This is a genomic window from Nonomuraea sp. NPDC049709 (assembly GCF_040674815.1).
In the GTDB taxonomy this organism is placed as follows: domain Bacteria; phylum Actinomycetota; class Actinomycetes; order Streptosporangiales; family Streptosporangiaceae; genus Nonomuraea.
Map to the genome: position 1 here is coordinate 115,344 of NZ_JBFANM010000017.1, position 56,502 is coordinate 171,845.

Annotated in this window: 51 protein-coding genes, 1 tRNA gene and 1 pseudogene (2 of these 53 running past the window's edge); 26 read left to right on the forward strand and 27 right to left on the reverse strand. The window is 70.7% G+C overall.

Annotated elements, in window-relative coordinates; all coding sequences use genetic code 11:
- The 3 genes from AB0J69_RS19110 to pyk all read left to right on the forward strand — a co-directional run.
- On the forward strand, positions 1–342 hold the 3' portion of the coding sequence (locus AB0J69_RS19110; protein ID WP_364118545.1) for a S8 family serine peptidase. The gene continues 1,278 nt to the left of window position 1, outside the view; the window shows 342 of its 1,620 coding nt (coding positions 1,279–1,620); its start codon lies beyond the left edge, outside the window; the stop codon is at positions 340–342.
- Positions 343–435: 93 nt separating this feature from the next.
- A complete protein-coding gene (locus AB0J69_RS19115) occupies positions 436–786 on the forward strand; it encodes a DUF2784 domain-containing protein (protein ID WP_364118547.1) in 351 nt (116 codons plus the stop codon).
- Between the two features lie 35 nt (positions 787–821).
- A complete protein-coding gene (pyk, locus tag AB0J69_RS19120; protein WP_364118548.1) occupies positions 822–2,252 on the forward strand; it encodes a pyruvate kinase in 1,431 nt (476 codons plus the stop codon).
- Positions 2,253–2,565: 313 nt separating this feature from the next.
- Here pyk and dapD read toward each other — a convergent pair whose 3' ends face one another.
- The 3 genes from dapD to AB0J69_RS19135 form a co-directional block, all read right to left on the reverse strand.
- On the reverse strand, positions 2,566–3,531 hold the full coding sequence (gene dapD, locus AB0J69_RS19125) for a 2,3,4,5-tetrahydropyridine-2,6-dicarboxylate N-succinyltransferase (protein ID WP_364118550.1): 966 nt from the start codon (positions 3,529–3,531) through the stop codon (positions 2,566–2,568).
- A 24-nt stretch (positions 3,532–3,555) separates the two neighbouring features.
- The gene (locus AB0J69_RS19130) at positions 3,556–3,978 is read right to left on the reverse strand and encodes a pyridoxamine 5'-phosphate oxidase family protein (RefSeq protein WP_364118551.1); all 423 of its coding nucleotides are present in this window, start codon (positions 3,976–3,978) and stop codon (positions 3,556–3,558) included.
- Positions 3,979–4,214: 236 nt separating this feature from the next.
- Positions 4,215–5,048: a LysR family transcriptional regulator gene (locus tag AB0J69_RS19135; RefSeq protein ID WP_364118553.1), complete on the reverse strand. Its 834-nt coding sequence runs from the start codon at positions 5,046–5,048 to the stop codon at positions 4,215–4,217.
- Positions 5,049–5,119: 71 nt separating this feature from the next.
- Here AB0J69_RS19135 and AB0J69_RS19140 point away from each other — a divergent pair, with 71 nt between their 5' ends.
- Positions 5,120–5,851, forward strand: coding sequence for an SDR family oxidoreductase (locus tag AB0J69_RS19140; protein ID WP_364118555.1), 732 nt, complete (start codon positions 5,120–5,122; stop codon positions 5,849–5,851).
- Positions 5,852–5,869: 18 nt separating this feature from the next.
- Here the strand turns inward: AB0J69_RS19140 and AB0J69_RS19145 are convergent, their stop codons facing one another.
- Together AB0J69_RS19145 and AB0J69_RS19150 are read right to left on the reverse strand one after the other, a co-directional pair.
- Positions 5,870–6,637, reverse strand: coding sequence for a helix-turn-helix domain-containing protein (locus AB0J69_RS19145; RefSeq protein ID WP_364118557.1), 768 nt, complete (start codon positions 6,635–6,637; stop codon positions 5,870–5,872).
- Between the two features lie 61 nt (positions 6,638–6,698).
- Positions 6,699–6,773 (reverse strand) — tRNA-Leu (locus tag AB0J69_RS19150).
- A gap of 117 nt (positions 6,774–6,890) precedes the next feature.
- Here AB0J69_RS19150 and AB0J69_RS19155 point away from each other — a divergent pair.
- The 3 genes from AB0J69_RS19155 (at position 6,891) to AB0J69_RS19165 (ending at position 10,548) form a co-directional block, all read left to right on the forward strand.
- Complete coding sequence (locus AB0J69_RS19155; protein WP_364118559.1) at positions 6,891–7,475, forward strand: response regulator; 585 nt, start codon at positions 6,891–6,893, stop codon at positions 7,473–7,475.
- 153 nt (positions 7,476–7,628) lie between these two features.
- The gene (locus tag AB0J69_RS19160; protein WP_364118560.1) at positions 7,629–8,933 is read left to right on the forward strand and encodes an ABC transporter substrate-binding protein; all 1,305 of its coding nucleotides are present in this window, start codon (positions 7,629–7,631) and stop codon (positions 8,931–8,933) included.
- Positions 8,934–9,243: 310 nt separating this feature from the next.
- On the forward strand, positions 9,244–10,548 hold the full coding sequence (locus AB0J69_RS19165; RefSeq protein ID WP_364118562.1) for an ABC transporter substrate-binding protein: 1,305 nt from the start codon (positions 9,244–9,246) through the stop codon (positions 10,546–10,548).
- 6 nt (positions 10,549–10,554) lie between these two features.
- Here the strand turns inward: AB0J69_RS19165 and AB0J69_RS19170 are convergent, their stop codons facing one another.
- On the reverse strand, positions 10,555–11,244 hold the full coding sequence (locus AB0J69_RS19170; RefSeq protein ID WP_364118564.1) for a hypothetical protein: 690 nt from the start codon (positions 11,242–11,244) through the stop codon (positions 10,555–10,557).
- Between the two features lie 365 nt (positions 11,245–11,609).
- On the opposite strand from AB0J69_RS19170, the gene AB0J69_RS19175 reads away from it, so the two are divergent.
- Entirely contained in the window at positions 11,610–12,905 is a 1,296-nt protein-coding gene (locus tag AB0J69_RS19175) for an ABC transporter substrate-binding protein (RefSeq protein WP_364118566.1), read from the forward strand.
- Between the two features lie 62 nt (positions 12,906–12,967).
- Here the strand turns inward: AB0J69_RS19175 and AB0J69_RS19180 are convergent, their stop codons facing one another.
- The 6 genes from AB0J69_RS19180 to AB0J69_RS19205 form a co-directional block, all read right to left on the reverse strand.
- On the reverse strand, positions 12,968–13,369 hold the full coding sequence (locus AB0J69_RS19180) for a hypothetical protein (RefSeq protein ID WP_364118567.1): 402 nt from the start codon (positions 13,367–13,369) through the stop codon (positions 12,968–12,970).
- 62 nt (positions 13,370–13,431) lie between these two features.
- Positions 13,432–14,187, reverse strand: coding sequence for an ABC transporter ATP-binding protein (locus AB0J69_RS19185; protein ID WP_364118660.1), 756 nt, complete (start codon positions 14,185–14,187; stop codon positions 13,432–13,434).
- Between the two features lie 44 nt (positions 14,188–14,231).
- A complete protein-coding gene (locus tag AB0J69_RS19190) occupies positions 14,232–15,107 on the reverse strand; it encodes an ABC transporter ATP-binding protein (RefSeq protein ID WP_364118662.1) in 876 nt (291 codons plus the stop codon).
- A 49-nt stretch (positions 15,108–15,156) separates the two neighbouring features.
- Entirely contained in the window at positions 15,157–16,143 is a 987-nt protein-coding gene (locus AB0J69_RS19195; RefSeq protein ID WP_364118569.1) for a branched-chain amino acid ABC transporter permease, read from the reverse strand.
- A gap of 11 nt (positions 16,144–16,154) precedes the next feature.
- Positions 16,155–17,315: a branched-chain amino acid ABC transporter permease gene (locus AB0J69_RS19200; protein ID WP_364118571.1), complete on the reverse strand. Its 1,161-nt coding sequence runs from the start codon at positions 17,313–17,315 to the stop codon at positions 16,155–16,157.
- 557 nt (positions 17,316–17,872) lie between these two features.
- Positions 17,873–18,217: a hotdog fold thioesterase gene (locus AB0J69_RS19205; RefSeq protein WP_364118663.1), complete on the reverse strand. Its 345-nt coding sequence runs from the start codon at positions 18,215–18,217 to the stop codon at positions 17,873–17,875.
- Positions 18,218–18,348: 131 nt separating this feature from the next.
- On the opposite strand from AB0J69_RS19205, the gene polA reads away from it, so the two are divergent.
- From polA to AB0J69_RS19235, 6 genes are all read left to right on the forward strand, one after another.
- The gene (gene polA, locus AB0J69_RS19210; protein ID WP_364118572.1) at positions 18,349–21,039 is read left to right on the forward strand and encodes a DNA polymerase I; all 2,691 of its coding nucleotides are present in this window, start codon (positions 18,349–18,351) and stop codon (positions 21,037–21,039) included.
- Positions 21,040–21,109: 70 nt separating this feature from the next.
- A complete protein-coding gene (locus AB0J69_RS19215) occupies positions 21,110–22,201 on the forward strand; it encodes a polysaccharide deacetylase family protein (RefSeq protein ID WP_364118573.1) in 1,092 nt (363 codons plus the stop codon).
- Between the two features lie 192 nt (positions 22,202–22,393).
- Positions 22,394–23,878: a 30S ribosomal protein S1 gene (gene rpsA / locus AB0J69_RS19220; RefSeq protein ID WP_364118574.1), complete on the forward strand. Its 1,485-nt coding sequence runs from the start codon at positions 22,394–22,396 to the stop codon at positions 23,876–23,878.
- Between the two features lie 161 nt (positions 23,879–24,039).
- Entirely contained in the window at positions 24,040–25,173 is a 1,134-nt protein-coding gene (locus tag AB0J69_RS19225; protein WP_364118575.1) for an epoxide hydrolase family protein, read from the forward strand.
- Between the two features lie 125 nt (positions 25,174–25,298).
- A complete protein-coding gene (locus tag AB0J69_RS19230) occupies positions 25,299–27,317 on the forward strand; it encodes an alpha/beta hydrolase (protein WP_364118576.1) in 2,019 nt (672 codons plus the stop codon).
- Positions 27,318–27,335: 18 nt separating this feature from the next.
- On the forward strand, positions 27,336–27,806 hold the full coding sequence (locus AB0J69_RS19235) for a GNAT family N-acetyltransferase (RefSeq protein ID WP_364118665.1): 471 nt from the start codon (positions 27,336–27,338) through the stop codon (positions 27,804–27,806).
- Positions 27,807–28,242: 436 nt separating this feature from the next.
- Here the strand turns inward: AB0J69_RS19235 and AB0J69_RS19240 are convergent.
- Positions 28,243–28,380 (reverse strand): annotated as a pseudogene (locus tag AB0J69_RS19240) (Clp protease N-terminal domain-containing protein); the annotation flags it as partial.
- Positions 28,381–28,442: 62 nt separating this feature from the next.
- Between AB0J69_RS19240 and coaE the strand changes: the two are divergent.
- Together coaE and AB0J69_RS19250 are read left to right on the forward strand one after the other, a co-directional pair.
- A complete protein-coding gene (coaE, locus tag AB0J69_RS19245; protein ID WP_364118578.1) occupies positions 28,443–29,045 on the forward strand; it encodes a dephospho-CoA kinase in 603 nt (200 codons plus the stop codon).
- Positions 29,046–29,108: 63 nt separating this feature from the next.
- Entirely contained in the window at positions 29,109–30,506 is a 1,398-nt protein-coding gene (locus AB0J69_RS19250; protein ID WP_364118579.1) for a glycoside hydrolase family 43 protein, read from the forward strand.
- Here AB0J69_RS19250 and AB0J69_RS19255 read toward each other — a convergent pair.
- Positions 30,503–36,082, reverse strand: coding sequence for a TIR domain-containing protein (locus tag AB0J69_RS19255; RefSeq protein ID WP_364118581.1), 5,580 nt, complete (start codon positions 36,080–36,082; stop codon positions 30,503–30,505). The two genes, AB0J69_RS19250 and AB0J69_RS19255, sit on opposite strands and share 4 nt — an antisense overlap.
- Positions 36,083–36,139: 57 nt before the next feature.
- On the opposite strand from AB0J69_RS19255, the gene AB0J69_RS19260 reads away from it, so the two are divergent.
- Entirely contained in the window at positions 36,140–37,312 is a 1,173-nt protein-coding gene (locus AB0J69_RS19260) for an SLC13 family permease (protein ID WP_364118583.1), read from the forward strand.
- Between the two features lie 16 nt (positions 37,313–37,328).
- Here the strand turns inward: AB0J69_RS19260 and AB0J69_RS19265 are convergent, their stop codons facing one another.
- From AB0J69_RS19265 to AB0J69_RS19295, 7 genes are all read right to left on the reverse strand, one after another.
- Entirely contained in the window at positions 37,329–37,571 is a 243-nt protein-coding gene (locus AB0J69_RS19265; RefSeq protein WP_364118585.1) for a hypothetical protein, read from the reverse strand.
- A 107-nt stretch (positions 37,572–37,678) separates the two neighbouring features.
- Complete coding sequence (locus AB0J69_RS19270) at positions 37,679–38,479, reverse strand: inositol monophosphatase family protein (RefSeq protein ID WP_364118587.1); 801 nt, start codon at positions 38,477–38,479, stop codon at positions 37,679–37,681.
- Positions 38,480–38,489: 10 nt separating this feature from the next.
- On the reverse strand, positions 38,490–39,107 hold the full coding sequence (locus AB0J69_RS19275) for a hypothetical protein (protein WP_364118589.1): 618 nt from the start codon (positions 39,105–39,107) through the stop codon (positions 38,490–38,492).
- The gene (locus tag AB0J69_RS19280) at positions 39,104–40,162 is read right to left on the reverse strand and encodes a hypothetical protein (protein ID WP_364118590.1); all 1,059 of its coding nucleotides are present in this window, start codon (positions 40,160–40,162) and stop codon (positions 39,104–39,106) included. Before AB0J69_RS19280 ends, AB0J69_RS19275 begins: the two co-directional genes overlap by 4 nt.
- 188 nt (positions 40,163–40,350) lie before the next feature.
- On the reverse strand, positions 40,351–41,124 hold the full coding sequence (locus AB0J69_RS19285; RefSeq protein WP_364118592.1) for a sporulation protein: 774 nt from the start codon (positions 41,122–41,124) through the stop codon (positions 40,351–40,353).
- A 9-nt stretch (positions 41,125–41,133) separates the two neighbouring features.
- Positions 41,134–42,375, reverse strand: coding sequence for an SPFH domain-containing protein (locus tag AB0J69_RS19290; protein WP_364118593.1), 1,242 nt, complete (start codon positions 42,373–42,375; stop codon positions 41,134–41,136).
- The gene (locus AB0J69_RS19295) at positions 42,375–44,000 is read right to left on the reverse strand and encodes an SPFH domain-containing protein (protein WP_364118595.1); all 1,626 of its coding nucleotides are present in this window, start codon (positions 43,998–44,000) and stop codon (positions 42,375–42,377) included. Before AB0J69_RS19295 ends, AB0J69_RS19290 begins: the two co-directional genes overlap by 1 nt.
- 218 nt (positions 44,001–44,218) lie before the next feature.
- On the opposite strand from AB0J69_RS19295, the gene AB0J69_RS19300 reads away from it, so the two are divergent.
- From AB0J69_RS19300 to AB0J69_RS19320, 5 genes are read left to right on the forward strand one after another with little or no spacing between them, the layout of a single operon-like run.
- Positions 44,219–45,055, forward strand: coding sequence for an ABC transporter ATP-binding protein (locus AB0J69_RS19300; RefSeq protein WP_364118667.1), 837 nt, complete (start codon positions 44,219–44,221; stop codon positions 45,053–45,055).
- Complete coding sequence (locus tag AB0J69_RS19305; RefSeq protein ID WP_364118597.1) at positions 45,052–45,906, forward strand: ABC transporter permease; 855 nt, start codon at positions 45,052–45,054, stop codon at positions 45,904–45,906. Before AB0J69_RS19300 ends, AB0J69_RS19305 begins: the two co-directional genes overlap by 4 nt.
- 14 nt (positions 45,907–45,920) lie before the next feature.
- Positions 45,921–46,154 carry a helix-turn-helix transcriptional regulator gene (locus tag AB0J69_RS19310; protein WP_364118599.1) on the forward strand — a complete coding sequence of 78 codons (234 nt, stop codon included), beginning with the start codon at positions 45,921–45,923 and terminating at the stop codon, positions 46,152–46,154.
- 35 nt (positions 46,155–46,189) lie between these two features.
- Entirely contained in the window at positions 46,190–48,301 is a 2,112-nt protein-coding gene (gene uvrB, locus AB0J69_RS19315; protein WP_364118601.1) for an excinuclease ABC subunit UvrB, read from the forward strand.
- A 58-nt stretch (positions 48,302–48,359) separates the two neighbouring features.
- The gene (locus tag AB0J69_RS19320) at positions 48,360–48,962 is read left to right on the forward strand and encodes a PepSY domain-containing protein (protein ID WP_364118602.1); all 603 of its coding nucleotides are present in this window, start codon (positions 48,360–48,362) and stop codon (positions 48,960–48,962) included.
- An 86-nt stretch (positions 48,963–49,048) separates the two neighbouring features.
- Here AB0J69_RS19320 and AB0J69_RS19325 read toward each other — a convergent pair whose 3' ends face one another.
- On the reverse strand, positions 49,049–49,810 hold the full coding sequence (locus AB0J69_RS19325; RefSeq protein ID WP_364118604.1) for an alpha/beta hydrolase: 762 nt from the start codon (positions 49,808–49,810) through the stop codon (positions 49,049–49,051).
- A gap of 58 nt (positions 49,811–49,868) precedes the next feature.
- On the opposite strand from AB0J69_RS19325, the gene AB0J69_RS19330 reads away from it, so the two are divergent.
- On the forward strand, positions 49,869–50,420 hold the full coding sequence (locus AB0J69_RS19330; protein WP_364118605.1) for a PadR family transcriptional regulator: 552 nt from the start codon (positions 49,869–49,871) through the stop codon (positions 50,418–50,420).
- A 524-nt stretch (positions 50,421–50,944) separates the two neighbouring features.
- Here AB0J69_RS19330 and AB0J69_RS19335 read toward each other — a convergent pair.
- The gene (locus AB0J69_RS19335) at positions 50,945–51,826 is read right to left on the reverse strand and encodes an RIO1 family regulatory kinase/ATPase (RefSeq protein ID WP_364118607.1); all 882 of its coding nucleotides are present in this window, start codon (positions 51,824–51,826) and stop codon (positions 50,945–50,947) included.
- Between the two features lie 242 nt (positions 51,827–52,068).
- Here AB0J69_RS19335 and AB0J69_RS19340 point away from each other — a divergent pair, with 242 nt between their 5' ends.
- Positions 52,069–52,629, forward strand: coding sequence for a hypothetical protein (locus tag AB0J69_RS19340; protein WP_364118609.1), 561 nt, complete (start codon positions 52,069–52,071; stop codon positions 52,627–52,629).
- Positions 52,630–52,716: 87 nt separating this feature from the next.
- Here AB0J69_RS19340 and AB0J69_RS19345 read toward each other — a convergent pair whose 3' ends face one another.
- The 3 genes from AB0J69_RS19345 to AB0J69_RS19355 form a co-directional block, all read right to left on the reverse strand.
- Positions 52,717–53,130, reverse strand: coding sequence for a VOC family protein (locus AB0J69_RS19345; protein ID WP_364118611.1), 414 nt, complete (start codon positions 53,128–53,130; stop codon positions 52,717–52,719).
- Positions 53,131–53,135: 5 nt separating this feature from the next.
- Positions 53,136–53,516, reverse strand: coding sequence for a helix-turn-helix transcriptional regulator (locus tag AB0J69_RS19350; RefSeq protein ID WP_364118669.1), 381 nt, complete (start codon positions 53,514–53,516; stop codon positions 53,136–53,138).
- A gap of 231 nt (positions 53,517–53,747) precedes the next feature.
- Positions 53,748–54,359, reverse strand: a complete 612-nt coding sequence (locus AB0J69_RS19355) for a hypothetical protein (protein WP_364118613.1) — start codon at positions 54,357–54,359, stop codon at positions 53,748–53,750.
- Positions 54,360–54,488: 129 nt separating this feature from the next.
- Between AB0J69_RS19355 and AB0J69_RS19360 the strand changes: the two genes are divergently transcribed.
- The gene (locus AB0J69_RS19360) at positions 54,489–55,265 is read left to right on the forward strand and encodes a glucose 1-dehydrogenase (RefSeq protein WP_364118615.1); all 777 of its coding nucleotides are present in this window, start codon (positions 54,489–54,491) and stop codon (positions 55,263–55,265) included.
- Complete coding sequence (locus AB0J69_RS19365; protein ID WP_364118616.1) at positions 55,266–56,072, forward strand: alpha/beta hydrolase; 807 nt, start codon at positions 55,266–55,268, stop codon at positions 56,070–56,072.
- Positions 56,073–56,240: 168 nt separating this feature from the next.
- On the opposite strand, the gene AB0J69_RS19370 is transcribed toward AB0J69_RS19365, so the two are convergent.
- Positions 56,241–56,502, reverse strand: partial view of a DUF4126 domain-containing protein gene (locus AB0J69_RS19370; RefSeq protein WP_364118618.1) — the end only. Its footprint extends 344 nt past the window's final position; 262 of the gene's 606 nt are visible here — the last part of the coding sequence; its start codon lies beyond the right edge, outside the window; the stop codon is at positions 56,241–56,243.

Genomic DNA, 56,502 nt, shown 5'->3' on the forward strand with positions numbered 1-56,502 from the left:
AAGGGCGCGGACGTCGTCAAGGACTGCACCGGCGGCACCTGCGCCTACTACCAGTACCTCGAAGGCACCTCCATGGCCTCTCCGCACGCCGCCGGCGTCGCCGCGATCCTCGTCAGCCGCTTCGGCAAGCCGGGCAAGGGCGGGCTCGACCTCGCTCCCGCCACCGTGGAGGAGCTGCTCTACAAGACCGCCGCGCAGAAGGCGTGCCCCTCGCCCCGCCAGTACGTCTACAAGGCGTTCGGCCAGACCGAGACGCACGACTGCGAGGGCGGGACCGCCGACAACGGCTTCTACGGCCACGGCATCGTGGACGCCTGGAAGGCGGCCACCGTCGAGCCTTGAGAGCTTCTGAGGTACGGACCCGAGATCCGGGAGGCGGGGGCCACCGGGCGATGAGGTGTGGACGCCGGGGCTGCGGCTCCCTACCGTCAAGTCATGATGTATCGCCTTCTCGCGGACGCCGCGATGGTGGTGCACTTCACCTTTCTCGTCTACATGGCCGTGGGCGGGTTCGTCGCATGGCGCTGGCGGCGTACTATCTGGGCGCACCTCGCAGTCGCCGCATGGGGGGTGCTCTCGATCCTGACCGGCGTCGAATGCCCGCTGACCCTCGTCGAGGACTGGGCGCGCCGCCACGCCGGACAGGAGGCACTGCCCGCAAGCGGCTTCATCGACCACTACATCGAAGGCGTGATCTACCCGGAGCAGTACACGAACTTGGCGAGACTGGGGGTCGCCGTTCTCGTTCTGTTCTCCTACGCCGGGTACGTTCTCCGTCGTCAATGACTGCCAAGTGGTCTGTACCAATTAAGGTAGGACTCGTGACTCGTCGTGCGAAAATCGTCTGCACCCTAGGCCCCGCCACTTCCTCCAAAGAACGCCTCCGCGAGTTGATCGCCGCAGGCATGGACGTGGCACGGTTCAACCTCAGCCATGGCAATCATGACATGCACAGAGAGGTCTACGACCGGGTCAAGGAGGTGGCGGCCGACCTCGGCCGCGGCGTAGGCGTGCTCGCCGACCTGCAAGGTCCCAAGATCCGGGTCGGCACCTTCGAAGAAGGCCCCGTCCGGCTGGGCTTCGGTGACGTCTTCGCCATCACCACCGAAGACGTGCCGGGCGACCGCGAGCAGGTCTCCACCACCTACAAGGGCCTGCCCAACGACGTCCGCCCCGGTGACACGATCCTGGTCGACGACGGCCGCCTCGTGCTTGAGGCCACCCGCGTCGAGGGTGACCGCGTCATCACCCGCGTCGTCATCGGCGGCATGATCTCCGACAACAAGGGCCTCAACCTGCCGGGCATCAACGTCAGCGCCCCGGCGCTCACCGACAAGGACGAGGCCGACCTGCGCTGGGCGCTGCGCACCGGCTTCGACATGATCGCCCTGTCGTTCGTCCGCCGCCCGTCCGACGCCGACGTGGTGCGCAACATCATGGAGCAGGAGGCCGTACGCCTCCCGCTGCTCGCCAAGATCGAGAAGCCGCAGGCCGTCGACCGCCTCCCTGACATCGTCGAGGCCTTCGACGGCATCATGGTGGCCCGCGGCGACCTCGGCGTCGAGCTGCCGCTGGAGCAGGTCCCGATCGTGCAGCGGCGCATCATCGAGCTGTGCCGCGAGAAGGCCCGCCCGGTCATCGTCGCCACCCAGATGCTCGACTCGATGATGAACTCCCCGCGCCCCACCCGCGCCGAGGCCTCCGACGTGGCCTACGCGGTCATGGACGGCGCCGACGCGGTCATGCTGTCCGGCGAGACCTCGGTCGGCAACTACCCGATCGAGGCCGTCTCCACGATGGACCGCATCGCCTGCGCCGCGGAGAAGGCCTCCCTGCACGCCACGCACACGCTGGAGCGCATGCCGGAGACCACCGGCGGCGCCATCGCCCGTGCCGCGGCCGAGGTCGGGGCGATCGTGGGGGCCAAGGCGCTGGTGGCGTTCACCATGTCGGGGGAGACGGCGCGGCGGCTGGCCCGCTACCGCTCGCCGATCCCGCTGCTGGCCTTCACCTCCGCGCCCCACGTGCGCGGGCAGCTCTCGCTGACGTGGGGGGTGGAGACGTTCCACGTGCCGTTCGTGCACCACACGGACGACATGGTGCGGCAGGTGGAGGCGTCGCTGCTGTCGCTGGGGAGGCTGGAGAAGGGTGACAAGGTGGTCATCGTGGCCGGCTCCCCTCCCGGCACCCCCGGCTCCACCAACGCCCTGCGCGTCCACACCATCGGCTCCGCCGTCAGCCACGCGCACTGACCTTTCTCCGCCGCCGAGGCCGCTGACCCAGGTCAGCGGCCTTTCCGTTCACGCTGCGCCGTGGCTTTCCACTCGCCGCACTTCGGCTGCTGGCCCTCCAGGAAACGGCCGCTGACCCGACGTCAGCGGCCTTCTCGTTCACGCTCCGCCGTGGCCTGCCACCCGCCGCACTTCGGCTGACGGCCCTCCAGGAAACGGTCGCTGACCCTTCACCGGCTCAGCGCCGTTACGGAGCGCACTGTGGGCCTCTGACGTGGTGCGAAGGATCCCCTGACGCGATCCGAAGACGGCCCGGCCACCGCACCGGCCCAGGTCAGTCGTTGGCGTGCAGGGCGGCGTTGAGTTCGATGCCGCCACCCTTGCGCGGCACCGCCTCCACCGCGCCCGACTGCGAGTTGCGCCGCAGCAGGATGCCGTCCGACCCCGACAGCTCGGCCGCCTTGACCACCGTGCCGTCCGGCAGGGCGACCTTGGTGCCCGCCGTCACGTACAGACCGGCCTCCACCACGCAGTCGTCGCCCAGCGAGATGCCCAGGCCCGAGTTCGCGCCCAGCAGGCAGCGCTCGCCCACCGAGATGACCTGCTTGCCGCCGCCCGACAGCGTCCCCATGATCGAGGCGCCACCTCCGACGTCGGAGCCGTCGCCGACGACCACACCGGCCGAGATGCGGCCCTCGACCATGGACGCGCCGAGCGTGCCCGCGTTGAAGTTCACGAACCCCTCGTGCATGACCGTGGTGCCGCCGGCCAGGTGCGCCCCCAGCCGTACGCGGTCGGCGTCGGCGATCCGTACCCCCGAGGGCAGCACGTAGTCGACCATGCGCGGGAACTTGTCCACCCCGTACACCGTCACCGGCCCCTTCGCCCGCAGCCGCAGCCGCGTACGCTCGAAGTCCGGCACCGGGCACGGCCCGAAGTTGGTCCACACCACGTTGGCCAGCAGGCCGAAGATCCCGTCCAGGTTGACCCCGTTCGGCCGGACCAGGCGGGCGGAGATCAGGTGCAGGCGCAGATAGACGTCATGCGTGTCGGCCGGCGGCTCGGAGAGCTTGGCGATGCCGGTGCGCACCGCCACCACCTCCACGCCCCGCGCCGCGTCGGGGCCGATCAGCTCGGCCAGCTCGCCGGCCTCCTCGGTGGACAGCCGCCGCGTGCCCGACTCGGGCGCGTCGCCCAGCTCGGGGGCGGGGAACCAGGTGTCGAGTACGGTGCCGTCGGCGGCGATGGTCGCGAGGCCGGTGCCGACGGCGCCGGTCGAAGTGGGATCGATAGCAGTCACGGGCCAAAAATACCGTTTCGCAGGTCAGCCGAGGGCGCCCAGGTCGGCCGAGAGCCAGCGTTCCGGCCGCATCCTGAAGGTCACGAGCACGTTCAGATCCGAGCCCTGGACGTACCCCGACACGGCGTCGGGCGGCAGGTAGCGGGCCGAGATCCGGGTCAGGTCCTCCATCGTCGTCGGCCCGGAGTGCACGAGCGGCCCCTCCACCGAGACGTACCGGTAGGTCGGGCTGACCCGCTGCACCATCATCGAGAACCGGCCGGCCTTCGAGATCAACCTGGCCTTCAGCGAGTCGCCGTCCGTCAGGAACCGGATCTCGCCGCCGGGACTGTAGTCGTACCAGACGGGCACCGTCAGCGGCGCCCGCCCGTCACCCGCCTCCACGGCCAGGCTCGCGATGTGCGGCTCCGCCAGGAACGCCTCCCGCACCGCCACGCTCAACGGCATCCCGCCCCACCCCCCGTATTCATCGATCTTGAACGGGCTATTCCCGGTGGGAGCGATCCCGAAAAGTCCCCCACCCCATCCATCGCCGGCCCCAGGACCGCAGTGGCGGCCAGGCGGACGTCATCCCGGAGCGCAGGGCAGCGGCGGCCGGCCCCCTCGGTCACCCCGGCGCGTGCGCGAGGCGCCCGGCCACCTCGGTCACCCCGGCGCGTGCGCGAGGCGCCCGGCCACCTCGGTCACCCCGGCGCGTGCGCCAGGCGCCCGGCCACCTCCGTCGCCGTGCGCACGAACGCGGCCAGCGCTCGCGACCGAGTCTCCTCCGCCCACGCCAGCACCACCGTCGTCGGCTCCGCGTCCAGGACCGGAACGCACGCCAGATCGCGCCGTATCTGCCCCCTGACCGACTCCGGCGCCACCACGATCATCTTCCCCAAGGCCACGAGCTGCATCAACATCGCCGGATCGGTGACCTCCGGGTGCCGCCCCGGCCAGCGGGGCGTCGGGTCGGCGTCGAGGTCGGCCAGGCACACGGAGGCCCGCCCCGCCAGCGGATGCCCCACGGGCATGACGGCCACGGTGCCCTCCACCCGCAGCGGCTCGCTGTCGAACCCCGTCAGGTCCTCGTACGGAACGTGCAGGAACGCCACGTCCGCCGTGCCGTCACGGACCAGCTGGGCCCGCTGCGCCACCCCGCACAGCGCCAGCTCCACGTCCACCGCGTCGGGATGGGAGCCGTAGGCGGTCAGGATGTCCGGCAGCAGCCCCCCGTCGCCGCCCGGCTTGAGCGCCACCACCAGCCGGGGCGCTGCCAGCCCGGCCCGCCGCGTACGCGCCGTCGCCGCGGCCACCGCGTCGAGCACCTTCGCCGCCTCCCGGGCCAGCACCTCACCCGCCGGCGTCAGCGACACCCCACGGCTGGAGCGGTCGAACAACCGCACCCCGAGCCGCCGCTCCAGCTGCTGGATCGCCCGGGACAGCGGCGGCTGCGCCATGCCCAGCCGCGCGGCCGCCCGCCCGAAGTGCAGCTCCTCCGCGACGGCGGCGAAATAGGCCAGCTCGCGCGTCTCCATACCTCCAGGGTATTGCCCATGACCCACCCGGTGTTGGCCCGCGGCCCGGACCCGATGATGTGCTTCCTGACATGACCGAAAACACCACCACCGCCCTGGTGACCGGGGCGAACAAGGGCATCGGGTACGAGGTCGCCGCCGGGCTCGCGGCCCGGGGCATGACCGTCCTGCTCGGCTGCCGCGACCGCGCCCGCGGCGAGGAGGCGGCCGACCGCCTGCGCGCGACCGGGGCCGACGTGCGCCCGATCCTCCTCGACGTCACCGACCCCGCCACCGTCCAGGCCGCCGCCGGCTCCCTCACCCGCCTCGACGTGCTCGTCAACAACGCCGGCATCTCCGGCCCCATAGGCCCGCAGCCCAGCGCCACGGACGCGCGCACGATGCGCGAGGTCTTCGAGACGAACGTCATCGGCGTCCTCACCGTCACCAACGCCATGCTCCCCCTCCTCAGACGCTCACCCGCGGCCCGCATCGTGAACGTCTCCAGCGGCGTCGGCTCCCTGACCCACCACACCGACCCCGCCCACTACATGTCCGGCCTGCCCGCCTCCGCGACCTATCCGCCGTCGAAGACCGCGCTCAACTCCCTGACCGTCCAGTACGCCAAGGAGCTCCACAAGGACGGCATCCTGGTCAACGCCGCCGCCCCCGGCGCCTGCGCCACCGACTTCACCAAGGACCTCCCCTTCTCCATCACCCGCACGGCGGCGGACGGGGCCGCGATCATCATCGAACTGGCCACCCTCGGCCCGGACGGCCCGACGGGCGGCTTATTCGACGACGCCGGAACGGTGCCCTGGTAGCTCCCGGGCGATCCCGGGTCAGTATTTGGGGCCGACGTAGCGGTCGAGCAACGCGACGGCCTCCCGCCTGGCGACGGACAGCTCGTTGCGCTTGTTGAACCGCCAGGCGACACCGAGGAGATCGAGCGCTTCGCCGCAGAGGGCGAGGATGTCCGAGGATTCGTTCTTGAACAGGTAACGGGGATATTCGTACCAGCGGATTCCGCCGGAGAGGTCGTGCCGGACACGGTTGAGCCCCCGATAGCCGTCGGAGTGCATGAGCCCTCTCACCAACGGCCCGGGATGAGCCGTGACGATCTCCCGTTGCCAGTCATGGAGCACGATCGCGCGGTTGTGCTTCCTGCCGGGCCCGTGCTGGGGGAAGAGGTGCGGCCAGTGCTTGGAGTAGGAGTTGACATCCTTGCAGCCCCGCTTCTGGATGACACGGACCTTGTTGGTCGGCCGGACGGCCTGAAGGGCTTCGACACATTCCTGAACGAGGCCCGGCCACCTGTCGGCGCATGCGATGCGCAGCGCCCAGACCTGCTTGGCCTGATCGCCGACCCAGCAGATGCAGCCGTCGCCGAGATAGAGGCCCAGGAGGTAGGCGTAGGCGTCCGGCGGCTCGGGGGCGTGCGGCACCTCGGTGCAGCGAGGGCAGGTGCCGGTCATCGGTGAGCGACCAGGCCTGTCCCGCCACGCGCGGACAGTGGATCGGTGAACCCCGGTCTGGCGGCTCGCCTCGCTGAGGCTCAGCCCCGAAGCCAGTAGCCTGAGCGCCCGGTCACGTACGGCGAGATCATACATGCGGAGAGTGTGACACCGGGGTACGACAAAACCGCCCAGCCGTAGGCCGGGCGGTTGTCGGTGCCCCGGGTGGGACTCGAACCCACACTGTACGGGTTTTGAATCCGCTCCCTCATGCCAATTGGGGTACCGGGGCCGGAATCCGGACAAATCCCGAATTCACCCGTATCACGCAGCCAGAAGCTTAGCTCAACCTGGGGCCACGCAGATCCGGCGTGGATCTAATCTACCGGACGTCTGTACTCTTCTGCTCGTGAGTACGCAGCGGCGAGTAGTGATCGCGGAAGACGAGGCCCTGATCCGCCTCGACCTCAAGGAGATGCTCCAGGAGGACGGCTACGTCGTCGTGGGCGAGGCCGGTGACGGTGAGCAGGCGATCCGGCTGGCCGCCGAGCTGAGGCCCGATCTCGTCATCCTGGACGTGAAGATGCCCGTGCTCGACGGCATCTCGGCGGCCGAGCGGATCGTGTCCGAGCGGATCGCCCCCTGCCTCATTCTGACCGCCTTCTCCCAGCGGGATCTGGTGGAGCGGGCGAGGGACGCGGGGGCGATGGCCTACCTGGTCAAGCCGTTCACGAAGGCGGATCTGGTGCCGGCGATCGAGATGGCGGTCAGCCGGCACGAGGAGATGGTGGCGCTGGCGGCCGAGGTGTCGAGCCTGTCGGAGCGGCTGGAGACCAGGAAGCTGGTGGAGCGGGCCAAGGGGCAGCTGATGGCGCAGCACGGCTGGAGCGAGCCGCAGGCGTTCCGGTGGATCCAGAAGGCGTCGATGGATCGGCGGCTGAGCATGCGTGAGGTTGCTCAGATCGTTATAGATGACACGGCGGAGCGATCCTGAAAAAGCCCTATATCAGGTGATTTGACCCGTTGGGTTGTGGTGCGGTCACGACTGGGCATCCAACCGGCTTCGGGTGCTTTCGCGGGGCGGCGTCCCGGCGCGTAACTGATGGGCGGACGGAAGGTCCGCTCGTTACGAACGGAGACGCTTTCGATGATCCGCAATTCGCGCGCCCCGCTCTCCGCCCCGGCACTGGTCGCCGCGGTGTGCCTGGCGCTGGCCGGCTGCTCCTCCGGCGGCGGCACGACCGCGGGGCCCGAGGCCACGGGCTCGGCTTCCGTGATGCCCTCCTCGGCCGGTCCCCGGGGGGACGGCACACTGGCCATCGGTACGGTGCTGCCGCAGACGGGCTCGCTCGCGTACCTGGGCCCGCCCATGTTCGGGGGCGTCAACCTGGCGCTCAAGGAGATCAACGAGGCCGGCGGGGTGCTGGGCAAGCCGGTCACGAAGGTCGACACGGACTCGGGTGACACGACCACGAACATCGCCTCACAGTCGGTGGACAAGCTGCTGGCGCAGAAGATGGACGCGATCGTGGGGGCGGCCTCGTCGTCGGTGTCGGAGTCGGTGATCGACAAGATCACGGGGGCGGGGGTCGTGCAGTTCTCGCCGGCCAACACCTCCGACAAGTTCACCACGATCAATGACCGTGGGCTCTACTTCCGTACCGCGCCGCCGGACAAGCTGCAGGGGCGGGTCTTGGGTGACCTGGTGGTCTCCGATGGCAACGACACCATCGGGATCCTGGCCATGCAGGACTCCTACGGTTCCGGCCTGGCGGACCAGGTGAGCGAGACGGCCGAGGCGGGCGGCGCGACGGTCGTGCAGCGGGTGGACTACGACCCGAAGGCGGCCGACTTCTCGGCCGACGTCGCCAAGATCAAGTCCGCGAACCCGAAGGGGATCGTGCTGATCGGGTTCGAGGAGACGGCGAAGGTCGTGCAGGAGCTGGTCAAGCAGGGCCTGACGAGCGACAAGCACAAGTGGTACATGGTGGACGGCAACATGTCGAACACCAACTTCGCCAGGGCGCCGAAGGGCACGCTGGAGGGCGTCAAGGGCACGCTGCCGGGGGCGGCGGCGCCGGAGGCGTTCCAGAAGCGGCTGCTGACGGTCGACCCGGAGCTGGCCGAGTACACCTACGCGGCGGAGTCGTACGACGCCGTGACGCTCATCGCGCTGGCGGCGGAGTCGGCCAAGGACGACTCGGGCGCCTCGATCGCCGGGAAGCTGGCCGAGGTGAGCAAGGGCGGCGAGAAGTGCACCGGCTTCAAGGAGTGCGTCGACCTGCTCAAGGCCGGCGAGGACATCGACTACGAGGGTGTCAGCGGCCCGGTGGACTTCAATGACGTGGGTGACCCGTCGGTCGCGACGATCGGTGTCTATCAGTACGGCGCCGACAACCGGTTCAACGCCGCCAAGGCGATCGAATATCGCAAAGGCAACATCGCCGGCTGAGCCGCCGAGCCGCTGAGCCGCCGAGCCACTGAGCCGCCGAGCCACTGAGCTGCCGAGCACGCTGAACCGGCTGAACCCGGCGGACCATCTCGTTCATGCCCTGATCCGGAAATTTCGGATCAGGGCATCTCATATCAGGGGGTGTCCGTAACTCTCATGAAACATGCCATTACTATGGGTGTTTGGGACATTACGAATCAGCATAAAAGCCGCGTAAGAACTCCCCCCGACGTCGCCGGACAGGCATGCTGAGCTCGGAAAACCCGGCGAAGGTGATCGTTCCTTCGCTGCGATAGGGGGAGTCTCTTATATGAACCGCATTGCTCCAACGGGGCGCATTCTGGCCGTCGCGGCCGCGGCGAGCCTGGCACTGACGGCGTGTGGCGGCGGCGGTGGCGACACCGCCGAGCAGCAGCCCAGCTCCGCGGCGCCGTCGACCGCGGCCTCGTCGGCGCCGGCGGCGAAGGGGGACGGCACGCTGACCCTCGGTACGGTGCTGCCCCAGACCGGTTCGCTGGCGTTCCTCGGCCCGCCCGAGTTCGCCGGCGTCGACCAGGCCGTCAAGGAGATCAACGAGGCCGGAGGCGTGCTCGGCAAGCCGGTCGCCACGATCCACACCGACTCGGGCGACACGACCACCAACATCGCCTCGCAGTCGGTGGACAAGCTGGTGGCGCAGAAGGCCGACGCCATCGTCGGCGCCGCCTCCTCGTCGGTGTCGGAGTCGATCATCGACAAGGTGACGGGTGCGGGCCTGGTGCAGTTCTCGCCGGCCAACACCTCCGACAAGTTCAGCACGATCGCCGACCAGGGCCTGTACTTCCGTACCGCGCCGCCGGACAAGCTGCAGGGCCGCGTGCTCGGTGACTTGATCGTGGCCGACGGCAACGACACGATCGGCATCATGGCGATGCAGGACTCGTACGGCTCCGGCCTGGCCGACCAGATCACCAAGACGGCCGAGGAGGCCGGCGCGAGCGTCGTGGAGCGGGTGGACTACGACCCGAAGGCGGCCGAGTTCTCCGCCGACGTCGCCAAGATCAAGGCCAAGAACCCGAAGGCGATCGTGCTGGTCGGCTTCGAGGAGACCTCCAAGGTCGTGGCCGAGCTGGTCAAGCAGGGCCTGGGCGCCGACAAGGTGAAGTGGTACATGGTGGACGGCAACATGTCGAACACCAACTACCTGAAGATGCCCAAGGGCACGCTCAAGGGCGTCAAGGGCACCATCCCGGGTGCCGAGGCGCCGGACGAGTTCAGGAAGAAGCTCGTCGCGCTCAACCCCAAGCTCGACGACTTCACCTACGCCGCCGAGTCGTACGACGCCGCGAACCTGATCGCCCTGGCCGCCGAGGCCGCCAAGGACGACACCGGCAGGTCCATCGCCGCCAAGCTGCCCGAGGTGAGCAAGGGCGGCGAGAAGTGCAAGACCTTCAAGGAGTGCGTCGACCTGCTGAAGGCCGGCAAGGACATCGACTACGACGGCATCAGCGGCCCGATCGAGTTCAACGACGCGGGTGACCCGGCCGTGGCGACGATCGGCGTCTACGAGTACGCCGACGACAACAAGTACCCCGGCAAGGCGCTGGAGTACCGCACCGGCAAGATCGAGGGCTGATCCGCCTCAGCCGCCCAGCCCGCAGGCCCGCAGCGCGTAGTCGATGAGGCGGTCCTGCACCGGCTTGGGCGGCGTCACGATCACCACGCGCTCCTCGCCCCCGTCGATGGCGGCCCGTACGGGGAACAGGAAGGCCTTCTTGGCCTCGGCGAACGCGTGCGGGTCGCAGCGGCCGGGGGTGAGCTCGACGGGCACCTCCAGCCGCTGCGACCCGGCCTCCAGCACCCCCAGCGGCTTGCTCTTCGCGGTCGCGATGTAGTGGGTGGTGCCGCCGATGTCGTTCAGGGTGACCGTCCCCTGCCCGCGCCGGGTGACCACCAGGTCGCCCCGCATGACCTTGCCCGACTCCCGCCAGTCGGGGCCGAACTCGATGGTCGCGGCCTGCTTGATGAGGAACTCCGAGCATTCGTCGCGCAGCAGCCTGGCCAGCAGCGGGTCGGGGTGCGGCACCTCGAAGACCACCTTGCGCGGCTGCTCGGAGCCGGTGCGGACGTGCGCCACGACGGTGGCGGGCTGGACCTCGGGCAGGCCCTGGGGGGAGCAGTTGGCGGCGCCGTACGGGATGGGCAGGTCCGTGCGCTCGGTCTTGCCGATGACGGCGCCGGCCCGCCGCGCCGGCAGCGTCTTGAATGACGGCGTGACAAGCTGGACGTCGGCGAAATAAACAGGCGTTTCACTAGTATTTCGGACAGCCACTTGGAGCGCGTGCACCGGCTCGTCGGAACGCCATTGCGCCAGTGAGACGGAGACTCCCGCAGGTGGCCCAGTGATCGGTGCGGCGGTCGGTGCGGCGGGCGGCGGGGAGGCCGGCTCCGGTGAACCGCACCCGGCGAGAAGGACGGCGATCGCGAGAGGGAGCGTAATGCGCTTCACCCGTCGCACATTAAGTGTCCTTGCGCAGGTCCCGTAAGTTGAGGAGTGATTACGACTCCGCATCCAAGTGCCGACAGTTCCCCAGCGCATCTGGTTGGAACATGCTGCAGTTTTGTACGTTTCCGTCATTCGATCGGGAACGCTCGGCGGTGCTGACGGATCCCGGCCTGGAATGAAGGAGACACTTCATGATCCGCATTGCTCCCGTGGGGCGGGCGCTGGCTGTCGTGGCTGCCACGAGCCTCGCCCTGACAGCCTGCGGTGGTGGCGGCGGCGACACCGCCACGCAGACGTCCCAGACTGCCGCGCCGGCGTCATCCGCGCCCGCGGCCAAGGGGGACGGCACGCTCACCCTCGGCACGCTGCTGCCCCAGACCGGTTCGCTGGCATTCCTCGGCCCGCCCGAGTTCGCGGGTGTGGATCTCGCTCTCAAGGAGATCAACGAGGCCGGCGGCGTGCTCGGCAAGCCCGTGACGAAGATCGACACGGACTCGGGTGACACCACCACCAACATCGCCTCGCAGTCGGTGGACAAGCTGCTGGCGCAGAAGGCCGACGCCATCATCGGCGCCGCCTCCTCGTCGGTGTCGGAGTCGGTGATCGACAAGATCACTGGTGCGGGCGTGGTGCACTTCTCGCCGGCCAACACCTCCGACAAGTTCACCACCATCGCCGACCAGGGCCTGTACTTCCGTACGTCCCCGCCGGACAAGCTGCAGGGCCGCGTGCTCGGTGACCTGATCGTGGCCGACGGCAACGACACGGTCGGCATCATGGCGATGCAGGACTCCTACGGCACCGGCCTGGCCGACCAGGTCCAGAAGACCGTCACCGACGGTGGCGCCGAAGTCGTCGAGCGCGTCGACTACGACCCGAAGGCGGCCGACTTCTCCGCCGACGTCGCCAAGATCAAGGCCAAGAACCCCAAGGGCATCGTCCTCATCGGCTTCGAGGAGACTGCCAAGGTCGTGCAGGAGCTGGTCAAGCAGGGCATGCCGGCCAGCAAGCACAAGTGGTACATGGTGGACGGCAACACGTCCAACACGAACTACGTGAAGATGCCCAAGGGCACCCTGGAAGGCGTCAAGGGCACCATCCCCGGCGCTGCCGCTCCGGAGGACTTCCAGAAGAAGCTCCTCGAGGTCAACCCCAAGCTCGAGGACTTCAGCTACGCCCCCGAGTCCTACGACGCCGCCAACCTGATCGCCCTGGCCGCCGAGGCCGCCAAGAGCGACGCGGGCACCGACGTCGCGACCAAGCTGATGGAGGTCAGCAAGGGCGGCGAGAAGTGCAAGAGCTTCAAGGAGTGCGTTGACCTGCTGAAGGCCGGCAAGGACATCGACTACGAGGGCGTCAGCGGCCCGGTCGAGTTCAACGAGGCCGGTGACCCGGCCGTCGCCACCATCGGCATCTACCAGTACGGCGACGACAACAAGTACGCCACCAAGGCGCTCGAGTACCGCACCGGCAACATCGCCGGCTGATCATCGCCCGTAGCGTGGGAAGGGCCCGGTCATCCCGACCGGGCCCTTGCTGTTGCCCGGCGCTATTCGCACCCGGCCACGATCTGGTCGGCCGCCACCCGGTACTGCTTCAGCAGCGCCACCTGCCGCTCCCGTGGCACGTCGTTCCTGGACAGCCCCGCGGTGGTCCTCCTGACGGTCTCTACGGCCCTGCTGAGCGAGGCGGGCAGCCGGGGACCGAACTGCAGTGTGATGCCGCGTACCTCAGCCAGGCGGCCGATGAGGGCATCCTCGAAGTTCTGCCGCTCCTCCTGGCCCTTCGGCTCCAGCATGAGGCCCGCGTACCCGATGGAGGAGACCACGCGGGCGCACGGGCTGTCGGTGGGGTCGCCACCGGTGCTGTACTGCTCCGCCGAGGACGTGTCGTCCTGGCAGCCGACGAGCAGGACGGGCAGGATGAGCGCGACTGTCGCCAAACGTTTCACAACGCTCATTGAAAACGGGGAAGGGGCCCCGTGGGAGCCCCTTCCCCGTCTCGCTCGTCCCGTCAGGCCCTCGCGAGCGTCCCGAGGTAGAGCTCGATGACCTTGGGGTCGTTGGCGAGCTGCTGCCCGGTGCCGGTGTAGGCGTTGCGCCCCTGGTCGAGGACGTAGCCGCGGTGGCAGATCTGCAGGCAGCGCCGCGCGTTCTGCTCCACCATGATCACGGTCACGCCGGCCTTGTTGATCTGCTGGGCCTGGATGAACACCAGGTCCTGCAGCTTCGGCGACAGGCCGGCCGACGGCTCGTCCAGCAGCAGCACCGAGGGCTCGGTCATGAGGGCCCTGGCCATCGCCACCATCTGCCGCTCACCGCCGGACAGGGAGCCGGCGCGCTGCTTGCGCCGCTCCTTGAGCGCGGGGAACAGCTCGGCCACGAACTCGAAGCGCTCCTTGAACTTCCCCGGCACCTGGAAGGCGCCCATCTCGAGGTTCTCCTCGATGGTGAGGCTGGGGAAGACGTTGTTCGTCTGGGGCACGTAGCCGACGCCACGTGAGACCAGCGAGTGGGCCTTCATGTTCGTGATGTTCTCGCCCTTGAGCAGGACGGTGCCGCTGCGGATGTTGACCAGCCCGAACATGGCCTTGAGCAGGGTCGACTTACCGGCGCCGTTGGGGCCGATGATGCCGATCAGCTCGCCTTCCTTCACGTACAGGTCGGAGCCGTTGAGGATGTTCACGCCCGGCAGGTAGCCCGCGATCAGCTCGTCGCACCGCAGCACCGCGCTCTCGGCGCCCTCCAGGTGGGCGCTGCGGTCGGTGATGGCGGCCTGGGACAGCTCGGGTGACTGGGCCGGCTCTTCGGCGTTCACTTCGTCTCCTCTTCGATCTCGGCCTCCAGAGCCGCCTCGGCCTCGTGTAGCTGGGCCTCCAGCTCGCTCTCGGACAGCGGCGCGTCGTGGTGGGCGCCCAGGTAGGCGTCGATCACGCGCTCGTCCGACATGATCGTCGAGGGCGGGCCCTCGGCGATGACCGCGCCCTGCGCCATGACGATCACCCAGTCGCTGATGTCGCGGACCATGTCCATGTCGTGCTCCACGAACAGCACCGTCATGCCCTGCTCGCGCAGGTCCTTGACGTGGCCGAGCAGCGACTGCGTCAGCGCCGGGTTCACGCCGGCCATGGGCTCGTCGAGCATGACGAGCTCGGGCTGGACCATGAGCGCGCGGGCCATCTCGAGCAGCTTGCGCTGGCCGCCGGACAGCGACCCGGCGAAGTCGTCGCGCTTGGCGTCGAGCTTGAAGCGAACGAGCAGCTCCTCGGCCCGCTCGGTGATCTCGTCCTCCTGGCCGCGCCAGAAGCCGGGCACGAGGGCCCGCCAGAAGGTCTCGCCCTTCTGCTTCTGGGCGCCCAGGCGCATGTTCTCCAGCACGGTCAGCCGGGACAGCGCCTTGGTGAGCTGGAAGGTGCGCACCATGCCGTTCCTGACGACCTTGTGCGCGGGCACGCCGTTCATGGAGCGCCCGTTGAACGACCACGAGCCGGCGTCGGCCGTGTCGAACCCGGTGAGCTGGTTGAAGAACGTGGTCTTGCCCGCCCCGTTGGGGCCGATCAGCGCGGTGATGGAGCCGCGCTGGATCTCGACGTGGTCCACGTCGACGGCGGTCAGGCCGCCGAAGCGGCGGACGACCTTGTCCACGACGAGGATCGGGTCCGGCTTGGGCACGCCCGGCTCGCGCGGCATGTCCTTGAACGCGGCCAGCGCCGTGGCCTTGGGGCTGGTGGTCAGCGTGTCATCGCGCATCGATGGCGATCTCCCTCTTGTCCCCGAAGATGCCCTGTGGCCGGATGACTAGCAACAGGATGAAGCCTAGTCCAACCAGGGCGTACCTGATCGGGCCCACCTGGATGCTGGTCATGAAGGGGATGTACCCGTGGGCCACGAGCTCCGCGAGCGTGTTGCCGACGAAGACGAACAGCACCCAGAAGATCATCGCGCCGACGACCGGCCCGAAGACGCGGGCCGCGCCGCCGAGGATGACGATGGTGTAGGCGAAGAACGTCATCTCGGTGCCGAACACGTCGGGCTGCACGGCGCCGTTGTAGAGGCCGTAGAAGAAGCCGCCGAAGGAGCCGATGACGCCGCCCAGGAGCAGCGACTGCATCTTGTAGGAGAAGACGTTCTTGCCCAGGGCGCGCACGGCGTCCTCGTCCTCGCGGATGGCCTTGAGCACGCGGCCCCACGGGCTCTTCATCAGCAGGTAGACCACGGCGCAGCTGAGCAGCAGGACGGCCCAGCCGACCGTGAGGAACCACATCACGCGCTCGTCGAAGCCGAACGGGCCGATGCCGTAGTGGCCGGTCGGGTAGGGGTTCATCGCGTAGAAGTCGCCGTTGAAGCCGCGCCGGCCGTCCGAGCCGCCGAAGGTGTCCTTGAAGTACACCGAGCGGAAGACGAGCCGGACGATCTCGGCCGCGGCGATGGTGACGATCGCCAGATAGTCGGCGCGCAGTTGCAGCGTCGGGAGGCCCAGCAGGAGCGCCAGCACCACCACGGCCCCCAGGCCGACCAGGATGCCGATCCAGAACGGCAGGTTCAGGACGGTGACCGCGACGGCCAGGCCGTACCCGGCCACGGCCATGAACGCCGCCTGGCCGAAGTTGAGCAGGCCGGTGTAGCCGAAGTGGATGTTGACGCCGATCGCGGCCAGGCCGTACACCACGGTCTCCCAGCCGATGGCGGCGTGGACGGTGGTGGTGAGAATCGTGAGCCAGTCCATGGTTACCCCCGTCACCCGATCCGCTCGCGGCGGCCCAGGATGCCCTGCGGCCGGAAGAGAAGCACGATGATCAGCACGGCCAGCGCCCCGACGGACTTCAGCTCCGGCGGCACCCACAGGGTGGACACCTGGATGAAGATGCCCACCACGAGCGAGCCGACCAGGGCCCCGAAGGCCGTGCCGAGCCCGCCGAGCGTGACACCCGCGAAGATGAGCAGCAGGATGTCCTGGCCCATGGTGAACTTCAGCGACTGCGACAGGCCGAGCATGATGCCCGCCAGCGCGGCGATCGCGGAGCCCGCGGCCCAGATGATGCGGATGACCCGGTCGACGTTGATGCCGGAGGAGGCCGCGAGGGCCGGGTTGTCGGCCACCGCCCGCGCCGCCTTGCCGGTGCGGGTCTTCATCAGGGCGATGCCCACGACGACGAGGACGAAGAGCTCGATGCCGATCGCCCAGAAGTTCTTCGGTGCGGCGCTGATCGGGCCGACCGTGATGCCGGCCTGGGTGTTGTAGTCGACGAAGCTCTCGTTCTGCGCGCCGAAGAAGAACTGGATGAGGTTGCGCAGGAGGATCGCCAGGCCGATCGAGATGATCATCATGGCGATCGTGCCGGTGCCGCGCTTGCGCAACTGGCCCCAGAACAGGCGGTCCTGGCCGTATCCCAGCGCGCCCGCCACTATGACGGCGATGATCGCGGCCGGGATGAGCTGGATGCCGAATCCGACGTTGAAGGCATAGGCGATCACCGCGCCCAGCGTGATCAGCTCACCGTGGGCGAAGTTGGTCAGGCCGGTCGTCCCGTAGATGAGCGACAGGCCGAGCGCGCCCAGGGCGATGATCAGGCCGAGGTTGACGCCCTCGAAGGTCAGCTGGGCGGCCTGCTCCCAGAACGTGGTCTGGCCGCTGGTGTCCTCCTGGGCCTGGCCGGGGGCCGCCTTGGGCTGCAGGGCGAAGAGGACCGTGGAGCAGTTGCCCTCGTACACGGTCGGGGTGCGGACGTTGTTGCCGCCGCGCACTTCGGCATTCTGCGGAAGGGTGCTGACATCCAGGGTGACCTTGAACTTACCTGGATTGTCGACCTGGACGTCCCACGTGCCCTGTGCGTTACTTGTGACCTCCTTGACGGGTTGTCCGCCCTCGGTGGTCACGGCGATTTTGGCGCCGTTCACTGGCTGGCCTTGGAGTTTGAGTGTTCCCCTCAATCCCTGGCAGTCGGCGGGACCCGCGTGAGCGGGGCCTGCCAGCAGGAAGATGAGTCCACCCAGGAAGGCCGTGAACGCGATCACGGCTCTGCGCAATGGTGCTCCTCAAGTAGGTCAAGGCGGGGTTGTGCCCCTCCTTCTCGACACGCGCGCATCGCAGGCACAACTGGGATGCAATGGCGGGAGCTTATTCTGGCGACGCCCGGTTCAGTATCGTTCGTCACCAATTAGTGACATGTGCGTGTCACTCATGTGAGGAAACAACGACCCTGGTCAGGGGCTAAATCAGGCTAGACGCCTGGCGTTCCGAGGGAACGGATCGGTAACGATCTCCGGAAAACGCTGGACGAGCCCGCGGGGACGGCCTTTGGGGCCATGTAGGGCTTCCCCGGCCGTACACGGGAACACCGCGCATACGTGGGGCCGAACACGTTTTCTACTGGGCCTCCCCGCGGGCTCTGTTCGGACAACCGTAGCGACCCGCGGGGGCGCTGCGCAAAGGGTCCCCGAAAGTGACGGAAGGGTCAGCGGTCGCGCAGCATGCAGGTGAGGCGTGAGGTGCACACCCGCCGCCCCTCCTCGTCGGTGATCTCGATCTCGTACGTCGCCAGGGTGCGGCCGCCATGAGACCTGGTCGCGACGCCCGTGACGTACCCCGAGGTCGCCGAGCGGTGGTGGGTGGCGTTGATCTCGATGCCCACGGCGATCCGGTCCGGCCCGGCGTGGATGGCCGCGCCCACCGATCCCAGCGTCTCGGCGAGCACCACCGAGGCTCCGCCGTGCAGCAGCCCGTACGGCTGCGTGTTGCCCTCGACCGGCATGCGGCCCACGACCCTTTCGGGCCCGGCCTCGAGGAACTCGATGCCCATCCGGTCGGCGAGCGTGTTCTTGTGCAGTTCGCCGAACAGGGACGCGTCTATAGGATTGGTCTGCGTCAAAGGGACGCCTCCACTCTTCCGAGCTCAGGTTTTCTGTCGCTGACGCAGACTAGGCTGCGTACGTGCCGAAGAGTGAAGTGACCCCCAGCCGCCCGTGCCTGCTGCTGCTTGACGGGCATTCCCTGGCTTATCGCGCGTTCTACGCGCTCAAGGACGCCAACCTGATGACCACCGACGGTCAGCACACCGAGGCGGTCTACGGGTTCACCTCGATGCTGACCAACATTTTGCGCGACGAGCAGCCGACGCACGTGGCAGTGGCCTTCGACCGGTCGGAGCCGACGTTCCGCCATGAGGAATACGCCGACTACAAGGCCAACAGGAGCGAGACCCCGGAGGACTTCCGCGGCCAGATGCAGCTCATCTTCGAGCTGCTCGACACGCTGCGCATCCCGCGCCTGTCCAAGGCGGGCTTCGAGGCCGACGACCTCATCGCCACCCTGGCCACCCGCGCCGACGAGCAGGGGATGAACGTCCTGATCGTCACCGGCGACCGCGACGCGCTGCAACTGGTCAACGAGCACGTCACCGTCCTGATGACACGGCGCGGCATCAGCGACATGACCCGGTTCACGCCCGAGGCGGTCGAGGAGAAATACGGCCTGACCCCGGCGCAATACCCCGACTTCGCCGCCCTGCGCGGCGACCCCAGCGACAACCTGCTCAGCATCCCCAGCGTGGGGGAGAAGACCGCGGCCAAGTGGGTGCGCGAGTTCGGCTCCCTGACCGCCCTCGTCGACCGGGTCGACGAGGTCAAGGGGAAGGTCGGCGACAAGCTGCGCGAGCACGTCGCCCAGGTGCTGATGAACCGCCGGCTCACCCAGCTGCTCCGCGACGTCCCCCTCGACGTCGATCTCGGCGACCTCCAGCAGGGCACCTGGGAGCGCGAGGAGATCAACAAGCTGTTCGACACCCTGCAGATCCGCGGCGAGCTGCGCGAGCGGGTGTTCAAGGTGCTCGGCACCGGCGAGCAGGAGCCGGAGCAGGGCTTCGAGGTCGAGACCGTGCTGCTCGGCCCCGACCGGGTGGCCGGCTGGCTGTCGGCGCTGCCCGAGGGCCGCGCCGGGCTCGCCTTCAAGGGCGCCTACGGCAGCGGCACCGGCCGCATCGACGCCATCGCCATCGCCTCGCCCGACGGCACCGCCGCCCACATCGACCCCGTCAAGCTCACCGAGGCCGACGAGGCGGCCCTGCGGGCCTGGCTGGGCGACGACACCAGGCCCAAGGCCGTCCACGACGCCAAGGGGCCCATCCTGGCCCTCTGGGCGCAGGGCATGGAGCTGCGCGGCCTGAGCTGCGACACCGCCCTGGCCGCCTACCTGGCGATGCCGGGCCAGCGCACCTTCGCCCTCGAAGACCTCGCCCGGCGCTACCTCCACCGCGACCTGCGTGCCGAGGAGGAGCCCAACGGGCAGGCCGCCCTGTTCGGCGACGACGAGGACGCCCCGGCCAAGGACCTCGCGCTGCGCGCCCACGCCGTGCGCGAGCTGGCCGAGTCCCTGGAGGCCTTCCTGGCCGGGCGCGGCGGCACCCAGCTCCTGGCCGACGTGGAGCTGCCGCTGCTGTCGGTGCTGGCCGAGCTGGAGCGGGCCGGCATCGCCGTCGACAGCGAATACTTCGCGGGCCTGGAGGCCGAGTTCGGGGCAGCGGTCAAGCACGCCGTGGAGGAGGCCCACCGCGCGGTCGGCGAGCAGTTCAACCTGGGCTCGCCCAAGCAGCTGCAGGAGATCCTCTTCGTCCGGCTCAACCTGCCCAAGACGAAGAAGATCAAGACCGGCTGGAGCACCGACGCCGACCAGCTCGCCTGGCTGGCCACCCAGACCGAGCACGAGCTGCCCACGATCATGCTGCGTCACCGCGACCAGCAGAAGCTGCGCACCACCGTCGAGGGCCTGATCAAGGAGATCGCCGACGACGGGCGCATCCACACCACGTTCAACCAGATCATCGCCGCCACGGGCCGGCTGTCGTCGGAGAAGCCCAACCTGCAGAACATCCCGATCCGCACCGCCGAGGGCCGCCGCATCCGGCAGGGCTTCGTGGTCGGCGAGGGCTACGAGACGCTGCTGACGGCCGACTACAGCCAGATCGAGCTGCGCATCATGGCCCACCTGTCGGGCGACGAGTCGCTGATCGAGGCGTTCGAGTCGGGTCACGACTTCCACCAGGCCACCGCCGCGCGGGTGTTCGACCTGCCGCCCGAGCAGATCGACGGCGAGCTGCGGGCCCGCATCAAGGCGATGAACTACGGCCTGGCCTACGGCCTGTCCGACTTCGGACTGGCCGGGCAGCTCAACATCCCGGTGGCCGAGGCGCGGGCGCTGAAGGAGGAATACTTCCAGGAGTTCGGCGGCGTGCGCGACTTCCTGCACGCCATCGTCTCCCAGGCCCGCACCGACGGCTACACCGAGACGATCATGGGCCGCCGCCGCTACCTGCCCGACCTGACCAGCGACAACCGCCAGCGGCGGGAGATGGCCGAGCGGATGGCGCTCAACGCCCCGATCCAGGGCTCGGCCGCCGACATCATCAAGGTCGCCATGCTCAACGTCCGCCAGGCGCTCGGCGAGGAGGGGCTGACCTCCAGGATGCTGCTGCAGGTCCACGACGAGCTGGTCTTCGAGGTGGCGCCGGGCGAGCTGGAGCGGCTCACCCAGCTCGTGTGCGACCAGATGAACGCCGCCTACCAGCTGCGGGTGCCCCTGGAGGTCTCCGTGGGCGTGGGGCGCACCTGGGAGGACGCGGGTCACTGACACGACAGGCCGTTTCGGGGGGTTCTGCACTAGCCTGTGAACCTGGTTTCACCGAGCGGCCGGGAGTTCTGTGCGGATACCAGCGTCCCTCACGCGGATCATCGGCATCGCGAACATCGTGGTGATCACGGTCGCCATCATCGGCCTGAGCCTCTTACCCGGCCCGCCCCGGCCGCATGCCGTGCCGAAGGCCGCGGGCACGGTCGAGAGCAGCCCCGCGCCGTCCCTGGCCCCGGTCGGGCAGCCGCCCGGGGTCGTGGCCACGCCCGAGTTCGCCCGGCAGGTGCGCGCCAACGAGGCGGGCCTGGTGCCGGTGCTGATGTACCACCGCATCCTGCGCAAGCGGCTCGCCTCCCTCGACCGGACGCCGGACCAGCTCAGGAAGGAGCTGGAGAGGCTGGCCGAGCGGGGCTACGTGCCGATCACCGCCAGGGAGTTCGTCAGGGGCGACATCCGGGTGCCGGCGGGGAAGTTCCCGGTCGTGCTGACGTTCGACGACGGGCACCCCAGCCACTTCGGGCTGGACGCGAGCGGCAACCCCCTGCCCGACACGGCCGTGGGCGTGATCCAGGAGGTGGCCTCCCGGCATCCGGGCTTCCGGCCGGTGGCCACGTTCTGGGTCAACAAGGAGCCGTTCGGGCTGCGTGACCATGAGTCCCAGGCGGTCGCCGTACGGTGGCTGGTCGATCACGGCTACGAGGTCGCCAACCACACCTGGAGCCACCCGAACCTGCGCATGCTCAAGCGCAAGCGGGTGGGGGAGCAGATCGTCCGGACCGAGCGGCTGCTGAAGAAGCTCGGCGCGCCGCCCTCCGAGACGATGGCCCTGCCGTACGGGTCGCTGCCCCGCCCGAAGAAGGCCGCCAGGACCGGCTCCTGGGACGGCACAAGGTATGATTTCTCCGGCGTGTTCCTCGCCGGAGCCGAGCCGTCTCTTTCGCCCTACGCGAAAAAGTTCGACCGGGGAGCGATCCAGCGCATCCAGAGCAACGGCAAGAAGGGCGAGTGCCGCAAGTGGTGCTCCCAATACTGGCTGGAGTGGCTGGACAAGCATCCTGGTGAGCGCTACGTCAGCGACGGCGACCCGGAGCGGATCTCCATGCCGGAGGAACTTCGAGGTAATATCGCCGCCAAGCGAGGGCTCCAGGTCATCGCCTATTAACTTCTCCCCGGATTGACCCCGTGGCGAAGGTCTCATATGCTGATCGCTGCGCTGTGGGCTCGCGCGCGCCTCAGACGGAGCGGGCTCGCGCTCGGTCACGTCGATGTCGTAATTCCTCGGCTTGATGCGGAAGAGGGCCTGCCGCGCATCCGCCACATCGACATCCTGTCCGCGTTCGGAGCAATTCCACACATGACGTCCAGCACTGAGGCCACCTCGAGCACCCCGCAGGTAGCGGTCAACGACATCGGGTCCGAGGAAGCCTTCCTCGCGGCGATCGACGAGACCATCAAGTACTTCAACGACGGCGACATCGTCGAGGGCACCGTCGTCAAGGTCGATCGAGACGAGGTTCTTCTCGATATCGGCTACAAGACCGAGGGTGTCATTCCCTCGCGTGAGCTTTCGATCAAGCACGATGTCGATCCCGCTGACGTCGTGGAAGTCGGAGAGCACGTCGAAGCCCTGGTCCTCCAGAAGGAGGACAAAGAGGGCCGCCTGATCCTGTCCAAGAAGCGGGCTCAATACGAGCGCGCCTGGGGCACGATCGAGAAGATCAAGGACGAGGACGGCATCGTCACCGGCACCGTCATCGAGGTCGTCAAGGGTGGTCTCATCCTCGACATCGGCCTGCGAGGCTTCCTGCCCGCGTCCCTGGTCGAGATGCGCCGTGTCCGCGACCTGCAGCCGTACGTCGGCCGCGAGCTCGAGGCCAAGATCATTGAGCTCGACAAGAACCGCAACAACGTGGTCCTGTCGCGCCGTGCCTGGCTCGAGCAGACCCAGTCCGAGGTTCGCCAGACGTTCCTCAACACCCTCCAGAAGGGGCAGGTCCGCAAGGGCGTCGTCTCCTCGATCGTCAACTTCGGTGCGTTCGTGGATCTCGGCGGCGTCGACGGCCTGGTCCACGTGTCCGAGCTGTCCTGGAAGCACATCGATCACCCGTCCGAGGTGGTCGAGGTCGGCCAGGAGGTCACGGTCGAGGTCCTCGACGTCGACATGGAGCGCGAGCGCGTCTCCCTGTCGCTCAAGGCCACTCAGGAAGACCCGTGGCAGCAGTTCGCCCGCACCCACCAGATCGGCCAGGTCGTGCCGGGTCGCGTCACCAAGCTGGTGCCGTTCGGCGCGTTCGTCCGGGTCGAGGAGGGCATCGAGGGCCTGGTCCACATCTCCGAGCTGGCAGAGCGCCACGTGGAGATCCCGGAGCAGGTCGTCCAGGTCGGCGACGAGATCTTCGTGAAGATCATCGACATCGACCTCGACCGTCGCCGCATCAGCCTCTCGCTGAAGCAGGCCAACGAGGGCGTCGGGACCGAGGTCGAGTTCGACCCGACCCTCTACGGCATGGCGGCGACCTACGACGACCAGGGCAACTACATCTACCCCGAGGGCTTCGACCCGGAGACCGGGGAGTGGCTCGAGGGCTTCGACAGGCAGCGTGAGGAGTGGGAGCGGCAGTACGCCGAGGCCCAGACTCGTTTCGAGGCCCACAAGAAGCAGATCGAGGAGGCCCGCAAGGCCGAGGCGGAGGCCGGCGAGGCCGCTCCTTCGTCCTACAGCGGCGAGACGCAGGCCCCGCAGGGCGGCTCCTCGTCGTCGGCTCCGGCCAGTGGTGCGCTCGCCTCTGACGAGGCGCTCGCGGCTCTGCGCGAGAAGCTGGCGGGTGGGCAGAGCTGAGCTCGGCTCTGACCGCCTAGGGCCCCTCCGGGTGGCCTGAGGCTTTGAAAGGCCCCGCACGGGTGACCGTGCGGGGCCTTTTCGGCATCCTGGGCACGCTCGATCGTGGCGGCGAGCCAATGCGGAACGATTCTTGCCGCAATGCCGCCTAAATTCGCGGCATGGAAGAGATCAAGCCTTTTCACATCGACATCCCCCAGTCCGACCTCGACGACCTGAGGGACCGGCTGCGGCGCACCAGGTGGGCCGCGCAGCTGCCCGGCGGGTGGAGCAGGGGCGTGCCCGTGGCCTACCTGCGCGAGCTCGCCGGCTACTGGGCCGGCGGGTTCGACTGGCGGGCCCAGGAGGCCAGGCTCAACGCGTTCCCGCAGTTCACCACGCGCATCGACGGGCAGACGATCCACTTCCTGCACGTACGCTCGCCCGAGCCCGGCGCGCTGCCCCTGGTCATGACGCACAGCTGGCCGAACACCGTCGCCGAGTTCCTCGACGTCATCGGGCCGCTCACCGACCCGCGCCGCCACGGGCTCGACCCCGACATCGCCTTCCACGTCGTGGCCCCCTCGCTGCCCGGGTTCGCCTTCTCGCCGTTCCCCGAGCCCGCCGACGAGCGGCCGTGGAGCATCGAGCGGGTGGCGCGTACGTGGGCGGAGCTGATGGCCGGGCTCGGGTACGACCGGTACGGCGCGCACGGCAACGACGCCGGGGCCATGGTCACCCCCCAGCTCGCCGCCCTGGACCCCGAGCACGTCGCCGGCGCGGTCATCACGGCCGGGCTCGGCATCCCGTCGGGGGTGCCGGGGGAGCTGGACGGGGCCACGGAGGAGGAGCTGGCCCTGCTGGGGCTGATGACGGAGCGGATGGCCGGCGGCAGCGGGTACGGGACCTACCTGGCCGCCAGGCCGCAGACGCTGGGTCATGGGTTCGCGGACTCGCCGGTGGCGCAGCTGTCCTACCTGGTGGAGAGGTTCAAGGAGTTCGACGGGTGGGGGTCGGGGGACGAGCCCGTGGACCGGGACCTGGTGCTCACCAACGCCAGCCTCTACTGGCTGACGGGGACGGGGGCGTCCTCGTCGTGGCCGTACTACGAAGGGGCGGCGGGCCTGCCCATCGACCAGAGCGTGGTGCCGACCGGGGTGACCCACGGCGGGCCGGCCGTGATGCGGCGGATCGCCGAGCGCGGGAACGACCTTGTCTATTGGGGAGATGCGGACAGTCCCAGCCACATGGTGGCCATGGCGGCGCCCGGTCCGCTGGTGGAGGGTATACGGGCCTTTTTCCGGATACTTCGCTGAGCGGGTCACAGATTTTACCTAGGAGCCTTTGCAAGGCTCTGACCTGCGGGGTTGGACGCTGAGACACTGCCTGTGCTGTTGGTCGTCGCGACTTGTCAGGGGTTGCAGTGGGCATGGTTCAGCGGATGATCCAGGGCACGGCCGCGCTGACGGCCGCCGTGACCGCCACCACCGTCCCGCCCCCACCCGCCACCTCCGCCGCCACCGCCCCCCGAGCGGTGAACGCCGCCACGAGTGCCGCCTGGGCCGCACTGTCGCCGCACGCGGTCGCCTCCGGCGCGGCGGCGGCCGCTCCGGGGGTGGCCAGGCGCGACACGGAGTCCAGCGGTCCCGGCTCCTTGGTGCCCGGCGGTCCCGGCGGGACGGCATCCGATGGTCCCGGTTCCTTGGTGCCCGGTGGGCTCGGCGGGGCGGTGTCCGGCGGTCCCGGTTCCTTGGTGCCCGGTGGGCTCGGCGGGACGGCGGCCGATGGTCCCGGCTCCATGGCGCCCGGTGGTCCCGGCGGGGCGGAGTCCGGTGGTCCCGGCTCCTTTGTGTCCGGCGGGACGGGTCCGGGGTGGACGGCGCCCGGTGGGCTCGGCCCGGTGGGGCCCGGCGGGTCCGGCCCGCTGCTGTCCGGCGGTCCCGGCCGAACCGCACCCGGCGGTCCCGGCTCGGAGGTGTCCCGCGGGTCCGGGCGGATGACGGGCGGTGCCGGGATGGCCGGAGCCGATGTCGCCGGGGCCGATGTCGCCGGGGCCGGGGGCGCCGGGAAGGCGCGGCGGCAGGTGGCGTGGTGGGACTGCGGCGACGGGTTGCGGTGCGGCAAGCTGTCCGTGCCCGTCGACTGGGCCAGGCCGCGCGGCCCCCGTACCGAGATCGACCTGGCCTGGATGCCCGCGCACGACCCGACCCGCAACCTCGGCGCGCTGGTCGTGAACACCGGCGACGAGTCCGCCGTCCAGGCCGTGCGCGCCCGGCCCGACACCGTGAGCGAGCTGGCCAGGTGGTTCGACGTGGTGCTGGTCGAGCCGCGCGGCATCGGCGACCGGGGGAGCACCTCCATGGTGCGCTGCTCCGTCCCGCCCCCCGACCCCCGGCGGCTCCAGATCACCCCCGGCCCGGCCGCCTGGCGCGCCTACGCCCGCGACAACGCCGCCTACGACCGCAGCTGCCGCATCGCCGCCGGCCCCGCCTACGCGGGCCTCACCTCCTGGCAGGTGGCCCACGACCTCGACGCCCTGCGTGCCGCGCTCGGCCAGCCGCGGCTGCGCTACTTCGGCAACGCCTACGGGGCGGTGTACGGGCAGGCGTACCTGGAGCTGTTCCCGCGCCGCGTCGAGCGGATGTACCTGGAAGGCGTGCCCGACCACACCGAGCCCGGCCTGGGACGGCGGCTGATCGCCCGCGCCCGAGCGGCCGAGCGGCAGCTCACCGCCTTCCGCGACTGGTGCGCGACCCGCATGGGCTGCCCCCTCGATGACGACGACGCCGTGTCGGTGCTGGACGACCTGCTGGAGCGTGCGCCCCTGCCCGCCGGCCCCGGGCGCTCGCTGGACGCCCGGCTGATCACGGCCGCCGTGCTGGCCGGGCTCGCCCCGCAGCGCTGGCCGGAGCTGGCCAGTGCCATGTCGGCGGCCGAGGAGGGCGACGCGAGCGCGCTGGCGCGGATGGCGGCCGTGGCGCAGCCGGTGGGGCCCGGCACGGTGGCTCGGTCGATGGCGTGCCACGACTTCATGCCCGCCGCCCCCGGCTACCGGCGGTTCCTGGCGATGGAGTCGCGGCTGCGCGAACTGGCGCCGCGCGTGGGCTGGCTGACCGGCCGGTACGAGGTGGCCCGGTGCGTGGGGCTGCGCGGCCGCCCGAGCTGGCCGCCCCGGCCGTTCCGCCCGGCCCGCGCGGGCAAGGGACCGTCCGTGCTGGTCGGCATCGGCCGGCTGGACACCGACAGCCCCGCCTCCGGCGCCGCCCGCGTGGCCGCGCGGATCCCCGGGGCGGCGATGCTCTGGCACGGCGACGGGCACGGCGCGTACCTGATGCAGGGCGTGAGCAAGCTGCGCGCCACCTGCCTGCGCACCCGCGTGCACGACTACCTCGTCAACGGCGTGCTGCCCAGGCCGCGCACCGTGTGTCCCGGCGAGCTCACGGCGGGCATGGGCTCCTGAGATAGGGTGCTGCCCGTGCTGATCGAACGGGCGGTGCCGTCGGATGCCGGCGAGATCCTGACCCTGCAGCGGGCGGCGTACGTCAGCGAGGCCCAGCTCTACGGCGACCCCTACATCCCACCGCTCGTCGAGTCGCTGGAGCAGGTCCGCAAGGTCGTCGAGGGCGCGCTCGTGCTCAAGGCGATCGCCGCCGGCCGGATCGTGGGCGCGGTGCGCGGCCGGCTGTCCGGCACCACCTGCCTGGTCGGCCGCCTCGTCGTCGCGCCCGACCGGCAGGGGCAGGGGGTGGGCACGGCCCTGCTGCGCGCCCTGCACGAGCAGATGCCGGAGGCGACGGCGTTCGACCTGTTCACCGGTCACCTGTCGGAGGGGAACCTGCGGCTCTACCGCCGTCTGGGCTACCGGGAGACGAGCCGCGAGCGGATGGACGATCACCTGACGATGGTCTACCTGCGAAGGACGCCAGATCGATCCCGTCCTCCGCAATGATCACGGCGCGGCCCATGTCGTCGTCCACCCAGTTCCACCCCCACCGCCACTCCGAGCCCGCCGGATGCTCGGCGTTCAGCCGGTCGAGCGCGGCCCGCAGGGCGAAGGCGGGCACCACGACCTGGTGCCGGCCCCGCCACGGCACGTGCTGGGGCGCCTCGATCGGCGGCACCGGGACGCCGTGCCCGCGCAGCGCCGCCAGCACCTCGCCCGGGTCCACCCCGAACAGGTGCAGCGGCGTCGGCCCCCGGTCCGCCTCGGTGTGGTGGGCCAGGGCGGCCAGCCACAGCTCCGGTGTCGGAGTGCGCAGCCCGGCGGCCAGGGCCAGGCCGGTCGCGATGCCGTGCAGCTCGTGGAAGCTCGGGGTGGCGAAGCCGCCGGCCCGGTGCGGCGGCCCGGCGTGGTGGGGCAGGCACTCCGCTGCGCGCTCGCGGCCGAGCCCGGCCTGTGCCAGCACCCGCGCGGCGAGGGAGTCGCCGGCCAGCAGGGCGAGCACCACGTGCGGCGGCCCCACCCAGTCGTCCCCGGCGGCCGCCGCCTGCTCGTGCGCGGCCCGGAAGATGCTAGAGACCATGTCTACGATGATGAGCCCAAGATGATGGACCCGCACGGCCCGATGGTGGATAGGCTTTTCGCGTGCTGAAGATTGGGCTCACGGGCGGGATCGGTTCGGGCAAGAGCGAGGTGTCCAAGCGCCTGTCGGCCAGGGGTGCGATGGTGATCGACGCCGACAAGATCGCCCGCGAGGTGGTCGAGCGCGGCACGCCGGGCCTGGCCCGGGTGGTGGCCACGTTCGGCGACGACGTGCTCCGCCCCGACGGCTCGCTCAACCGGGAGAAGCTCGGCTCGCTCGTCTTCGCCGACTCCGAGAAGCTGGCGGCGCTCAACGCGATCGTCCATCCGCTCGTGGGGGAGCGGGTGGCGCAGCTGCAGCGGCAGGCGGCCGACGACACGATCATGGTGTACGACGTGCCGCTGCTGGTGGAGAACAAACTGGCCCCGATGTACGACGTGGTCATCGTCGTGGACACGGCCGACGAGGTGCGCATCAGCCGGCTGGCCGAGCACCGGGGCATGCCCGAGGCCGACGCCAAGGCCCGCATCGCCGCCCAGGCGAGCCGCGAGGACCGGCTGGCCGCCGCCGACATCGTGATCCCCAACGAGGGCTCGCTGGACGAGCTGGACGCCCGGGTGGCGGAGGTCTGGGACGAGTTGCTGAGGCGCGCCGCCCGCGGTTGACGGCATGACCCCCTTCCATGACGATCGGAAAGATCGCCCGACAGGTTCGTGGAAGGACCGCAGATGCCGCGCTCATCGCCCTGGCGAGCCGCCCTCGCCGCCGTAGCCGTCGTCCTGAGCGTGATCGTCCCGGTGACCCCGGCCGGGGCGGCGGCGCAGTCGTTCCGCAACCCGGTCAACCCGGCCGCCGACCCCAGCCTGATGTTCCACAACGGCGACTACTACGTGGCCACCACGCGCGGCGACCGCATCGGCATCTGGCGCTCGCCCAGCCTGGCCACCCTGCTGGCCGCGCCGGAGCAGGTGGTCTGGCGCGACGGCGACACCAGCCGCAACACGCAGATGTGGGCGCCCGCCTTCCGCCACGTCGGGGCCCGCTGGTACATCTACTACACCGCCTCCGACGGCGTGGACGCCAACCACCGCATGTACGTCCTGGAGTCGGCCGGCGACGACCCGATGGGCCCGTACTCGTTCAAGGCCAAGATCGCCGACTTCGGCGAGTACGCCATCGACGGCGAGCCGATCACCCACAACGGACAGCAGTACTTCGTCTGGGCCGGTCCCGGGCGCGGCATGGGCGGCCCGGCGCAGCTGTACATCGCCCGGATGAGCAACCCGTGGACGGTCACCGGCGGCCGGGTCGCGATCCCCGCCGGCGGCGGCTGCACCGAGGTGCGCGAGGGCCCGACCCCGCTCTACCGCAACGGCAGGACGTTCCTGACCTACTCCACCTGCGACACCGGCAAGCCCGACTACCAGCTGTGGATGAAGAGCATCGCGAACGGCGCCGACCCGATGGTGGCCGCCAACTGGACGCAGCACGCCGGGCCGGTGTTCGCGCGCAACGACGCGACCGGCGTGTGGGGCCCGGGGCACCACTCGTTCTTCCGCTCGCCGGACGGCACCGAGGACTGGATCGCCTACCACGGCAAGAACACCAGCACCTACACCTACGACTTCCGCACCACGCGGGTGCAGAAGTTCACCTGGAACGCCGACGGCACCCCGAACTTCGGCCGCCCCCTCGCCGCCGGCGCCACCCAGCAGCTCCCGTCCGGCGACCCGGGCGCCGCCACGTCGGTGATCAACGACTTCGACCCGCAGGTCACGTACGCGGGCACCTGGCAGTCCGGCTCCGGCTGCGGCAACCAGTGCTTCTGGAGCAACGACCACTGGAGCGGCCAGGCCGGCGCGACGGCGACGGTCCGCTTCACCGGCACGCGGGTGGCCCTGCTGAGCGTGCGCGACCGGGGCAACGGCATCGCCGCCATCTCCGTCGACGGCGGCCCCGAGCAGCGCGTCGACTACTACAGCGACATCCGGGTCGGCGAGCAGCTCAACTACCTGAGCCCCGTCCTGGCGCCCGGCGAGCACACGTTGCGGGTGCGCGTGACCGGCGAGCGCAACCCCGCCTCGGGCAGCACGGTGATCAGCATGGACCGGATCGAGGTGTACTAGAAGGGCGAGTCGAGCGGCAGCTGGCGCACCCCCGGCAGGTACGCGTCGAGCTCGCCCAGCTCGAACCGTGACATCCCGACGACGTGCCAGAACTGCCCGCCGGGGTCGCCCTGCACCTTGTACCGGCCGTCGGGCGCCAGGGCGGCCCACCCCTCGGCCAGCCCGAGCAGGGTCGCCCGCCGCTCGCCGCCCGCCCAGAGGATCACCACGCCGTCGTCGCCGGCGCTGGCCAGCAGGTCCTGCGACGGGCTGAAGGCCACCGACCACACCCGGCGGGCGTGCCCGGCCAGCGTGTGCCGCAGGTGGCCGGTCGCGGTGTCCCACACGCGGACGAGGAGGTCGTCGCCCCCGGTGGCCAGGCTGTCGCCGGAGGCGCTGAACGCCACGCTCCACAGCCGCCCGTCGTGCCGGTCGAGCGTGTGCGCGAGCCGGGGCTGCCAGGGCTGGCCGGGGCGCAGCTCCCACACCAGGGCCTTGCCGTCGTTTCCGGCGCTGGCCAGGTGGCGGCCGTCGGGGGAGAAGGCCACGGAGTAGACCCGGTCGGTGTGCCCTTCGAGGGTGGCCACCCGGCCGCCGGAGTCGACGTGCCACAGGCGTACGAGCTTGTCGTCGCAGCCGGTGGCCACGTAGGAGCCGTCGGGGCTGAACGCGATCGAGCGCACCCGCCCGCGGTGGTCCATCAGGTTGACCGCCAGCCGCCCGGTCGGGCGGTACCAGATCCGCACGCTGTCGTCGTCGTTGGCCGTGGCCAGCATGTTGCCGTCGGGGCTGAACGCCTCGGCCCACACGTGGTCGGTCTCGGCGTGCAGCTCGCGCTCGTAGTCGCCGGTGACGGCGTTCCAGAAGTGCACGCCGCCGTCGTTGCTGCTGGTGGCCAGCGTGGGCCCGGCGGGGGAGAACGAGGCCGAGATCAGCCGGTCGGCCGTGCCGCTGAACTCGCGCAGCCGCCGCCCCGTGCGCGGCTCCCACACGCGCACGATGCCGTCGTTGCCGCTGGTCGCCAGCATCGTGCCGTCGGCGCTGAACCTGACGGAGGAGATGCGGCGCCCGTGGCCGCGCAGCACCCGCTGGCTCTGGCCGGTCACCGGGTCCCACAGCCGCACGGTGCCGTCGTTGCTGCTGGTGGCCAGCTGCTGCCCGTCGGGGCTGAACGCGAAGGGCCAGACCGAGCTGCGGTGCCCGGTCAGCTCGATCCGCTGGCCGCCGCCGAGCCGCTGCAGGCGTACGACGCCGTTGGAGTCGCCGCTGGCCAGGGTCTGCCCGTCGGGGCTGAAGGTGACCTGGTAGACGGCCGCCGCGTGGGTGGTGTGCACGCCGCGGGCCTCGCCGGAGGGGTCCCACACGCGGACGCTGCCCGCCGTGTCGCCGGTGGCCAGCAGCGTGCCGTCGGGGGAGAACGTCACGCAGTAGACGCTGCCCAGGTGGCCGGTCAGCTCGTGCAGGAGCGTCCACGTGGCGGTGTCCCAGAGCCGGACGGTGCCCGCCTCGTCGCCGGTGGCCAGCAGGCGGCCGTCGGGGCTGTGCACGGCGCGGTAGACGCTGCCGCGGTGCTCCCCGAGCGTCTCCTTCACCTGGCCGGTGCCGAGGTCCCAGACGCGCACCACGCCCGCGGAGTCGCCGGTCACCAGCGCCGAGCGGCCGAACGAGGCGGTGAAGACGGGCGCCCGGTGGCCGCTCAGCTCGTGCGCGAGCCGCCCGGTGGCCGTCTCCCACACGCGTACGACGCCGTCCCCGCCGCCCGCGGCCACCAGCTCGCCCGAGGCGTCGAGGCGCACCGGCCACACGCCGTCGGGGTGGCCGGCCAGCCGGCGCAGCGGCTCGCCGGTCAGCGCGTCCCACAGCCGCACGGCGCCGTCGCTCGCGCCCGTGGCCAGCAGCCCGCCCGCGAACGTGACCGCGTAGACGCGGCCCCGGTGCCCCTGCAACGTGCGCACGGGCGCGCCGCCGACGCACAGCAGCACGCCGCCGTCCTCGTTGCCGATCGCGATCGTGGCGCCGTCGGGGCTGTAGGCGATCGGCTCGGGCAGGCGGCTGGTCTGGAAGTGGTAGCCGTACGGGACGCCGATGCCGGCCGGCGCGAACTCCACCTCGACCGGCTGCCCCGGCACCACGGCCGCGCCCGGCAGGTGCGGCAGCGTGCCGGTCACGTTGATCAGCGAGGCCCGGTGCCAGCGGGCGCCCTCGAGCGCCGCGTCGCTCAGGTCGACCTGCGCCAGCCGCGCCCCCGACAGGTCGGCGCCGCGCAGGTCGGCCCCGGTGAGCTGGGCGCCGTCGAGCCGCGCGCCCACCAGCCGGGCGTCGCGCAGGGTCGCCCTGGACAGGTTGGTGCCCGCCAGCGTCGCCTCGGACAGGTCGGCGCCGGTGAGGTCGACCTCCCGCAGGTCCCTGGCCGACAGGTCCTCGCCCTTCAGGTTGGCCCCGCGCAGGTCGGCGCGGGCCGGCGTGCGCAGCCGGGCGGAGATCTTGACCGCGTTCGCCCTGGACACGTCGTCGCCCGGCGGGTCGGCCACCCATGCCCGCAGCGCCCGCACGTCGGCCAGGTCGCACAGGAACTCCACGGTCAGCGCCGACAGCGGCCGGCGCGACAGCAGGAGCGGGCTGTCCAGGGTCGTCGCGATGTGCCGGGCGATCAGCCATTCCATCACCGAGGCGTGGATGAAGCCGAACATGCCCTCCTCGGTGCGTACCAGCAGGCTGCCCGACCCCATCCGGAACGCGGCGTGCGCGGCCGAGAGCTGCCCGTCGGCCAGGTCGGTCAGCGTCTCGCCGATCTCGGTCAGCTCGTCCAGGCCCAGCAGCGCCTCCCCGGAGTCCCACAGGCGCACCGCCAGCGCGGTCACCGCCTGCCACAGCTCGTCGGTGGTCAGCCCGGCCGGCGAGCCGGGGATCCTGGCCCGCCGCTCCTCGAAGGCCAGCCACGAGCTGAGGATCTCCTCGTACAGCAGGGCCGGGCTGATCGTGTGGCGCGCCTCGGCCACGGTGCGCAGGCGGTCGGCGTCGAGGTCGGCGATGAAGCTGAGCATGCGCGGGTTCTGCGCCAGCGCGAGCAGGTCCTCGATCTCCCCCATCAGCGACATGCGGGCGGCGGCCTCGTCGCCGCCGGCGAACCTGTTGGCCAGGTAGGAGCGGATCTGGTCGGGCGTGAAGTCCTCGACGCTGAGCACCCGGCGCTGCGGCAGCACCCCCACCATCTCGCCGAGCGAGGTCAGCACCTGGCTGTGGGACTTGAAGTGCTGCGTGCGGCTGGCCACCACGATCTTCGCCTTGTCGTCGGCCGCGGCCAGCAGCGTGGCCAGGTGGTCGGCCGCCCGGTCGTAGGTCAGCCGGGTGACCAGCTCGTCGAACCCGTCGAACAGCAGCACGATCCGCCCCTGCCGCAGCAGGTAGCGGAACGCCTTGAGGTCGATGAACTCCTCGCCGTGGCCGGCCAGGTGGGCCGCCACCAGCGCGTCCACCGAGTGCGCCTTGTCCAGGGCGCGCAGCTCGATGAGGATCGGCGTCAGGTGCGGCAGCTCGACGGGGATGCGGCGGGCCAGCTCCCGCAGCGCGAACGTCTTGCCGTGGCCGAAGTCGCCCAGCAGCAGCAGGAAGCGGCCGTGGTCGGCGGCCAGCAGGCGCATCAGCTCGTCGGTCAGGCCCTGCCTGACCTGGCTGCCGGGGCGGTCGAGCTCGCGGTAGCGCTGCGGCACGTACAGGTCGGGCGGGTAGCGCCGGTCGGTCGTCAGCCTGGCGGTCTGCTCGGCGACGTAGCCGCTCAGGTCGAGCAGCCCCTGGAACTCGGTGAAGCTGCGCAGCCGCACACCCTTACGCATCAGGTCGTCGCGGATCGCGCGGGACGCGGGCGGCCCCTGGTAGACCAGCTCGGCGGCCAGCCCCACGGCGTGCGCTCGCCGGACGAACTCCGCCGCGGCCGCCTCGTCCGGCTCGCCCACGTGCGCGCCGATCATCGTCTGGCGGACGAACCCGTCCTCGGGGTGGGTGACCACCAGGTGCGTGTCGAACCTGCGGATCCTGGCCCGCTCGTGCCGCGCCTCGCAGACCTCGGTGATGCGGTCGAGCAGCAGCTCGTACGGGCTCGGCTCGCGCTCCTCGGGCTTCGGCGCGGGCGAGGGGACGGCCGGGGCCTCGCCGGTGAACGTGGCCTGCGCGGCCCGCCACCGGGCGCGGACCGGCTCGGGCCGGCCGGCGGGCTGCGCGTCCGGCAGCCAGGTGCGCAGCCCGTCGGGGCCGATCTCGACGACCTGGTGCCGCCCCGAGCGCGGCGCGGCGATCCGGCCCTCGGCCGCCGGCCCGGAACCGCCGTGGAAGAGCAGGTTGAGCCGGTGGCCCAGCAGCCGCTCGAACGTCGGGGCGTCTCTCAGCTCGTCCGGCGGGTGCCCGATCGCGCCCAGCCGGAGCCACGCGCTCTCCTCGTACGGCCGCAGCCGCTCGGCGAACCAGGCCGCCTGCGCCTCTCCGAGCTGCGCGTACGCGTCGCGCTCCAGATGGCTCATCGCCATCGTCGAGTTGAGCCCCGCCACGACCACCTTCAGATCGGGCACCTCGAACAGCGTCCACGGCTGCCCGCCGTCGAACGCCCGGTCGTCCAGCCCCTGGTAGACCTCCCCGAACAGCTTCGCGAAGTGCCGCCACTTGGGCCAGTAGGGGGGCTGCGGGCTCACGTCGTCGGCCTCGCAGGTCATGAAGTAGGCGCTGGCGGCGGCCTTGGTGACGTCGCGCGGCCCGGGCAGCAGGATCAGCCGGTGCGGCTCCAGCCCGAGCAGCAGCCGCAGGTCGGTCACGAACCGCGTGGCCTGCCCGAACTGCCCCAGGCTGCCGGACTCGGTCAGGTCACCGCTGACGACCATGAGGTCGGGGCGGGGCATGCCGCGGTCGTACATGGCGGTCAGGTCGGCCCAGATGCGGGCCTGCATGTCCTCCGGCGTGAAGGGCTCGCCGGGGTCGGGCAGCGCCCTGCCGAACCGGGGGCCGCCGATGTGCAGCACGCTGATCGACTCGCGTCCCCTGCTCTCGCCGGCCGACGGCGGGAACTTCGGCGCCGTGACCGGCGCGCGCCGGGCCCTGGCCCGCTCGGCGGGCGGCGGCAGCGTCGGGACGGGCGCCGGCACGGTGGAGCCGTCGGGGAAGGCGGGCGCGGCGTCCGGTTTGGCGCGGCCCGCCATCGCCTCCCTGACCCGGCCCAGGAGCAGCGCCCTGGCCTGCCCCGGGTCGGAGACGCCCAGCAGGTCGACCCAGGTGATCGTGGACAGCAGGCCCTCGACCTGGACGTCCTCCAGCCGGATCGTGACGAGCTTGTTGGAGGGGTTGTCGGGGTCGGCCCGCAGCGCCGCCTGCCACTCCATCCGGCCGTAGCGGGAGCCCAGGTAGTTGCGCGAGAGCACGGCCACGACGAGCTGGGCCTCGCTGACGCCGCGATCCATGAAGTCGATGAAGTTCGTGCCGGGCACGAAGTCCCAGGCCTGGATCATGGTCTTGTAGCCCGCCGCCTCGAGCTCCCAGGCGATCCACGTCGCCCAGGCCGTGTCGGCCGGGGAGTAGCTGACGAAGATCTCGGTCGGCCTGCCGTCGCGCGCCATCTGCCCAGTATCCCCTGCGGGATCGGCATTTTGGAGCCTGTGTGCGATCATCATCGGGTGTTGCGGCGTGTTGGCGTGCTCGACTGGATCAGGATCGGGCTGCTGGTTCTCGGCCTGGTCTTCGTGGCGACGGGGCTGCTGCCCTGGGCCGATGCGGCGCGCAGCCTCGACGAGATCGGTCCACTGCTGGTCTTCCTGGTCGCGATCATCGTGCTGGCCGAGCTGACCAAGGAGGCCCAGGTCTTCGACGCGATCGCGGCGAGGATGGCGGTGCTCGGACGTGGCAACTACGCCGCCCTCTTCTTTCTTTGTGCCGCTTTCGCGTCATTTGTCACGATATTTCTGAACTTGGACACGACGGCTGTCCTGCTCACCCCGGTCATGCTCGCCCTGGCGCCCAAGGCCCGCATCGCCGCACTGCCCCTGGCCATGACCACGATCTGGCTGGCCAACACCGCCAGCCTGCTGCTGCCGGTCTCCAACCTGACCAACCTCCTGGGCATGGACAAGATCGGCCTCGACGCCCAGGAGTTCGCCGCCCGCATGTGGGCGCCCCAGATCGTCTCGATCGCGGTGACGATGGTGTTCCTGTGGGTGTTCTACTGGCGCCGCGGCGAGCGGCGCGACCTGCGCTACACCCCGCCGGTGCTGGAGCCCGTGGCCGACCGCGTGCTGTTCACGGCCGCCTCGGCGGGCTGCCTGCTGTTCATCGTCCTGTTGCTGCTCAAGGCGCACGTCGCCGTCGCGGCCACGGTGGCCGCGGCCATCGTCCTGGGCGCCTTCGTGCTGCGCGCCCGCGGGCGCCTGACGTGGAGCCTCGTCCCCTGGCAGCTCGTCATCTTCGTGACCGGCCTGTTCCTGGTCGTGCCCACGCTCAGCGGCCACGGCCTGTCCGCTCTGATGACCTGGATGATCGGCACGGAGGGCGACCCCTATCGCACGGCCGCCGTCGGGGCCGGCCTGTCCAACCTGATCAACAACCTGCCCGCCTACCAGGCCGTCGAGATCGTCATCCCGCCCGCCGACCAGGACCGCCTGCTGGCCCTGCTGGTCGGCACCAACGTCGGCCCGGTCATCACCCCGTGGGCGTCGCTGGCCACGCTGCTGTGGTTCGAGTCGTGCCGCCGCCATGATGTCAGGGTCCCGATGCGCCGCTTCCTGCTCACCGGGGCGGGCCTGGCGGTCACTGGGCTCGTGGCGACGGTGTGGGCGCTGGTGGAGTTCGGCTGAGCCCGCCGGCAGCGGGTCAGGCGGCGGCCAGCTCGTAGGCGCCGGCGACCGCGTCCAGGGCCCAGCGCATCCGGGGCACGTACATCTCGGGGTGGTCGCCGGCCTCCTGCGCCACGTACGCCGCGCACCAGGACGGGTCGCCGCCGCACGCGCACAGCCGCTCGTTCACGGCCGCGCGGATCTGGAACGGGGACAGCGTGTCGGAGGGCTGCAGGGTGGTGGCGAAGAGCACCTGCGCCAGCTCGGTCGTGGTGATCATGTCGGGCTCCTCTCCGTTCGGTGCCGTCTGCCGGGCACCCTCTAACTAGACGTCGAACGGCGACAGAACTCATCGACAAAGGACACACATTTTCTGCGCACTTTTCCTCAGTGGAGCAGCGCCAGCAATCCGGGCAGGGCGCGGGGGTGGGCGGCCACGAAGCTGCGCTCCCCGGCGGGGGCGTCGATGCACTCGTCGTACGGGCCGCCGTCCAGCGCCCGGATCTCGATGCCGGCCTCCTGCGCGAGCAGCGCGCCGGCCGGCAGGTCCACAACCCCGGCCCGGTAGCCCACCATGCCGTCGATGTCGCCGCGCGCCAGCATCGCCCACGCCAGCAGCGGCGCCCACAGCTGCAGCACCCGGCGCGCGCCGAGGTCGAGTGCCGTCTTCAGCCCTCGCACGGTCGCGTCGTCCCTGGCGATGCCGTAGCCCTGCGTCCAGGCCACCAGCGGCCCGTGCGGGCTCGGCGCGTAGGGGGGAGCCAGGCGGGCCCCTGAGGAGGCCACCGCGCCCTTCCCCCGGACGGCCGACCACGTCTGCCCCGAGACGGGGTCGTGCACCACGCCCAGCAGCGGCAGCCCGCCCCGGCACAGCGCCAGGCCCACCACGTACGTGGGCAGCCCGATCGCCACGTTGTTGGTGCCGTCGAGCGGGTCCACCAGCCACGTCCACTCGCCGCCCGCCGCCCCGGCCAGCCCTGACTCCTCGGCGATCACCGCGTGCGACGGGTACGCCGTCAGGATCCGCTCCAGCAGCAGCTTCTCCGAGGCCAGGTCGAGGTCGGTCACCACGTCGCCCGCCTCGCCCTTGGCCCGCACGCCGAGCGCGCCCCGGGTGCCCTCCAGGAGCAGCGCCCCCGCGGCCTCGGCGGCGTCCACGGCCACCGTGCGAGCGTGATCCAGGTCCATCGGGTCCCTCTCAGGTCAGGTGCGCGGCGATCAGGCGTACGGCCAGGGCCGTCTCCCCGGCGTCCAGCGGCTGCCTGGAGACGTGGTGGAGGCCGCCGCCCAGCGGCCCGAGCGACAGGTCGCGGCTGCCGGCCCGGCCCCGCCCGAGCGCGATCGTGGCCGCCTCGCCGCCCTCGGGCACGACGCTGCTGTGGAACCGGTCGGCGGCCAGCGTGTAGGTGTCGCCGGGCCCGAAGACCTCCACCAGGCCCGTGGCGTGCCGCACGGTGCGGCGGGTGGGCGAGATGCGGTCGCCGTCGGCCCCGCTGACCACCTCGAACACCCGGTGCGTGGCGTCCGCGCCGGCGTCGGTGACCACGGCGTGCACGTTGCGAACCTGGCCGTAGAGCACGTGACTGACCAGGTCCCAGCTGTGGCAGTGGATCTGCGAGGTGGTGCTCTCGGCGGGCGTGAGCGAGTCGGACCACAGGTGGAGGCATACCCCCTCGCCGCCGTCGCGCTCCAGCGGCAGGCAGACGAAGCCGAGCGGGTGGCGCACCGCGGTCAGGCCGGGCCGCGACAGCTCCGCCAGGGCCCACGACCTGGCCTCACCCGCACGCAGGAGCTCCCGGACGCCGTGGTAGCTCATGACGGGTGGGCGGGGACCGCCGGGCGCGGCTCACCGTACGGGTCCACGGCGCGCAGGGCCTTGCGGGCGATGTCGACGACGTCACGGCCGTTGTAGGACTTGGGCAGGGGCACCCCGATGCGTTCGAACAGCTCCTGCACCTCCTCGATGGTGGGCTCGTCGCCGAGCGGCACCTTCTTGTACATCTCCAGCGGCACCCGCCGCGCCTGCTCGAAGCTGAGCCGCAGCTCGGTGTCGCAGTTTTCGTAGTAGAACGTGTCGGCCAGCGCGGTCATGGCCCGGTTCGGGTCCTCGACCGTCATGATCAGGCGGCTGCTCGACAGGTCCCAGCGGAACGTGGTCATCGTCGACGACAGGCCTACCCCGATGTCGAGCAGGCCGTAGCGCTGGCGGTGCCAGAAGGCGGCCAGGATGGTCGCGTACGACTCCTTCCTGACCCGGTCGGTCGTCCACGTCTCCCCGGTGCCGTCGGGGACGTCGGAGAGCGAGCGGCGGTAGTGCGCGTACGTCTCGCACACCTCGGCGTTGGACGGGTCGATGACCTCGACCCGGACCGTGAGGTGGCGCTTGTCCCTGCGGGCGGCCGCCACGCAGAGGGGGAGCGTGACCGCGCGCAGGTAGGTGCCGGTGCCGCCCTTGAAGCTCCACCGGGTGGTGTCCTTGCGCGCCTCGGCGTGGGACTGGGCGATCTCCTGCTTGCTGGCCAGCACCCGGACGAGCTGGAGCGAGTCGAGCGCCCTGCGGGTGCCGTGGACCATCGTCTCGATCTCCTCCAGGCGCGCCAGGCGCACGGGGAGCTCGGCCAGCGCGCCCGAGGTGATCGTCTTCTCGACGGGGGCCTGGCGGGCGCGGTCGCGCAGCAGCGCGGTGGCCACCAGGGCCATGATCACCAAGGTGGAGGCGGTGACGAGCTGGCGCTGGATGTCGGCGCCCTTGTCGCCGAAGATCTCGGGCGGCATGATGCCGAGCACGCCGACCGCGATGGCCAGGGTGAGCGCGATGGCGCCGTCGGCGTTGCGCGCCGCCCACGGGGCGGTCCGTCTCAACGCCGCCATGAACCGTGCCATCGCTCGCCCCGCCGTCCGACGATCAGTCAGTTCCCGAGGTCATGGTAACGACCGCGCCATGCGACTGCCACTGCACGCAAAGGAGCGATCTCCTAGCGGGAGATGTGGGGAATTATCGCCTCACATTCCCGATGGGGGCGGATGTTCCGCCCCCATCGGGGAGCCGTGACTCCGGGCTAGAACCACCCGCGATGGCGGGCCATCTGCTCCAGGCCGCGCTGCAGGGCCGTCTCCGCCGACTGCGGCGAGTCGTCGTAGCGCACGGTGAAGCGGTTGTAGGAGTCATGGCTGGAGCTCAGGAAGCCGCCGCGCTTGTCGGCCTCCAGGATGACGTCCATCTGCCGGGCCCCGGCGATGAACGTCAGCTCCAGCTCGTTGAAGTGGCGCCGCCACTGGCCGCCCGCGTAGTACTCGATCTCCTGGAAGAACGGCATGGTCGAGCCGTACAGGGTGCCGCGCTCCAGGTCGGCCTTCTTGAACTGGAAGCCCAGCCGGTCGAGGGCGCCGATCACGTGCTCCTGAGCCGGCAGCGGGCTGACGAACAGCGGGTCGAGGTCGCCCTTGTCGAGCGCGCCCGCCAGCGCCAGCTCCGTCTGCACGCCCAGCTTCATGCCGTGCAGCGGGTGCCCGGCGATCGCGCTGATCGGCGTCTCCCACGGGATCGTGATCTCGAACTGCTGCTGGTGCTGCGCGCCCTTCGCGAGCTGGAACGTGCCCGCCACCTGCTGGCGCAGGAAGCTGTAGCTCGTCTTGTACTCGTTGTCGCCGGATTCGACCTCCACCACGGCGGTGAGGTCGATGTAGATGCCCTCGACCTTGTAGTCGGAGTTGCCACCACGGAAATGGACGACGCCGCGCAGCAGCTCGCCGGGGCGCACGCCCGTGTTGGTCAACACCGTGTCAACCTCGACGCCCGCGCCGAACGCGGCCATCAACTTGCGGAACACCATGGGGTTCTCCTATGCGGAAGGGGTGTGGCCGTTCATCTGGCCTGTTCCCGTGCCCGAGATGCGGGGGAGCAACTGGGCCAGGATGAGGGTGGAGAGCGCGGAGTCCGACTGACCCTGCTGGGTGCGTACGACCAGCGGTTGGGGGGCGTTCTCCGTCAGTTTCGCGCCCACGTCGAGGCGCTTGCGGGCCAGCTCGTACTGCAGCACGGCCCGGTTGTCCCGGTACGACTCGGCCAGGCGGCGCAGTGCCTTGGCCTCGTTCTCGGCGGAGGTCAGGTCGGCCCTGCCTCGCGCCTCGATCTCCCACGTCACCCGCTGCGCCTCGGTCTCCTGCTCCTCCAGCATGCGCGCCACGTTCTTGCGCGCGTTGTTGTGGGCGGCCTTGACCTCGACGACGCGGGCGTCACGGGTCTTCTTGGAGCGCTCGATCTCCATCAACAGGGTGTCGATGCGGCGCTTGCGGGTCAGCTCCCACTCGCGCTCGTAGGCCGAGAGCTCCTTGGCCACCTTCTCGCGGGTGGCCAGGTGCTGCTGGTACTGGTCGGGCAGCTGCACGTCGGGGATGTTGGCGCCGGTGATGCGCACGCCGTAGCGGCCCAGCTGGCGGTTGAGCGCGTCCTGCATGTCGCCGACGTCGGAGCCGCGCAGGTCGTACGCGCGCTCGGTGTTGACCCGGCGGCTGCGCTGCCTGATCGCGTCCTGCACCGCGCTGGACAGCACCAGGTCGAAGTTGCCCGCGCCGATCGTGCGGACGAACGCGACGGGATCCACGATGCGGAACTTCAGGAAGAACTCGATCGACTTCAGCGGCACGTTCTCGGCGGTGGGGCAGGCCACGATCGGGGCCGAGTACGGGATCTCCGTGGAGGTGTCGACGACCGCGTCCACCCGGTCCCACGGCAGCCACAGGTAGTGGCGGCCCGGCGGCAGCGTGCCGGTGATGGCGCCCCAGCGGCTGCGCACGCCGGTGGTGCCCTCCTCGATCTCGATGATCGCCTTGCGCCACATCGTGACCATGGCGATGAGCAGGCTGAACAGCGCCGCGAACGCCGCGACGAGGGTGAAGTCGGTGAGCGCGGCCATGCCGGCGAAGTAGAGCGCCAGGAACACCAGCGTCATCCACGCGAAGCCGCGCCGGTCCTTGGGGATCACGACGGGCACGAGCTGGCCCTGCTCGCCGCCGCGCAGGAGCTGGCGGATGTCACCCCAGGAGGCCAGCGATTCCTTGATCTTCGAAAACTCGCGGCTCATCAGATCTCACTCCCAGCCTGTCCGTGCTGCTGCCCGCCCGGCAGCAGCCGCTCGACGGTCCGCTCCAGGTCGGAGTCGGGCTCCGGCGTCGCCGGGGGTTGTTCCACGTCGGCGGCGGCCTTGTGCAGCAGCGCGGCGATCTCGGCCTCGCGGTCGCGTACGCGGGCGCCGATCTCGTCGAGCCTGGAGCGGATGGCGGCCATGTCCTCGGCGGAGAACAGCGCCGCGTCCTTGCCGCCCACGAGCTGCTGGGCCAGGGCCAGGAAGTCGATGTCGGTGTGCTCGCCCACCTGCACCACCTGCGGCAGCCTGTGGGCGACCGACTCCAGCTTGGTCAGCAGGTCCTGCTGGAAGCGGTAGTCGAGGATCTCGGGCGCCTCGGCGGCCGACAGCGCCCTGATGTCCAGCGCCTGCGCCTCCAGGAGTGCGGCGTTGGCGTTGGCCGTGGACTCGGCCTCGACCAGCCGCTGCCTGGCCTGTGCCGTGGCCTGGTGGGTGGCGCGTTCGAGCGCGGTGTCCATGCGGGCCTGGTAGCCGGCGATCTCCGCCTGGATGGCGCTCAGCGTCTCCTGCAGCCCGGCCAGCTCCTTGATCAGGTCGCCCTCGTTCTGCTCCTTGCGCAGCTGGAGCTCGTACTCGTAGGTGTAGGCCTCCTTGGCGACGCGGACCATCTCGGGGGCGGCCAGGTCCATGCGGTATTCCTGGCTGGACGGCTCGGCGTGCGTGATGTTGACGTCGGTGAGCCGGACGGCGGGCAGGAACTGCTGGTTGAGGCTCTCCAGCATGCCGAGCGTGCTCTCGCCCACCAGGTCGTAGATCTCCTCGGCGCGCTGGGCGTAGATCAGCGAGCGGGTGACCTCGCTGATGGCGTTCTGGAGCTTGGACTGGAAGCCGCTGACCGAGCCGAGCACGAAGATGAACTCCGCCGGGTTCTCGATCCGGAACTGCAGGAACAGGTCCACGCTGGCCTTGACGCCCTGCTGCGTGGGGGCCTCGCTGATCGGCGCGTTGAACGGGTATTCGCGGGTGGTGTTGACGATGTAGCTGACCCGCTTCCACGGGTTGAACAGCGTCACCCGGCCCGGGTCCGCGATGTGCACCAGCTTGCCGAACTGGGTGATCAGCGCCTTGCAGCCCTCGGGCACCATCACCACGCTGCGCCGCCACCACAGGAACACGGCAGCCAGGATGAGGACCACCCAGTAGTGCGGGCCGAAGACCACGTCGACGTTCGGGACGACGTTGCCGAGCGCGCCGATCAGGCCGAGCAGCACGAGGATGCCCAGCGGTATGAGTATTTTGGCGGTGCCGCTCTTGGGGATCACCACGGGCGAGATGACGTGCATGCCGTTCTCGGCGAAGCTGCGGTTGACGATCTCGCCGGCCTCGTTCAGCGACGCCGAGCGGGCCTCGATGAGGGTGCCGACGGACGCGCCGCCGTCGCGCGCCGCGGCGAAGTCATGAGGGTTCAGCGCGAAGCCACGGCCCTGGCCCGCCAGCTGCCCCGCCTGGTCCACGACCTGCCCCATGGCCTGGCCCATCGCCTGGCGTACGTCACCCCCTTGGGCAACCGCTTGGGCTATGCCCTGCCCCGCCTGGATCAGTGCCTCTCTGGGTCGTGACATTGAACCTTCCTTTTCCGCTACGGGCGATTCCGACCGTATCGGGTGTGACTTACTGTTCGCTTGCAATGTGGTGTCACATATCTATTGCTTCCCGTAGCAGGTGTGCTATTGATGTAGTAGACCTACTATGTGGAGGGCGGATGGGAGCGGTGAGAGCGCTTGAAAGTGGCGTCGACCTCGGGCAGAACGGCTGCGCCATCGAGGTCGCCGGGCTGCGGATGGCGTACGGGAGCAAGGAGGTCCTGCGCGACGTGACCTTCACCGTCAGCCCCGGCGAGGTGATCGCTCTGCTCGGGCCGAACGGCGCGGGCAAGACGACGACGATCGAGGTCCTGGAGGGGTTCCGGAGGCCGTCCGCGGGTCACGTACGGGTGCTGGGCGTCGAGCCGGCGCGCGGCGACGAGCGCTGGCGGGCCCGGCTGGGCGTCGTGCTGCAGTCGTGGCGCGACCACGGCCGCTGGCGGGTGCACCAGCTGCTGCACCACCTCGGCCGCTACTACGAGCCGTACGCGAACCACGGGCGGCCGCCGTTCGACACCGACGAGCTGATCGAGGCCGTCGGGCTCACCGAGCACGCCGGCCACCGGATCAACCGGCTGTCCGGCGGGCAGCGGCGCCGGCTCGACGTCGCGATCGGCATCGTCGGGCGGCCCGAGGTGCTCTTCCTCGACGAGCCGACCGCCGGCTTCGACCCGCAGGCCAGACGCGACTTCCACGACCTCGTCCATCGCCTGTCGGACCTCGACGACACCACGATCCTGCTCACCACGCACGACCTGGACGAGGCCGAGAAGCTCGCCGACCGCATCCTCATCCTGGCCGGCGGCCGGATCGTCGCCGACGGCAGCCCCGACAAGCTGGCCCGCCAGGTCTCCCGCGACGCCCAGGTGCGCTGGAGCCGAGACGGGGAGCACTTCGTGCACGCCACGCAGGACGCCACCGGCTTCGTCCGCGACCTGTTCGAGCAGCACGGCACCGAGATCGGCGACCTGGAGGTGCGGCGGGCCACGCTCGAGGACACCTACATGGCCATCGTCAAGAAGGAGGAGGCGTGAACCCCACGCTGCACGCGGCCCGGCTCGGGCTGAGCCGCGGCTGGATCGAGTTCAGGCAACAGCTCACCAGTGTCCAGGACATGGGCTTCACCGTGGTCAGCACCGTCGGCCTCATCGTCGTGCTCTATTTCCAGCGCGACGCGAAGCTGCCCGGCACCGACGTGTCGCTCGCGGCGGCCACGCTCCCGGGACTGCTGGGGCTCCTGGTCCCGTTCAACGCGCTCATGGGGGCGGTCGGCTCGCTGGCCGTCGAGCGCGAGGACGGCACCCTGCTCAGGGCCAAGGCCATGCCCCAGGGCATGGTCGGTTATCTCGTGGGCCGGATCGTGATGCTCTCCGTGTCCACCGCCGGCTCCCTGGTGCTGATGCTCGTCGCCGGGCTGTTCTTCGTGCCCGGGCTGCTCGGGGTGGGGCCGGGCGGATGGCTCACGGTCGCCTGGGTCGCGTTGCTGGGGCTGCTGTCCTCGTTGCCGCTCGGTGCCGTCATCGGCGCCCTGGCCACCAGTCCGCAGGCCGCGGCCGGGCTGTCCATGCTCACCGTCGGCGGGCTCACCGCGATCTCGGGGATCTTCTACCCGATCACGGCGCTGGCCGGCTGGCTCCAGGCCCTCGCCCACATCTTCCCGCTCTACTGGCTGGGCCTCGGCATGCGCTCGGCGCTGCTGCCCGACGCGGCGGCCGCGGCGGAGATCGGCGGCTCGTGGCGGCCCGTGGAGACCACGCTCGTGCTGCTCGCCTGGGCCGTGGCCGGGCTGGTGCTGGCGCCGCCCATCCTGCGCCGGATGGCCAGGCGGGAGTCGGGCTCGGTGATGGAAGAGCGCCGTCAGCGGGCGATGCAGCGGGTGACCTGAGAAGATACGCGGTGATGAGCGAGACCGTCTACAACCGCATCGCGCTGCTGCGCGCAGAGCGGAACGTGACCCGCAGGCAGCTCTCCGACGCGCTGGGGGTGCACTACCAGACCATCGGCTATCTCGAACGCGGCGAATACAGCCCCAGCCTCTACCTGGCGCTGCGCATCGCCGAATATTTCGAGGTGCCGGTCGAGGTGGTCTTCTCCACCGCTCCCTTCCCCCGGATCGGGGAGCGCTCGGCCTGACGGTTTATGTCGGTCGGGCCGCCTACAGTGGCAACATGCGACCGGTCACTGATTTGCAGCGGAAGGTGGCGCCCTTCGAGGTCGTCACCGAGATGACTCCCTCCGGCGACCAGCCGACGGCCATCGCCGAGCTGGAGCGCCGCGTCAAGGCCGGGGAGAAGGACAACGTCCTGCTGGGCGCCACCGGCACCGGCAAGACGGCCACGATCGCCTGGCTGATCGAGCGGCTGCAGCGGCCCACGCTGGTCATGCAGCCCAACAAGACGCTCGCCGCGCAGTTCGCCAACGAGCTGCGGGAGATGTTGCCGAACAACGCGGTCGAATATTTCGTCTCTTATTACGATTACTACCAGCCCGAGGCCTACGTCCCGCAGAGCGACACGTACATCGAGAAGGACTCCTCGATCAACGACGAGGTCGAGCGGCTGCGCCACTCGGCCACCAACTCGCTGCTCACCCGCCGCGACACCATCGTGGTCGCCTCGGTGTCGTGCATCTACGGCCTGGGCACGCCGCAGGAATACGTGGACCGCATGGCCCGGCTGCGCGTCGGCATGGACGTCGACCGCGACCAACTCCTGCGCCGCCTGGTCGACATGCAGTACACCCGCAACGACCTGGCCTTCACCCGGGGCACGTTCCGGGTGCGCGGCGACACGATCGAGATCATCCCGAAATACGAAGAGCTGGCCGTGCGCATCGAGATGTTCGGTGACGAGATCGAGAAGCTCTCGACCATGCACCCGCTGACCGGCGAGGTCATCACCGAGGACGAGGAGCTCTACATCTTCCCCGCCTCCCACTACGTGGCGGGCGAGCAGCGCATGGCCGCCGCCGTGACCGGCATCGAGGCGGAGCTGGCCGAGCGGCTGTCGGAGCTGGAGCGGCAGGGCAAGCTGCTGGAGGCGCAGCGGCTGCGGATGCGCACGACGTACGACATCGAGATGATGCGCCAGATCGGCACCTGCTCCGGCATCGAGAACTACTCGCGCCACATGGACGGCCGCGAGGCCGGCAGCGCGCCCAACACGCTGCTCGACTACTTCCCCGAGGACTTCCTGCTGGTCCTCGACGAGTCCCACCAGACGGTGCCGCAGATCGGCGCGATGTACGAAGGCGACGCCTCCCGCAAGCGCACGCTGGTCGAGCACGGGTTCCGGCTGCCGTCGGCGCTCGACAACCGGCCGCTGAAGTGGGAGGAGTTCCTCGAGCGGATCGGCCAGACCGTCTACCTGTCGGCCACACCGGGCCCCTACGAGCTGGGGCGGGTCAAGGGCGACGTGGTCGAGCAGGTCATCCGCCCGACCGGCCTGGTCGACCCCGAGATCGTCGTCAAGCCCACCAAGGGCCAGATCGACGACCTGGTCCACGAGATCCGCGAGCGGGCCGAGCGCGACGAGCGCGTGCTGGTCACGACGCTGACCAAGAAAATGTCGGAAGACCTCACCGACTACCTGCTGGAGCTGGGCATCCGGGTTCGCTACCTGCACAGCGAGGTCGACACGCTGCGCCGCATCGAGCTGCTGCGCGAGCTGCGCACGGGCGAGTTCGACGTGCTGGTCGGCATCAACCTGCTGCGCGAGGGCCTCGACCTGCCCGAGGTGTCGCTGGTGGCCATCCTCGACGCCGACAAGGAGGGCTTCCTGCGCTCCGAGACGTCGCTGATCCAGACCATCGGCCGCGCCGCCCGTAACGTCTCCGGCCAGGTCCACATGTACGCCGACAAGGTCACCCCGTCGATGGAGCGGGCGATCGACGAGACCAACCGGCGCCGGGCCAAGCAGATCGCCTACAACGAGGCCAACGGCATCGACCCGCAGCCCCTGCGCAAGAAGATCGCCGACATCCTCGACTCCCTGCAGCGCGAGGACGCCGACACCGACAAGCTGCTCTGGGGCAGCGGGCGCCAGCAGTCGCGCGGCAAGGCCCCGGTGCCCGGCTTCCAGGTCCGCCAGGCCGGCCAGCACGCCAAGGCCATCGCCGGCGAGATGCCGCGCGCCCAGATGGAGTCGCTCATCGAGTCGCTGACCGAGCAGATGCACCAGTCGGCGGCGGACCTCCAGTTCGAGGTGGCCGCGCGGCTGCGTGACGAGATCAAGGAGCTCAAGCGCGAGCTGCGTGACATGCGCGAGGCGGGGGTCAAGTAGGGCATATGCCACCTGACCTGGGCGAATGGTTTACCTTCGGGTGGGCAGCGTCCAGGGTATGAACAAGACGATCGTTGGGGCCCTGGTCGGCGCGACGGTGCTCGCGGGGGGTTGCGGCACCGTGCTCCGGGAGGTCGAGCGGCTGTCCGTCCAGTCGTCGCCGACCCTGGGCACGCCCACGGCCATCACGCCGACCGCCAGCCCCACCGGCTCGCCGTCCGGCAGCCCGGGAGCCGGAGACCTGAAACAGGCCGCCCGGGCGGCCCTGGCCGCGGTGCCCGGTTCCACGCTCATCTCCATCGAGACCGAGCAGGACGGCCGGATCTGGGAAGTGCAGGTCGTCGGGAAAGACGGGACCGAGCACCAGATGGACGTGGAGTCGGGCAAGGTCGTCAGCGGCCCCACGACCGAGGAAGAGGACGCGCAGGACAAGGCCAAGCACCGGGAACGGGTGGCCGCGGCCAAGCTCGACTACGCGCAGGCGGCCGACAAGATCGCGGCCACGGTGCCGGAGGGGCGGATCACCGAGCTGAACCTGGACATGGACCAGGGCAAGACCGTGTGGGAGTCGGACGTGGTCACGCCCGACGGCACCAAGCACGAGGTGGCCCTCGACGCCGCCACGGGCACGGTCGTCGGGAACAACGGCGCCACCTCGTGACGCCCGCGGGCCGGCGGTCCTCCGATGGGGGCCTCCGGCCCGGCTGTTGCGCCGACATCGGCCCCACCCGACCACGGGATCAGGGCTCAGGGGAACAGGGTGAGGAGAGTCCGGGCGAACGCCTCGGGGTTGTCCAGCATGATGTTGTGCCCCGACTCCGGGATGCCCAGCACCTGGACGCCCGCCGCGCGCAGCCCATCGGCCCCGGCGGGCTCGTCGCCCTCCGGATACAGGTAGGCGCGCGGGATCGGCAGGCCGACCAGCAGCTCGCGCGTGGTGGGCGTGGTGCTCGCGGCCAGGCTGACCGCCGTACGGTGCAGGCCGCGCAGGTCCGCCAGGCGCATCGTGGACCACCAGTGCGCGCCCACCCGCTCGCGCACTTCCTTCCAGCCGCCCGCCACGAACTCCTCCTCGCCGTAGGTGGCGATCCCGCTGCTGCCCGGCTGGGCGGGCGTCGGGGGATAGGGGTCGAGGTTGGCGTCCACCAGGATCAGGTCGGCGACCAGCTCGGCGTGGCGGGCAGCCAGAACCGTGGCCACCGCCCCGCCCATGCTGTGCGCGATCACCGCCGCGCCGGCCACCCCGGCCTTGCGCAGTGCCTCGGCCAGGGCGTCGGCGTGGGCCTCCAGCGTGTACGAGAAGTCCTGCGGGCGATCGCTGATGCCGAACCCGAGCAGGTCGATCAGGAGCGAGCGGTGCCGCGGCAGCAGGGGATGGGCCGCGACCTCCGCGTAGTAAGGGGCCGAGGTGGCGCCGAGGCCGTGAACGTAGACGCGGGCCGGATCCGCGCCCGGCAGCTCCACCCAGCGCATGCGAGCGCCGCTGGGATGAACGATGGCATCGTGCATGGCGGGCCTCCTTGTACATCGGGACCAATATATATCGGTTTCGAGGTATGCTGGCGTCATGTTGGAGCTGGCGATACTCGGGTTCCTCAGGGATCAGCCATTACACGGATATGACCTGCGCAGGAGGGTGGCGGCCCTGATGGGGCACGTACGCCCGGTGGCCGACGGGACGCTCTACCCGGCGATCAAGCGCATGGCCACGTCCGGCTGGCTGACCAGGAAGGACGAGCCGGGCAAGGCCGCCGCTCCACGGCGCATGCTCTACCTGACCGCGGAGGGGCGCGCGGAGCTGGAACGACGGCTGCGCGAGCCGGACGAGCTCGACATCAGCGACGAGAACCGGTGGTTCGCGCTGCTGGCCTTCCTGCGCCACCTGGACGAGCCCGAGGACCAGGCGGCGGTGCTGCGCCGGCGGCTGGCGTTCCTGGAGGAGCCGACGAGCTTCTTCTACGACGGGAACCGGCCGATGGGGGCCGCGGAGTTCGGCGACCCGTTCCGGCAGGGTCTGCTGACCATCGCCCACGCCACCAGCCAGGCCGAGCTGGCGTGGCTGCACGCGACCATCGAGTCCCTGGCGTCGGGCGCCCACCCGGGAGAGGCTGCCTGCTAGTCCTGCCCGCCCCCCGGCCTCCGCCCCCCGGCCTCCGGCTCCCGGCCTCCGGCTCCCGGCCTCCGGCTCCCGGCCTCCGGCTCCCGGCCTCCGGCTCCCGGCCTCCGGCTCCCGGCCTCCGGCTCCCGGCCTCCTGCGAGCCCTGCCGGCCGCCTGCACTCTGCCGACCGTTGTGGCCGCTTGCCGATCCGGTTGACGTGCCGCTTTGGGGCGGTGGCGGCTGTGGAGTGCGCGCCGCCCTCGTCGGCGGTGTGCGGTGACGTGCGTGCCTACTCTGGGCTCCCGGGCCCGGCGCCCCGGGCCCGGCGCCCCGGGCCCGGTGTCGCGCGTCTCGCGTCCGGCGCCCGGCGTTCCGCGCCCGGCACCTCGCGCCCGGCGCCCGGCCCCCGGTGCCCGGCGTGCCGCGGCCGGGCGACACCGCATCCATGTGCGCCCGGGCTGCCAGCTGACGTGCCGGGGCCCTTGTGCTCCGGGGTCGGCGTTCGCGGGTGCCAGAGGACGAGGGCCCGGGTGGTGGGCGTGGGTCAGCGGGTTAGGCCGGATTCGTGGCGGAGGAGGGTGGCGAGGGTGTCGGGGGCGGCGGTGTGGTGGCCCTTGGCGGCGAACCAGGTGGCGACGTTGCGGGCGTCGCGGTCGAGGAAGGACGGGCCGGCCGGGTGCGCGATCACGTCCACGATCTGCGGCAGGTCGATGATCACCAGCCTGCCGTCGTGGACCAGCAGGTTGTACGGGGACAGGTCCCCGTGGGCGAGACCCTCGCGGGCCAGCGTGACCATGGCCGCCACGAGCTGCTCCCACAAGGAGTCGAGCCCGTCCGACACCTGCGCCAGCCGCGGCGCCGCGTACCCGTCCGGGGTCCCGATGAACTCCTGCAGGATCTCCGTACCGACGATCTGCACCGGGTACGGCACGGGAACCCCCAGCTCCCACAACCGGCACAGCGCGGAGAACTCGGCCACCGCCCACTGCCCCGCGATGGCCTGCCGGCCGAAGGCGGTGCGGTTGGCCATGGCCCGGTTCATGCGGTTGTCGTGGGTCCGGCGGCCCTCCAGGTAGCCGGAGTCGCGGTGGAACAGGCGGTGCTCGGAGGAGCGGTAGCGCTTGGCGGCCAGCAGGCACACCCGGTCCGTGCCGGGTACGCCGCGGGAGATCAGGTGGACGTCGGCTTCCTTGCCGGTCTTGAGCACGCCGTGCTCGGTGTCCACGGCGGCCAGCTCGGTGACCAGCCAGCCAGGGTAGGGCCGCGGCCCCTTCTCCGTCGGCGTGCTCTGGTCCCAGGTGGACCAGCGATCGCCTTCAGGGGGGCCGTCGAAGGTGTCGGGGGCGGCGGTGGTCTCGAGCCATTCGACGTCGTCGGCGTCGAGGGCGTACTTGCCACGGCGGCGGTGCTGCGAGTGCTTCGGCACGGTGGGAGAGCTCCAGGTGTGAGGCCCACCGGCGCGCCGGGATCAGGTCGGCGGGCTCCCGGTGGGAAGGCATGAGGACGCGGAGAACGGCACGCGAACAGTCGTCATCACAGTCTCACCCTCCCTCCGGCAGCGATCGGCTCGGTGCCCGAGTATGCCGATCACGCGGGCGCCGGTGCAACTGGATTTACCGGCGGAAAATTGCGGTGCGCCGCCTGGCGGCCGCCTTGTACGGTGCGCCCATGCGACGATGCGACGAGTGCGCCCACTGGGAGCCCGCCGGCGCGCCGGACTGCGCCCGGTGTGCCGGGCTGGTGGACGAGATCGTGGAGGAGGGCTGGCGCGACTTCCTGACGCGCGAGTTCGGCAGCCGCGAGCCGTCCGACGAGCGCCTGATCGCCGAGATGGTCGTCGACGAGCCGGACAAGCATCCGTGGCGCGTGGTCGACGCCGCGTACGACCGCCTGACCTGCCCCGAGTGCGGCGGCCGGCTCAGCAGGGGCCCGGCCGGCTGTGCCCCCTGCGACCTGGCCAACGGCTTCCGCTACAGCGCCGTCGAGATCGACCGCCCGGCCGTGCCGCCGGGCAATGAGCACGCGTTGCGGGTCAACGTGTCGGTGGCCCGCCGCCCCTCCGGCATATCGGCCTCGGAGGTGCTTCTGCGGCGTCTGTTCCTGCCCGTTCTCGTCGAGGGCGGCCTTCCGACGACGGCGCAGGCGCAGGCCGTCAAGGCCATGGCGAACAACGGCGCCACGGAGGCGGAGCTCGCCGCGGTCATCTACCGGGGTCGGGACACCGGCTGATGCCGCGAGGCCGCGGACGGCACCGGCCGGCCTGGCGTACGTGCGGGCACGGTCGGGCGGACCCAACGAGCCGGAGCACCGGCGCCGCTACTTGCGGGTCTGGTTGAAGCGCAGCATGTTGCCGGAGGGGTCGCGGAAGGCGCAGTCGCGGACACCGTACGGCTGGTCGACCGGCTCCTGCAGCACCTCGCCACCCGCCGCCTGGATGCGCCGGAAGGTGGCGTCGCAGTCGTCGGTCTCGAAGATGACGCCGCGCAGCAGGCCCTTGGCCAGCAGCTCCGCCATGGCCTCCTTGTCGGCGGGTGAGGCGTTCGGGTCGGCGAGGGGTGGTTCGAGGACGATGTTCACGTCCGGTTGCGACGGCGAGCCGACCGTCACCCAGCGCATCCCCTCGAACCCGACGTCGGCGCGCACTTCCATGCCGAGAACGTCCCGGTAGAAGGCGATCGCCTTGTCGTGGTCGTCGACGGCGATGAAGCACTGTTGCAGCTTGATGTCCATGGGTTTCACGCTATCGGCGGCGAGCCGGGTTTTGCTGCTCCATTCCTGACGGGTCGCGTGTAGATCTTGGCGACGCAGGCCGGGATGGCGGCGCCGTCGTCATGGTTGCGGGCACGGTATGAGCTCGGGCTCTCGCCGACCAGCTCGGTGAACCGCGAGCTGAACGACCCCAGCGAGGTACAGCCGACCTCGAAGCAGACCTCCGTCACCGACAGGTCGCCCCGCCGCAGCAGCGCCTTGGCCCGCTCGATCCGGCGGGTCATCAGGTAGCTGTAGGGCGTCTCCCCGAAGGCGGCGCGGAAGCTGCGGGAGAAGTGGCCCGGCGACATGAGGGCGACGCTCGCCAGCGCCGGGACGTCGAGCGGCTGGGCGTAGTCGCGGTCCATCGTGTCGCGCGCCCGGCGCAGCCGGACCAGGTCGTCCAGCGTGGTCACGTGACCACCGCCCCACAACGCCGGCCGCCTTCGCCGTGGCCCTGTCGTCCGCGAGCACGCCGTCCGAGAACGCATCGTCCGGGAGCACGCCGTCCGGGAGCCCCCCGTCCGCGAGCACGGGGTGCCGAGGGCGCACGATTCGTCACAGCGGGCATCAACATCACGATCTATGGTCGGCGGGGGTCAGGGGAGGTCCCTGCGCTCCTCCATCGTACGGCGGTAGAGCTCGTCGATCTCGTCCAGCGGGTCAGGGGCGCGGCGGCGGGCCTCGATCTCCAGGTCCGTGCGGGAGTGGAGGTCGGCGATGCCCGTCGCGGTGTGCTGCACCTGGTCGCCGAGGAGGTCGGCGCGGATGCGCGCGCACATCGCCGTGAGCTTGGCCTGGTGCTCCCTGAGCCGGTCGAGGGTGGCGTGGTCGACGTAGGGGGACAGGCGGCGCTGCTGGGCGTACATGCCGAGCTGCCCGTCGTGCACGTCGGCCTGGGCCGTCAGGTCGGCCAGCAGCCGCGGCAGCTCGCCCAGCCCCCAGCCCTGGCGCTGGGCCTGCTCGACGGCCTGCCGGGTGAGGGACACCTCGCGGCGCAGGTCGAGCCGCAGGCGCTCGACCTCGGCGGCGTCTCCCGTGCCCATCGCGTTGACGTGCGTGGTGAGCCGGGTGGTGGCCTGTCTGGCCTTCACCGCGGCCTTCTTGCCCAGCTTGACCAGCACATAGATCCCCACGCCGCCCAAGAGCAGGAGGAAAGCCAGGATCACCAGCACGATGACCAGGAATTCGCCGATCTTCGCCACCCCCACTTGCCGTCGATGCCTTGAAGGATAGTCCGCCGGAGCGGTTCCGGCGCGCATGCCCAAGCAAGCCCTTGATCGGACCTGGGCGCTGTGTTTCAGTTCACATGTTCGCAGAACACCCCGGAAAGGGCGTACATGGTGCTGGACGGCAAGGTTGTGATCATCACGGGCGGTGCCAGGGGGATGGGAGCGGCCACCGCCCGGCGCTGCGTCGCGGCGGGGGCCCGGGTCGTGGTCACCGACGTGCTGGTGGAGGAGGGTACGGCCACCGCCAAGGAGCTGGACGCCCGCTTCATCGCGCACGACGTGACGAGCCAGGACGCGTGGGCGGCGGTGGTCGCCGAGACCGTGGAGGAGTACGGGCGGCTCGACGGCCTGGTGAACAACGCCGGCATCGCCACCATGCTGACGATCGAGCAGCAGCCGCTGGAGGAGTTCGAGCGCGTGCTCCAGGTGAACCTGGTCGGCACCTTCCTGGGCCTCAAGGCCGTGGTCGGGCCGATGCGCCGGTCGGGCGGCGGGGCCGTGGTGAACCTGTCGTCGGTCGCCGGGCTGTTCGCCCTGCCGGCGACGGGCGGCTACGGCGCCTCGAAGTGGGGCGTGCGCGGGCTGACGAAGATCGCGGCGCTGGAGTTCGGGCGGGACCGCATCCGGGTCAACTCCGTACATCCCGGAATGATCGTCACCCCGATGACGCAGTCGCTCGGAGCCGTGTCGGGCGAGGGCACCTTCTCCCTCGCCCCCGCCGGGCGCTGGGGCGAGCCGGAGGAGGTGGCGGCGGCGATCGTGTTCCTGCTGTCGGACGCCGCCTCGTACGTCACCGGCGCCGAGCTGGCCATCGACGGCGGCTGGACGGCGGGCGAGGGCTCGCTGCTGCCCCCGCCGCCGGCCCCCGAGGGGAGCGCGGGATAGATGCCGTACGCGGAGGTGGGCGCGGACGTCAGGCTCTTCTACACCGACGACCACAGCACGGGCGCGGGCGACGGGCCGCCGCTGCTGCTCGTGCACGGCTGGGGCACCGACTCCCACCAGTGGTCCTGGCACATCGACGCGCTCGCCGCCCGGCACCGGGTGGTCGCCGTGGACCTGCGCGGCCACGGCTACTCCTCGGTCCCCGAGACCGGCAACACCCCGCGCATGATGGCCGAGGACCTGCACGCCCTGCTCGGCCACCTCGATCTTCCCCAGGTGGTCGCCGTCGGGCACTCCATGGGCGGCCAGGTGGTGTCCATCCTCGCCGTCGAGCACCCTGAACGGGTGCGCGCGCTCGTCACCCTCGACCCCGGCTACGGCATGACGGACCGGATCGCCGGCGGCTTCCCCCAGATGATCGCGGCCCTGCGCGGCCCGCACGCCCACGCCGCCGCCGAGCAGATCGACGAGTGGTGCACGAACGCCGCCACCCCCGCCGTCATCAGGCGCTGGCACAAGCGCAGGCTCCACGGCATGCCGCCGCACGTCCTGGTCCAGGCGTTCGAGGCCATGTTCACCGCCCCCGGCGCCATCGGGGTGCGCCCGGCCAGCGACGACTACCTGGCCCGTCGGCGGTGCCCGGTGCTGTCGATCTGGGCCGACCCGGGACGGGCCGCGTGGGAGGCGGGGCTGCTCAAGGACCCCGCGTCCAAGGTGGTGTGCTGGGAGGGGTCGAGCCACCGGCTGCACGAGGAGCGGCCGGCCGAGTTCGTGCAGGTCCTGGAGGGCTGGCTGGGCAGGTTGTGAAGGGCCCGGCGGCACGGAACGGCCGCCGGGCGCCAACCGCGTGAGCGTGCCAGGGTTGGGGGCCACGTAGACGCTCACACGTCTTTTCGTTACCTGTTGTTCGCTTCCCGGGCCCAACCGTAGGGGCGGCGCGGGCGGCGGCGGATCAGCCCGCAGGCGGATGGCGGGTCAGCCTGGAGGGTGACCCCTGGCCGCCCTCCTGCGCGCCCGGAAGCGGCGTACCCGCCTGATCAGCCACCACGCCGGCACCGCGAGCAGCAGCAACGCGACGATCACCAGCACGGGCACGAACACCGCGATCAGGCTCATGCCGAGCGCTCCCGCGTCCTCGGCCGTGCTGACGACCGGCGCCCCGACTCCCGCTGTGCCCGCGTTGATCACCGGGCGGGCGGTGGCCTTGATCGCGTGCACGGCCAGCGCCACCACGATC

What these genes read in the sequence shown, in the direction of transcription:
- AB0J69_RS19115 (WP_364118547.1), top strand. Translation starts at nt 436, where the DNA reads ATGATGTATCGCCTTCTCGCGGACGCCGCGATGGTGGTGCACTTCACC.
- AB0J69_RS19130 (WP_364118551.1), bottom strand. Translation starts at nt 3,978, where the DNA reads ATGCCGTTGAGCGTGGCGGTGCGGGAGGCGTTCCTGGCGGAGCCGCAC.
- AB0J69_RS19135 (WP_364118553.1), bottom strand. Translation starts at nt 5,048, where the DNA reads ATGGAGACGCGCGAGCTGGCCTATTTCGCCGCCGTCGCGGAGGAGCTG.
- AB0J69_RS19140 (WP_364118555.1), top strand. Translation starts at nt 5,120, where the DNA reads ATGACCGAAAACACCACCACCGCCCTGGTGACCGGGGCGAACAAGGGC.
- AB0J69_RS19145 (WP_364118557.1), bottom strand. Translation starts at nt 6,637, where the DNA reads ATGTATGATCTCGCCGTACGTGACCGGGCGCTCAGGCTACTGGCTTCG.
- AB0J69_RS19160 (WP_364118560.1), top strand. Translation starts at nt 7,629, where the DNA reads ATGATCCGCAATTCGCGCGCCCCGCTCTCCGCCCCGGCACTGGTCGCC.
- AB0J69_RS19165 (WP_364118562.1), top strand. Translation starts at nt 9,244, where the DNA reads ATGAACCGCATTGCTCCAACGGGGCGCATTCTGGCCGTCGCGGCCGCG.
- AB0J69_RS19175 (WP_364118566.1), top strand. Translation starts at nt 11,610, where the DNA reads ATGATCCGCATTGCTCCCGTGGGGCGGGCGCTGGCTGTCGTGGCTGCC.
- AB0J69_RS19190 (WP_364118662.1), bottom strand. Translation starts at nt 15,107, where the DNA reads ATGCCGCGCGAGCCGGGCGTGCCCAAGCCGGACCCGATCCTCGTCGTG.
- AB0J69_RS19195 (WP_364118569.1), bottom strand. Translation starts at nt 16,143, where the DNA reads ATGGACTGGCTCACGATTCTCACCACCACCGTCCACGCCGCCATCGGC.
- AB0J69_RS19205 (WP_364118663.1), bottom strand. Translation starts at nt 18,217, where the DNA reads ATGGGCATCGAGTTCCTCGAGGCCGGGCCCGAAAGGGTCGTGGGCCGC.
- rpsA (WP_364118574.1), top strand. Translation starts at nt 22,394, where the DNA reads ATGACGTCCAGCACTGAGGCCACCTCGAGCACCCCGCAGGTAGCGGTC.
- AB0J69_RS19225 (WP_364118575.1), top strand. Translation starts at nt 24,040, where the DNA reads ATGGAAGAGATCAAGCCTTTTCACATCGACATCCCCCAGTCCGACCTC.
- AB0J69_RS19230 (WP_364118576.1), top strand. Translation starts at nt 25,299, where the DNA reads ATGATCCAGGGCACGGCCGCGCTGACGGCCGCCGTGACCGCCACCACC.
- AB0J69_RS19250 (WP_364118579.1), top strand. Translation starts at nt 29,109, where the DNA reads ATGCCGCGCTCATCGCCCTGGCGAGCCGCCCTCGCCGCCGTAGCCGTC.
- AB0J69_RS19255 (WP_364118581.1), bottom strand. Translation starts at nt 36,082, where the DNA reads ATGGCGCGCGACGGCAGGCCGACCGAGATCTTCGTCAGCTACTCCCCG.
- AB0J69_RS19265 (WP_364118585.1), bottom strand. Translation starts at nt 37,571, where the DNA reads ATGATCACCACGACCGAGCTGGCGCAGGTGCTCTTCGCCACCACCCTG.
- AB0J69_RS19270 (WP_364118587.1), bottom strand. Translation starts at nt 38,479, where the DNA reads ATGGACCTGGATCACGCTCGCACGGTGGCCGTGGACGCCGCCGAGGCC.
- AB0J69_RS19275 (WP_364118589.1), bottom strand. Translation starts at nt 39,107, where the DNA reads ATGAGCTACCACGGCGTCCGGGAGCTCCTGCGTGCGGGTGAGGCCAGG.
- AB0J69_RS19280 (WP_364118590.1), bottom strand. Translation starts at nt 40,162, where the DNA reads ATGGCGGCGTTGAGACGGACCGCCCCGTGGGCGGCGCGCAACGCCGAC.
- AB0J69_RS19285 (WP_364118592.1), bottom strand. Translation starts at nt 41,124, where the DNA reads ATGGTGTTCCGCAAGTTGATGGCCGCGTTCGGCGCGGGCGTCGAGGTT.
- AB0J69_RS19290 (WP_364118593.1), bottom strand. Translation starts at nt 42,375, where the DNA reads ATGAGCCGCGAGTTTTCGAAGATCAAGGAATCGCTGGCCTCCTGGGGT.
- AB0J69_RS19295 (WP_364118595.1), bottom strand. Translation starts at nt 44,000, where the DNA reads ATGTCACGACCCAGAGAGGCACTGATCCAGGCGGGGCAGGGCATAGCC.
- AB0J69_RS19300 (WP_364118667.1), top strand. Translation starts at nt 44,219, where the DNA reads ATGGCGTACGGGAGCAAGGAGGTCCTGCGCGACGTGACCTTCACCGTC.
- AB0J69_RS19310 (WP_364118599.1), top strand. Translation starts at nt 45,921, where the DNA reads ATGAGCGAGACCGTCTACAACCGCATCGCGCTGCTGCGCGCAGAGCGG.
- uvrB (WP_364118601.1), top strand. Translation starts at nt 46,190, where the DNA reads ATGCGACCGGTCACTGATTTGCAGCGGAAGGTGGCGCCCTTCGAGGTC.
- AB0J69_RS19320 (WP_364118602.1), top strand. Translation starts at nt 48,360, where the DNA reads ATGAACAAGACGATCGTTGGGGCCCTGGTCGGCGCGACGGTGCTCGCG.
- AB0J69_RS19325 (WP_364118604.1), bottom strand. Translation starts at nt 49,810, where the DNA reads ATGCACGATGCCATCGTTCATCCCAGCGGCGCTCGCATGCGCTGGGTG.
- AB0J69_RS19330 (WP_364118605.1), top strand. Translation starts at nt 49,869, where the DNA reads ATGTTGGAGCTGGCGATACTCGGGTTCCTCAGGGATCAGCCATTACAC.
- AB0J69_RS19340 (WP_364118609.1), top strand. Translation starts at nt 52,069, where the DNA reads ATGCGACGATGCGACGAGTGCGCCCACTGGGAGCCCGCCGGCGCGCCG.
- AB0J69_RS19345 (WP_364118611.1), bottom strand. Translation starts at nt 53,130, where the DNA reads ATGGACATCAAGCTGCAACAGTGCTTCATCGCCGTCGACGACCACGAC.
- AB0J69_RS19350 (WP_364118669.1), bottom strand. Translation starts at nt 53,516, where the DNA reads ATGGACCGCGACTACGCCCAGCCGCTCGACGTCCCGGCGCTGGCGAGC.
- AB0J69_RS19360 (WP_364118615.1), top strand. Translation starts at nt 54,489, where the DNA reads ATGGTGCTGGACGGCAAGGTTGTGATCATCACGGGCGGTGCCAGGGGG.
- AB0J69_RS19365 (WP_364118616.1), top strand. Translation starts at nt 55,266, where the DNA reads ATGCCGTACGCGGAGGTGGGCGCGGACGTCAGGCTCTTCTACACCGAC.